The sequence below is a fragment of the Hydrogenophaga sp. genome (assembly GCF_030656115.1).
Classification (GTDB): domain Bacteria; phylum Pseudomonadota; class Gammaproteobacteria; order Burkholderiales; family Burkholderiaceae_C; genus Hydrogenophaga.
Genome location: NZ_JAUSOO010000133.1, coordinates 107441 through 165111 on the forward strand (window position 1 = coordinate 107441; position 57671 = coordinate 165111).

The 57671-nt window shown below is 61.8% G+C and carries 51 protein-coding genes and 1 tRNA gene (1 of these 52 cut by a window edge); 35 read left to right on the forward strand and 17 right to left on the reverse strand.

Annotation, left to right across the window (positions count from 1 at the left end; all coding sequences use genetic code 11):
• The 8 genes from Q7J58_RS17695 to Q7J58_RS17730 all read right to left on the reverse strand — a co-directional run.
• Positions 1-477: the 5' portion of a hypothetical protein gene (locus Q7J58_RS17695; RefSeq protein ID WP_304830831.1), read on the reverse strand. Its footprint begins 414 nt before the window's first position; 477 of the gene's 891 nt are visible here — the first part of the coding sequence; its start codon is at positions 475-477; the stop codon falls past the left edge of the window.
• 2 nt (positions 478-479) lie between these two features.
• Positions 480-674, reverse strand: a complete 195-nt coding sequence (locus tag Q7J58_RS17700; RefSeq protein ID WP_304830833.1) for a hypothetical protein — start codon at positions 672-674, stop codon at positions 480-482.
• On the reverse strand, positions 674-1369 hold the full coding sequence (locus Q7J58_RS17705; RefSeq protein WP_304830835.1) for a hypothetical protein: 696 nt from the start codon (positions 1367-1369) through the stop codon (positions 674-676). Before Q7J58_RS17705 ends, Q7J58_RS17700 begins: the two co-directional genes overlap by 1 nt.
• Positions 1370-1375: 6 nt before the next feature.
• A complete protein-coding gene (locus tag Q7J58_RS17710) occupies positions 1376-1585 on the reverse strand; it encodes a tail protein X (protein ID WP_304830837.1) in 210 nt (69 codons plus the stop codon).
• Positions 1585-2058: a head completion/stabilization protein gene (locus Q7J58_RS17715; RefSeq protein WP_304830839.1), complete on the reverse strand. Its 474-nt coding sequence runs from the start codon at positions 2056-2058 to the stop codon at positions 1585-1587. The genes Q7J58_RS17710 and Q7J58_RS17715 overlap by 1 nt, the downstream gene beginning before the upstream one ends.
• Positions 2059-2174: 116 nt before the next feature.
• Positions 2175-2888 carry a phage terminase small subunit gene (gene gpM / locus Q7J58_RS17720; protein ID WP_304830841.1) on the reverse strand — a complete coding sequence of 238 codons (714 nt, stop codon included), beginning with the start codon at positions 2886-2888 and terminating at the stop codon, positions 2175-2177.
• An 82-nt stretch (positions 2889-2970) separates the two neighbouring features.
• A complete protein-coding gene (locus tag Q7J58_RS17725; protein ID WP_304830843.1) occupies positions 2971-3987 on the reverse strand; it encodes a phage major capsid protein, P2 family in 1017 nt (338 codons plus the stop codon).
• Between the two features lie 57 nt (positions 3988-4044).
• On the reverse strand, positions 4045-4878 hold the full coding sequence (locus Q7J58_RS17730; protein ID WP_304830845.1) for a GPO family capsid scaffolding protein: 834 nt from the start codon (positions 4876-4878) through the stop codon (positions 4045-4047).
• A 161-nt stretch (positions 4879-5039) separates the two neighbouring features.
• Between Q7J58_RS17730 and Q7J58_RS17735 the strand changes: the two genes are divergently transcribed.
• The 3 genes from Q7J58_RS17735 to Q7J58_RS17745 are packed head-to-tail and all read left to right on the forward strand — an operon-like array spanning position 5040 to position 8214.
• Positions 5040-6827 carry a terminase family protein gene (locus Q7J58_RS17735; RefSeq protein ID WP_304830847.1) on the forward strand — a complete coding sequence of 596 codons (1788 nt, stop codon included), beginning with the start codon at positions 5040-5042 and terminating at the stop codon, positions 6825-6827.
• The gene (locus Q7J58_RS17740; protein WP_304830849.1) at positions 6824-7861 is read left to right on the forward strand and encodes a phage portal protein; all 1038 of its coding nucleotides are present in this window, start codon (positions 6824-6826) and stop codon (positions 7859-7861) included. Before Q7J58_RS17735 ends, Q7J58_RS17740 begins: the two co-directional genes overlap by 4 nt.
• On the forward strand, positions 7858-8214 hold the full coding sequence (locus Q7J58_RS17745; protein ID WP_304830851.1) for a hypothetical protein: 357 nt from the start codon (positions 7858-7860) through the stop codon (positions 8212-8214). The genes Q7J58_RS17740 and Q7J58_RS17745 overlap by 4 nt, the downstream gene beginning before the upstream one ends.
• A gap of 181 nt (positions 8215-8395) precedes the next feature.
• Here the strand turns inward: Q7J58_RS17745 and Q7J58_RS17750 are convergent, their stop codons facing one another.
• Together Q7J58_RS17750 and Q7J58_RS17755 are read right to left on the reverse strand one after the other, a co-directional pair.
• Positions 8396-8653 carry a hypothetical protein gene (locus tag Q7J58_RS17750; protein WP_304830853.1) on the reverse strand — a complete coding sequence of 86 codons (258 nt, stop codon included), beginning with the start codon at positions 8651-8653 and terminating at the stop codon, positions 8396-8398.
• Entirely contained in the window at positions 8650-9558 is a 909-nt protein-coding gene (locus Q7J58_RS17755) for a KilA-N domain-containing protein (RefSeq protein ID WP_304830855.1), read from the reverse strand. The genes Q7J58_RS17750 and Q7J58_RS17755 overlap by 4 nt, the downstream gene beginning before the upstream one ends.
• 1342 nt (positions 9559-10900) lie before the next feature.
• On the opposite strand from Q7J58_RS17755, the gene Q7J58_RS17760 reads away from it, so the two are divergent.
• From Q7J58_RS17760 to Q7J58_RS17775, 4 genes are all read left to right on the forward strand, one after another.
• Positions 10901-10993, forward strand: a tRNA-Ser gene (locus Q7J58_RS17760).
• Positions 10994-11116: 123 nt separating this feature from the next.
• Entirely contained in the window at positions 11117-11305 is a 189-nt protein-coding gene (locus Q7J58_RS17765; RefSeq protein WP_304830857.1) for a hypothetical protein, read from the forward strand.
• Positions 11306-11368: 63 nt separating this feature from the next.
• On the forward strand, positions 11369-11647 hold the full coding sequence (locus Q7J58_RS17770) for a hypothetical protein (RefSeq protein WP_304830859.1): 279 nt from the start codon (positions 11369-11371) through the stop codon (positions 11645-11647).
• A gap of 209 nt (positions 11648-11856) precedes the next feature.
• Positions 11857-14094: an NADP-dependent isocitrate dehydrogenase gene (locus Q7J58_RS17775; RefSeq protein WP_304830860.1), complete on the forward strand. Its 2238-nt coding sequence runs from the start codon at positions 11857-11859 to the stop codon at positions 14092-14094.
• Positions 14095-14239: 145 nt separating this feature from the next.
• Here the strand turns inward: Q7J58_RS17775 and Q7J58_RS17780 are convergent, their stop codons facing one another.
• Positions 14240-14695 (reverse strand): DUF192 domain-containing protein, encoded by a 456-nt coding sequence (locus tag Q7J58_RS17780; RefSeq protein ID WP_304830862.1) that lies wholly within the window; start codon positions 14693-14695, stop codon positions 14240-14242.
• Positions 14696-14894: 199 nt separating this feature from the next.
• Here Q7J58_RS17780 and icd point away from each other — a divergent pair, with 199 nt between their 5' ends.
• The 10 genes from icd to pelG all read left to right on the forward strand — a co-directional run bounded on the left by icd (position 14895) and on the right by pelG (position 32653).
• Positions 14895-16148, forward strand: coding sequence for an NADP-dependent isocitrate dehydrogenase (icd, locus tag Q7J58_RS17785; protein ID WP_304830864.1), 1254 nt, complete (start codon positions 14895-14897; stop codon positions 16146-16148).
• Between the two features lie 237 nt (positions 16149-16385).
• Positions 16386-16751: an ATP-dependent Clp protease adapter ClpS gene (gene clpS, locus Q7J58_RS17790; RefSeq protein ID WP_304830935.1), complete on the forward strand. Its 366-nt coding sequence runs from the start codon at positions 16386-16388 to the stop codon at positions 16749-16751.
• Positions 16752-16845: 94 nt separating this feature from the next.
• Entirely contained in the window at positions 16846-19185 is a 2340-nt protein-coding gene (gene clpA, locus Q7J58_RS17795; RefSeq protein WP_304830866.1) for an ATP-dependent Clp protease ATP-binding subunit ClpA, read from the forward strand.
• Between the two features lie 570 nt (positions 19186-19755).
• Positions 19756-22512 (forward strand): endo alpha-1,4 polygalactosaminidase, encoded by a 2757-nt coding sequence (locus tag Q7J58_RS17800; protein ID WP_304830868.1) that lies wholly within the window; start codon positions 19756-19758, stop codon positions 22510-22512.
• Positions 22466-26389 (forward strand): tetratricopeptide repeat protein, encoded by a 3924-nt coding sequence (locus Q7J58_RS17805; protein WP_304830870.1) that lies wholly within the window; start codon positions 22466-22468, stop codon positions 26387-26389. Before Q7J58_RS17800 ends, Q7J58_RS17805 begins: the two co-directional genes overlap by 47 nt.
• A 14-nt stretch (positions 26390-26403) precedes the next feature.
• Positions 26404-26985, forward strand: a complete 582-nt coding sequence (locus tag Q7J58_RS17810; protein ID WP_304830872.1) for a penicillin-binding protein activator LpoB — start codon at positions 26404-26406, stop codon at positions 26983-26985.
• A gap of 116 nt (positions 26986-27101) precedes the next feature.
• Complete coding sequence (locus Q7J58_RS17815) at positions 27102-28592, forward strand: hypothetical protein (protein WP_304830874.1); 1491 nt, start codon at positions 27102-27104, stop codon at positions 28590-28592.
• A complete protein-coding gene (locus tag Q7J58_RS17820; RefSeq protein WP_304830876.1) occupies positions 28589-29626 on the forward strand; it encodes a hypothetical protein in 1038 nt (345 codons plus the stop codon). The genes Q7J58_RS17815 and Q7J58_RS17820 overlap by 4 nt, the downstream gene beginning before the upstream one ends.
• Positions 29627-29683: 57 nt before the next feature.
• Positions 29684-31273 (forward strand): GT4 family glycosyltransferase PelF, encoded by a 1590-nt coding sequence (pelF, locus tag Q7J58_RS17825; RefSeq protein ID WP_304830878.1) that lies wholly within the window; start codon positions 29684-29686, stop codon positions 31271-31273.
• 9 nt (positions 31274-31282) lie between these two features.
• On the forward strand, positions 31283-32653 hold the full coding sequence (gene pelG, locus Q7J58_RS17830) for an exopolysaccharide Pel transporter PelG (RefSeq protein WP_304830880.1): 1371 nt from the start codon (positions 31283-31285) through the stop codon (positions 32651-32653).
• Between the two features lie 103 nt (positions 32654-32756).
• Here pelG and Q7J58_RS17835 read toward each other — a convergent pair whose 3' ends face one another.
• Both Q7J58_RS17835 and Q7J58_RS17840 read right to left on the reverse strand, forming a co-directional pair.
• The gene (locus tag Q7J58_RS17835; protein ID WP_304830882.1) at positions 32757-33251 is read right to left on the reverse strand and encodes a DUF1499 domain-containing protein; all 495 of its coding nucleotides are present in this window, start codon (positions 33249-33251) and stop codon (positions 32757-32759) included.
• A gap of 7 nt (positions 33252-33258) precedes the next feature.
• The gene (locus tag Q7J58_RS17840) at positions 33259-34794 is read right to left on the reverse strand and encodes a helicase HerA-like C-terminal domain-containing protein (RefSeq protein ID WP_304830884.1); all 1536 of its coding nucleotides are present in this window, start codon (positions 34792-34794) and stop codon (positions 33259-33261) included.
• Positions 34795-34899: 105 nt separating this feature from the next.
• On the opposite strand from Q7J58_RS17840, the gene Q7J58_RS17845 reads away from it, so the two are divergent.
• The 8 genes from Q7J58_RS17845 (at position 34900) to Q7J58_RS17880 (ending at position 42251) form a co-directional block, all read left to right on the forward strand.
• Entirely contained in the window at positions 34900-35619 is a 720-nt protein-coding gene (locus Q7J58_RS17845; protein ID WP_304830886.1) for a YebC/PmpR family DNA-binding transcriptional regulator, read from the forward strand.
• A 141-nt stretch (positions 35620-35760) separates the two neighbouring features.
• A complete protein-coding gene (gene purD, locus Q7J58_RS17850) occupies positions 35761-37035 on the forward strand; it encodes a phosphoribosylamine--glycine ligase (protein WP_304830888.1) in 1275 nt (424 codons plus the stop codon).
• 61 nt (positions 37036-37096) lie between these two features.
• Positions 37097-38011 (forward strand): oxygen-dependent coproporphyrinogen oxidase, encoded by a 915-nt coding sequence (hemF, locus tag Q7J58_RS17855; protein WP_304830890.1) that lies wholly within the window; start codon positions 37097-37099, stop codon positions 38009-38011.
• 5 nt (positions 38012-38016) lie between these two features.
• The gene (gene nadD / locus Q7J58_RS17860) at positions 38017-38691 is read left to right on the forward strand and encodes a nicotinate (nicotinamide) nucleotide adenylyltransferase (protein ID WP_336623508.1); all 675 of its coding nucleotides are present in this window, start codon (positions 38017-38019) and stop codon (positions 38689-38691) included.
• Positions 38688-39467, forward strand: coding sequence for a ribosome silencing factor (rsfS, locus tag Q7J58_RS17865; protein WP_304830893.1), 780 nt, complete (start codon positions 38688-38690; stop codon positions 39465-39467). Before nadD ends, rsfS begins: the two co-directional genes overlap by 4 nt.
• A complete protein-coding gene (gene rlmH, locus Q7J58_RS17870; RefSeq protein ID WP_304830895.1) occupies positions 39464-39931 on the forward strand; it encodes a 23S rRNA (pseudouridine(1915)-N(3))-methyltransferase RlmH in 468 nt (155 codons plus the stop codon). The genes rsfS and rlmH overlap by 4 nt, the downstream gene beginning before the upstream one ends.
• Before the next feature lie 105 nt (positions 39932-40036).
• Entirely contained in the window at positions 40037-40654 is a 618-nt protein-coding gene (locus Q7J58_RS17875) for a Maf family protein (protein WP_304830897.1), read from the forward strand.
• Positions 40655-40694: 40 nt separating this feature from the next.
• Entirely contained in the window at positions 40695-42251 is a 1557-nt protein-coding gene (locus tag Q7J58_RS17880) for an Rne/Rng family ribonuclease (protein ID WP_304830898.1), read from the forward strand.
• Positions 42252-42355: 104 nt separating this feature from the next.
• On the opposite strand, the gene msbA is transcribed toward Q7J58_RS17880, so the two are convergent.
• The gene (gene msbA / locus Q7J58_RS17885; protein ID WP_304830936.1) at positions 42356-44167 is read right to left on the reverse strand and encodes a lipid A export permease/ATP-binding protein MsbA; all 1812 of its coding nucleotides are present in this window, start codon (positions 44165-44167) and stop codon (positions 42356-42358) included.
• Positions 44168-44470: 303 nt separating this feature from the next.
• Here msbA and tolB point away from each other — a divergent pair, with 303 nt between their 5' ends.
• From tolB to ybgF, 3 genes are all read left to right on the forward strand, one after another.
• Entirely contained in the window at positions 44471-45724 is a 1254-nt protein-coding gene (tolB, locus tag Q7J58_RS17890; protein WP_304830900.1) for a Tol-Pal system beta propeller repeat protein TolB, read from the forward strand.
• A gap of 82 nt (positions 45725-45806) precedes the next feature.
• Complete coding sequence (gene pal, locus Q7J58_RS17895; RefSeq protein WP_304830902.1) at positions 45807-46427, forward strand: peptidoglycan-associated lipoprotein Pal; 621 nt, start codon at positions 45807-45809, stop codon at positions 46425-46427.
• Between the two features lie 5 nt (positions 46428-46432).
• Positions 46433-47215, forward strand: coding sequence for a tol-pal system protein YbgF (gene ybgF / locus Q7J58_RS17900; RefSeq protein ID WP_304830904.1), 783 nt, complete (start codon positions 46433-46435; stop codon positions 47213-47215).
• Positions 47216-47608: 393 nt separating this feature from the next.
• Here the strand turns inward: ybgF and Q7J58_RS17905 are convergent, their stop codons facing one another.
• From Q7J58_RS17905 to Q7J58_RS17915, 3 genes are all read right to left on the reverse strand, one after another.
• Positions 47609-49423, reverse strand: coding sequence for a PhoH family protein (locus Q7J58_RS17905; protein WP_304830906.1), 1815 nt, complete (start codon positions 49421-49423; stop codon positions 47609-47611).
• 193 nt (positions 49424-49616) lie between these two features.
• Positions 49617-50093: a peroxiredoxin gene (locus tag Q7J58_RS17910; protein ID WP_304830908.1), complete on the reverse strand. Its 477-nt coding sequence runs from the start codon at positions 50091-50093 to the stop codon at positions 49617-49619.
• Between the two features lie 278 nt (positions 50094-50371).
• Positions 50372-50752, reverse strand: coding sequence for an Mth938-like domain-containing protein (locus Q7J58_RS17915; RefSeq protein WP_304830910.1), 381 nt, complete (start codon positions 50750-50752; stop codon positions 50372-50374).
• 186 nt (positions 50753-50938) lie between these two features.
• Here Q7J58_RS17915 and Q7J58_RS17920 point away from each other — a divergent pair, with 186 nt between their 5' ends.
• The 7 genes from Q7J58_RS17920 (at position 50939) to Q7J58_RS17950 (ending at position 57614) form a co-directional block, all read left to right on the forward strand.
• Entirely contained in the window at positions 50939-52165 is a 1227-nt protein-coding gene (locus Q7J58_RS17920; RefSeq protein ID WP_304830911.1) for a pyridoxal phosphate-dependent aminotransferase, read from the forward strand.
• 32 nt (positions 52166-52197) lie between these two features.
• Positions 52198-53520: a homoserine dehydrogenase gene (locus tag Q7J58_RS17925; RefSeq protein WP_304830913.1), complete on the forward strand. Its 1323-nt coding sequence runs from the start codon at positions 52198-52200 to the stop codon at positions 53518-53520.
• A 129-nt stretch (positions 53521-53649) separates the two neighbouring features.
• Entirely contained in the window at positions 53650-55092 is a 1443-nt protein-coding gene (gene thrC / locus Q7J58_RS17930) for a threonine synthase (protein ID WP_304830915.1), read from the forward strand.
• Entirely contained in the window at positions 55089-55625 is a 537-nt protein-coding gene (mobB, locus tag Q7J58_RS17935; RefSeq protein ID WP_304830917.1) for a molybdopterin-guanine dinucleotide biosynthesis protein B, read from the forward strand. The genes thrC and mobB overlap by 4 nt, the downstream gene beginning before the upstream one ends.
• Positions 55622-56890 carry a gephyrin-like molybdotransferase Glp gene (gene glp, locus Q7J58_RS17940; protein ID WP_304830919.1) on the forward strand — a complete coding sequence of 423 codons (1269 nt, stop codon included), beginning with the start codon at positions 55622-55624 and terminating at the stop codon, positions 56888-56890. The genes mobB and glp overlap by 4 nt, the downstream gene beginning before the upstream one ends.
• Positions 56887-57138, forward strand: a complete 252-nt coding sequence (moaD, locus tag Q7J58_RS17945) for a molybdopterin converting factor subunit 1 (RefSeq protein ID WP_304830921.1) — start codon at positions 56887-56889, stop codon at positions 57136-57138. The genes glp and moaD overlap by 4 nt, the downstream gene beginning before the upstream one ends.
• A gap of 2 nt (positions 57139-57140) precedes the next feature.
• Entirely contained in the window at positions 57141-57614 is a 474-nt protein-coding gene (locus tag Q7J58_RS17950) for a molybdenum cofactor biosynthesis protein MoaE (RefSeq protein WP_304830923.1), read from the forward strand.
• Positions 57615-57671 lie beyond the last annotated feature (57 nt).

Consider the following 57671-nt stretch of genomic DNA (forward strand, 5'->3'; position numbering starts at 1 on the left):
GTTTTTTGCCCAGGTGTTGATGATCTCATTCGCAACGCTTGGAGAGACACAGGTGTCGCCGCTGGTGGCAACCCGAAACCGAAGGTCGGTCAGGCTGACCGTCTCGCCCGAGACCGCTGACAGCGTGCTCACAATGGCTTTCTCGCCAGATGCCAGCAGGCCGACGTCAACGTCAAGGAATGGACCGGTACCGCTGCCGTAATAAAAACGGACAAACGACACTGTACCTGTGGCGGTGGCTGTAAAACCCACTGGCGCAGCCAGCGCCGCAACCCCGTTGGACGCCACGAGCCATGTGCCGACGGGCAATGTTTTTACCGCGCTCAGTGCGGTGATGCCGCTGGTGATGGTGGGGTCCGCCGGTCGAGCACCGGAGAAAAGTTGAGCATAAGAAGCGTTGTATCCAGTCAACCCAACGGGAGACAGTGCATTTGCAACAGCATTTCCCGCCAACGTCGGATTAAAAGTAGCTCCCATTTTTATGTTCCTTCTTCCATGACGCAGTTGTTGAAATAAATGATTGGCCAGTTGGCCAAGGTGTTGTCGGTGGTCACACAAGGCCCCATGTGCACCGCGCGATAGGGTTGCGTGCTGCCGATAGAGACGAACGGGTACACCGGATCTGGCTCAGGCGGTGGCGCGGCCGTCGTGTGGCGGTACGGGTCAATGAGCATCAATGCACCATGTAAACGGTGGCGATGAGGCCAGTGGCCCCGGATCCTGAGTCCAGCACGGACAACGTGATTTCATCGTCTTCGTCTACTTCCGAATCAGAGAAAACCGGTGTGATGCCTGACGTGGTGCTGCTGCGGTGGGTCGCCAGCACCGAAGGTTTTGTGGACAGTACCGATGCGCCGTTTTTCAGCAGGTCTACAGTGACCGCGCCCGACGTGCTGGCGCCAAAAAGCGACAGCCGAACCCCCGCCAGCGTGCCTGCTTTGGGAACCCGGAAGTAGGCTTTGTTGGCGCCCGCGGTGATCTCGGTGCTCAGGTCCGACATGGCGAGCTGGTAGACCTGGGTTTTGGCCGCCAGTTCTGCCATGAAGTCTTCGAAGACCATCAGAGACACTTTGGTATCGACCAGGTCGGCCAGGCTTTCCAGCGCGGCTTGAGAAGCGCGGCTGGTGTCGCTGGGGTGCACATGGTCGCCCCGGCTGACTGCGCTGCTGGATCCGGCTGAGGCCGTGCCGTTCATGGCGGGCAAGTTGGCGCTGGGGGTGCCCACGGCGGCGGCGCTGGCTGCGGCTGCAGCTGCGGACTGGGCGGCTTGGGCTACGCGCTGGTCAAGCTCTGATTTTTTGGCGTTGACGGCTGCGAGCAGGTTGGTGGTGGCCAGCGTGAGTGCTGCAATTTCTGATTCGATGCTCATGTGGCCTCAGTCCCAAAGTTTCACGGTTTCGGCCGTGCGGGTGTTGGTTTGCTCGGTGTCCATCAGGTTGACGGCGGTGCCTTGTGGCAGCACGGGGCCCAGCGCGTTCAGGTGGGGGTTGGCCTGCAGGGTGGCCTCGACGCTGCCACGGGTGCTGCGCAGGTGGCGCCAGCACAGCTGGTCCAGGGTGTCGCCTTGCCTGGATCGGACTTGCATCAGATCAGCTCCACGGTGGAGCGAGCGCGGCCCACGATGCGGCTGAGCGCCCAGTGCAGGTTGCGCCGGTGTTCGGCTGCGGTGGCTTCCAGCTCGGTGGCTTTTTTGTCGCCGGCGCCGGTGGTGTCGAGATCTCGGTACCGCTCGGCCAGCCCGGCCTGTATGTGGCTCACCAGGGCCATGCGGTAGTGCAGCAGGTGGGTGCTTTGGCCGTCCACCTGGGGCGCGGGCACCGCGCTGGCCAGGGCGTGCCCGGCGGCTTCCTGGGCCAGCTGCCAGGCGGCCAGCTGCTCGTTCACATCGGCCATGGCCATTTGCAGAGCCAGGCGCAGGCGGGGCGCGGTCACAGTGCCGTCCAGCCGGGCCGCGCCGCGAATGTCTACCGGGTCCACGTTGGGCCAAAACCCGTTGTTCACCAGCACCGGCTCGGTGCCTGCAGCGGGTGGGCTCTGGTTGCCGAGGAAGCTGCTCATGGTGGTGCGTCAGGGTTTTGGGCGGGTTGTGGGGGTGGGCGGTGGTCGGGCTTGTGCGGTGTTGCTGGTGATCAGCTGGCCGCGCATGCACGAGCCGCCCGGGTGCGGGTGCGCACTCAGTTTGCAGCGGCTGGGTCGTTCAGGGCTTTGAGCCGCCGGTCCAGTCGCTCAATGTCTTTTTTGGCGCCGCATTCGCGGTGCAGCTCCACGGCGCGGGTGAGCAGGGCCAGCGCTTGCGTGGTTTCGGTTTTGGTCAGCTCGGCAAACTTGTCGTTCGCGTCTTGCCGTTTGGCCACGGCGTAGCCCATGGCTTTGTAGAGCTTGGCGCGGGCCTGGTCGGGCACGTCAAAACCGGCGGTGAGTTCTGCCACGCGGCACAGGTCGCCCAGCTGGGGGCCGTTGACGATGCCGCCGGGCTTGAGGGACGCGTCGGCAAATTCATCCATCAAGGTGGTGGCTGCGTCGCGCTGGTAGCGGTCGGGCAGCTTCAGGCCGTGTTTGAGGATGTAGGCGCCCATATCCAGGGCGCGCTGGTATTCGTGGGCGTCAATGGCCCACACGAACACGCTGGTGAACACGGTGTCTTCCCCGCCTTTGTCGGCACTCAGCACACCGTCCACCCAAGGCCAGTAGTCGGCCAGAAAGCCGCGCTTGGCCTCCACCTTGCGCTCCACGCTCTGAATCATTTTCAGGGTGCGTGTGTGCTGGTAGAGCTGGGCTTGCATGAGCTCGTAGGCGCTGCCGCTGGCTGCGCCGGTTTGCGCGGCGGCTTGCGATGCGGCGGCGGCTTGCTTGCGCAGCATGCTGGCCATGGCGGGGGTGATGGGCATGGTGTGGCTCAGGTCGGTGTGGTGGGTGGGGAAAAAAGAGGGGCCAGCGCAATGCCGGCCCCGCTGTCAGGGCCGAAAAAGGTCAGGGCGCCACGTACTCTTCGATGTTTTCCACCAGGGCGCACATGCCGTAATCCTCAACCACGAAGGCGTCGTTCGAGCTTTCGTAGTGCTCGACGCGGTCTTTCTTCGGGTTGTCCATCACAGCGCGGCGGCGGGCGCCTTCCTGGAAGTAAATCGACAGGTTGTCGAGCCGGGTCACCAGCACTTTGCCGGCAGGGAAGAAAGGCACTTGCACCGCCTGCAGGCCGCCCAGGCGCTTCTGGCTGACCACAATGTCGGCGGCCAGGCGCTCGGTGGGCGCGTCGTTGTCGTTGACCAAGGGGAACAGCTTGTCGTGCATCAGTCCCCGGCCTACCACCGCAACGAGCTGGGGGTCTTCACGGTACCAGTTGTCCAACAGTGTTTGGTAGGCGTCGTAGACCAGCGCGTCGAGGTTCTTGTAGTCGCCCGCGCCCCCGTAGGTCACTTTGCCAGTCACCACGCCTTCGCTGAGCACGCGGGCTTCAGCCTTGGTTTTGATGTGGCTCAGCCAGCCGATATTCACGTCCTGCAACAGCGGGTTGGTGCTGCGGTTCGTGGTGGCTGCGGCGCTGGTGCCGTTCCAGCCGATCATGATGCGGTCGAGCGCGGCGCGCTGCAAAACGGCGTTGCGCACGCGGGTTTGGAAGTCGGGGAACTTGGCCCAGGCGTCCATGGTGGCGTAGCGGATGTGGTGGTCGTAGTTGGTCTGTTTGCAGCCGTAGTCGTCTTTTTCGAGGCTGGCGATGTCGCTGGTGGCGCGTTCGCCGGTGCTGCTGGTGTCGGTGCGGCTGGCAATGGTGCCGCTCACGCCCAAGCCCAGTTTTTCGCCGGTCTGCTCACTCACGCCGATGATGTTGATGCGGCTCAAGAAGGCGCTGGATTCCTGGATTTTGTTTTCCAGGGTTTGCTGAACGGTTGGGCTTACCGTGAACTTGGTGGCGGCGTTGTCCACGCCGTTGAGTTCGGCCTGGCGGTCCAGGTATTGGTTGTAGAGAACGCGGGTGTCGTTGCGCATGGTTTTGCCTTGTGTGGTTTGTGGTGCTGTGGGTGGCAGGGCTGGCGGGTGGGTGGCTCAGCAGTCGGTGAGCTGCTTGCCGTTGCCACCGGTGGCGGGTGGGCGCTGCTGGCTGTGGGTTCCGGGCTGTTTGCTCAAGTCGGTCTTCAGGGCAGTGAGCGCTTCGGCCGTGGTTTTGGCTTCGTCGCGCAGGGCCTGCAGGTCGGCGGCGAACTTCTTGGCTTGCGCGTCCATAGCGGCGGTCACCTGGTCGCCGAAGGTCTCGAAGCCTTTGAGCACCTCGCTGAACATGGCGTTGTCGGTGCTGGTCTTGCCTTTGAACTTGTCGAGCATGGCGCCAAAGCCCGCTTTGAACTTGGCCAGCGCGTCGTCACCGGTGGGGCCGGGTTCGTCTTCCAGTTCCAGCTTGAACTCCACGGCTTCGCTGAACACCGCGTCGGGGTGGCTCTTGCGCGCTTTCAGCGGGCTCTTGTCGCCCTGGGCCGCGCTGAATGCCAGCATCTCGGTGCCCAGGCTGGCGGGGGTGTCGGTCACACCTAGGCCGGTCAGGTAGGCCTCGCCGGTGTCTGCGAACTTGGGCGTTACCTCGATCGAGGTGTAGATCTTCTGGCGCGCTTTGCTCATTGCAACCAGCTCGGGTGTGGGGTCGAGCTGGGCAAACAGCGCCAGCTTGCCGTCGGCGTCTTGCTCAGACTTCACGGCCACCACGTCGCCATATGCCTTGAAAATGCTGTCTGGGTACATGCCGCGCATATGCTCCATCCAGATGCGGGCACCGTATTTCACGGGGCTGAAATTCTTGACGATCTGCTCGATCCAGCTGCGCTGGATAACGCGGCCGTCGGTGGTGGCGCCCTCGGTGGCTACGCGGAAAAACTTGCTTTTGGCCATGGTGTGCGGGGGGTTGGCTGTTGATGTGTCGCCATGATTTACCGCCTTCGCGCGATCCTCAACCCGCGCGCCGTGTGGGCTGGCCCGGTACATGCAGGGCAGGGCGCCAGGCCCCCGCTGCAGCCTTGTCGGGCCCGCTTTAGGCCCGAATACTCGGGGCCATGCCGGCCACCAAGCTCCGAAAAATCGACACATCCATACTCGACACCCAGGCCGATAAGCGCCGCCGCGCCCGTGATTTGTATTGGCAGGGCTGGCGAATCACTTACATCGCCGAACACATTGGCGAGCCCAGAACCACCGTGCACGGCTGGAAGGATGCCGAAAAGTGGGACGAGGCGCAACCCATCCAACGGGTGGAGGGCGCCATTGAATCGCGCATGGTGCAGCTGCTGGCCAAAGACCAGAAGACCGGCGGCGACTTCAAGGAAATCGACCTGCTTGGCCGCCAGATCGAGCGCCTGGCACGGGTGCGCAACTACGAAAAGACCGGAAAAGAAAAGGAGCTGAACCCGAAGATTGAAAACCGCAACGCGGCGCCCAAGAAAACGCCCGACCGCAACCACTTCGACGAAGACCAGGTGGAGCAGCTGCAGAGCGCTTTTCGGGACTCCAACTTCGAATACCAAAAGGTGTGGTTCCGCAACGGCGAACAGCGCACCCGCATGATCCTGAAGAGTCGCCAGATTGGGGCCACTTGGTACTTTGCCCGGGAGGCGCTCATTGACGCCATCACCACCGGGCGCAATCAGATTTTTCTGAGCGCCAGCAAGTCGCAGGCCCACATCTTCAAGCAATACATCAAACAGTTCGCGGGCGATGCGGTGGGCGTGGAGCTGTCGGGCGACCCTATCGTGCTCAGCAACGGCGCGCACATCTACTTTTTGGGCACCAACGCGCGCACGGCCCAGGGCTACCACGGCAATTTTTATTTTGATGAATTCTTCTGGACCCAGAAATTCACCGAACTCAACACCGTGGCCTCGGGCATGGCGATGCACAAGATGTGGCGCAAGACCTATTTCAGCACGCCCAGCAGCGTGCAGCACGAGGCCCATGCGCTGTGGAGTGGCGATAAGTTCAACAAACGCAAGGCGAAAGGCGATCGCGTCAAATTCGACCTGACCCACGACCGACTGAGCGGTGGCGGCTTCACCGGCGAAGACCGGGTGTGGCGCAACATCGTCAACATCATTGACGCGGAGCGCGGCGGCTGCGATCTCTTCGACATCGAAGAGCTGCGCATGGAATACAGCCCGGAAGAGTTCGAAAACCTGCTCATGTGCGGTTTTGTTGACGACTCACAGAGCGTGTTCCCCTTGGCCGCGATGCAGAAATGCATGGTGGACACCTGGGAGGTTTGGGACGATGTGAAGCCCTTCGCCATGCGGCCCTATGGCTTCATGCCGGTGTGGGTGGGCTACGACCCCAGCCGCACCGGCGACAGCGCGGGCTTGGTGGTGCTGGCCCCGCCGGTGGGGCCCAACGGCAAGTTCAAGGTGTTGGAGCGCCACCAGTTCAAGGGCATGGACTTTGAGGCGCAGGCCGAAGCCATCCGCAAGATCACCCAGCGGTACAACGTGGCCAATATCGGTATCGACACCACCGGCATTGGCCTGGCGGTGTACGAGCTGGTCAAGAAGTTCTTCCCCGCCGTGAAGGCTATCCACTACTCGATCGAGGTCAAACAGCAGCTCATTTACAAGGCGCTGTCGGTGGTGGGCAAGGGGCGGCTCGAATTCGATGCCTCGTGGGTGGATCTGGCCCACAGCTTCATGGCGCTCAAAAAAGTGCTCACCCCATCGGGCAACGCTGTCACCTACAACGCGGGCCGCTCGGACGAAATCGGCCATGCCGATCTGGCCTGGGCCACGATGCACGCCCTCAGCTTCGAGCCGCTTGAAGGCAACACCGGACAAGTCAAATCCATCATGGAGATCTACGGATGACCGACAACACAACACCCACCGAGGCCACACCCAGCAAGGGCGAGGCCTTCACCTTCGGCGAGCCAACGCCCGTCATGGACCGGCGCGACATCCTTGATTACGTCGAGGCCTGGAGCAATGGCCGGTGGTACGAGCCGCCGGTCAGCTTCGAAGGCCTGGCCAAGAGTTTTCGCAGCAGCACGCACCACGGCAGCGCGCTGTATTTCAAGCGCAACGTGTTGGCCAGCTGCTTTGTGCCGCACCCCTGGCTGGACCGTGAAACCTTTGCCGCCCTGGCGCTGGACTTCCTCACGTTCGGCAACGGCTACCTGGAGCGCGTTCGCAACCGCTTGGGCGGCACGCTGCGCCTGCGCCACTCGCTGGCCAAATACACCCGCCGTGGCGCCGTGGACATGAGCCAGTACTTCTTTGTGCGCGGCTGGCAGACCGAACACGAGTTCGAGCCCGGCAGCGTGTGGCACCTGCGCGAGTTCGACATCAACCAAGAGGTTTACGGCCTGCCCGAATACCTCAGCAGCCTGCAAGCCGCCTGGCTCAACGAGAGCGCCACCCTGTTCCGCCGCCGCTACTACAACAACGGCTCCCATGCCGGGTACATCCTGTACATCAACGACGCCCAGCAAGGCCAGGAGGACGTGGACAACATCCGCACCGCGCTCAAGGAAGCCAAGGGGCCGGGCAACTTTCGCAACCTGTTCCTGTACAGCCCGAACGGCAAAAAAGACGGTGTGCAGGTGATCCCGGTCAGCGAGGTGGCCGCCAAAGACGACTTCTTCAACATCAAAAACGTGAGCCGCGACGATGTGCTGGCCGCCCACCGCATACCGCCGCAGCTCATGGGCGTGGTGCCCAGCAACACCGGCGGGTTCGGCGCCGTGCTGCCCGCCGCCCAGGTGTTCGCCCGCAATGAACTGCTGCCCCTGCAGCAGCGCTTGGAAACGCTGAACGACTGGATCGGCGAAGAGGTGGTGAGGTTTGATCCTTACATCATCGCGAGCACCGAGCCCAAAGCCAACTCGGGAGCCCTTCAATGACAGCCAAACCATGGATCGCCGTTGACTTTGATGGCACGCTGGCCAAATTCACCTCGGACGGATCAATCGGCGCACCCATTCAACCCATGTGGGACCGGGTGAACCAGTGGCTCAAGGAAGGGAAAACGGTTCGCATTTTCACCGTTCGGGCTGGCGATGATGAACAGGTCACCGCCGTTCAAAAGTGGCTCAAAAAGAACAACCTCCCGGTTCTGCCCATCACCAACATCAAGTCTGCCGGGCTGCAATCCCTGTGGGACGATCGCGCGGTTCGAGTGCATCGCAACACCGGGAAAATCTGCAACGGCTGCAACAGCGTGCAGCACAGCGGCCACGAAATCACCGACTGCTGACCTTTCCCCATGGGCTTTGCGCCCAGCAAAAAGCCCGCTAGGGGCAACCTTGGCGGGCTTTTTGGTGTCTGTCGGTGGTGGGTGGTCAGTAGTCGTTGTACCCGGTGATCTGGTTGATCTTGTCGCAGTACGCCTGAAGCGGCTGCTCCATGTTTCCAAGCAACCCACGAATACCATCGGCTTAGGGTTGTCTCAAACCAAGGCCAGCCGCCAGCCCTTCACCCAGAACCCGCATGCCGAACGCCGTCTGGCGCATGCTGTAAACCAAGCGGTCCAGGTCGTACAGCTGCACACGGAAAGCCTGCTCCAAGTCGTCAACCCCCAGCGCCGCGGCCATGGGCCGGGCCACCTCGGGGCGCCGCAGGGTTTCCAGCACGGCGGCCAGCGTCAACACGGTGGGCTCGCCTTTGGGCTGGGTGGTGTTGGCTTGCGTGTTCATGCTGCACCGCCTTTCTGGGCTTGAAACACCCAGGCGTGAATGGTCAACCCGGCGTGCTGGCTGTTCACCGTCTTCACATCCACAAAGCGCGGCGAGCGGCAGGCCCGCAGGTGCTTCTTCAGCGCGCCCAAGGGCGCCAGCATCATGTGTTCCTTCTCGGCCAGCTCACACACCTGCTTCAGGTTCAGAGCAATCAGTTCAGGGTTTCGCGAGTGGTTCACCGGGTGGCCCATGCGTTCCAGCGCCAGAACCGCAACCCAGAACTCCCGCGCCATCTCGCTGGCCTCTGGCGCCGTCTGCCCAATGGCGTCCAGCGGTGGCGCCGTCTGGCCCAGGTCGTGGAACACCGCCACCAGCTGCTGGTACATCGCCTCGCGCAGCTCGCGCCCCGTCTCCACCTTCAGCCGCTCCACCAGCTTCCAGCTGTGGTCCTGCAGGGCAATCAGCTGGGTGGTGGGCATGCCGGTGTGCTTGCCCACCGGTGCGCTGGACTGGATGGCCGGGCCGGGCTTGCCGGTGACCACCGCGTCAAAGGTGCGGATCACCTTCAGGTGGAAGGCTGGGCTGATCCACATGGCGTAGGCGTAGACCAGTTCGCGCACTGCGTAGGTTCCACCGGTGCGGCCCTCAGACTTTTTAACTGCTGGGATTCCAGCAGTTAAAGCCGGAATTCCGGCAGTTTGAATGGCACCGATGGGCTTCCAACTGTGCAGATCTGCACAGTTAGAAATTTCTTGGATCAGCGCTTGGGTTTGAACAAGCTGGAGCCAGTTGCCCGGCTTGTGGCGGTCTTCACCGCCAGCAGCCTGGTGCAGATCGTTGAGGGAGAAGCGCCCTTGATCGTCCTGGCGGACGTAGGTTTCTTCAAGGATGAGCGGGAGTGCTCGGGATGGGGTGTTTGCCATGATGGCTCCAGGTTGCAGGGTATTGAACCCGCCACCCTAGACGCCAAGAAGGGTGGCAGACCGTGCGGGTTGGCGTACCGGACCTGGGGCCGGCGAGAGGTCGCCCTCTCCCCGCACGGCCCGCCAAAACGGGTGTTTGGTGTGCTGTGCAGTGCAACAAAAAAGCCGCTGTCCTTTCGGGGCGCGGCTGTTGCGCCAGGTAGTTCCGGGACGCCAATCCCGTGTTCTTTTCAGAACGAAGCGGAGTGTACACCCGCCCGCGCAGGGTGTGCAACCGCCCAGCAACAGCCAGCCCACTGGAGCGCGACACAAAATTGTGCCGAGCGTCAACCAGCGCTGCTGTGCATGAGTCCGCCGCGCATTGCCACGATTTACGGCAGCGAAAGCAACTTATCCACAGGTGGCACGAGCGCCTTTCTTTCACCCTAAATAGCCATCGTCTATCGGTGATTCCGTGCACCTTTTTTGTGCTGGGTGTTGATCCAATTTCGACCCTCCACCAGAGGCCCTACAAGGCGTTAAAAGCTTTGCGCAGGCCCATGCCTACCCCCTTCTTCGTTCGTCGCGCCCTGAGGCCCCTGGCAAGCCCACCCCAGACAACCCTCCCCGCAGGTCCTGGCGCGCCGTCAGCACCCCACCCCGCCCCCCCGCTTTTTAGGGCGCGTTCGACGACAGCGACGGCAATAGGTTTTACCTATGTGGCGTGGCTGTTTTTCGCCCGTTTTCTGTGTCGTGAAAAGACTTGTATTGCCGTGTTTTTGTGCCTGTGGATAAGTGCTGCTTCTCCAGCCTTTTCCGGGAAGGGTTCGGGGAAAACCTGATTTTTTCTCTTGCGCCCTGAAATCGGCCTGGAGCCCGCGTCGTTGCTGGGTTCTTCATGTCAGAAAGCACCCTGATATTGCCTAACAACAAACCTGATGCCTCTGTAAGTCGTTGATTTATATAGGGTGCTTTATGGGTTGATGTTAGAAAAACAAAACATGATTTAGTTAGGTTCATATCAGGGAAATATCAGGGTTTCGAAAAACGCTGAAACCCGCATAAACACAGGGGTTCCGGGCGGTTTTGCTGCGCTGGTTAGAAAAATCAGGCTTTCCCCGAACCCTCCCCGAAATTCTGTGGAGTCTCGCGCACGCACGTCAGGGGCGCACGCGTTGCGCGTGTGTATGTGTTGTGTATCCGGGGGTTTCTGGTGTCTGCCTGGCGCTGCCTGGTGGACCGCTGCGGCCTGGCAGTCACCACAAAAAGGTAGGCGCTGAGCAAGGTTGCTCAGGCGTTTCGGCCTGTGTAATTGGCCTGTGTAATTTCGGTGTAAATCACTGCCATTTAGGCCTGTTTTCGAGGGCGTTTTGAGGCTCATTCCCCTATGAAGGCCTGACGCTCGACAGCCTTCACACGGCAGGGGTCGCAGGTTCGAACCCTGCACCGCCCACCAAAATAAAACCCCCCGCAAGTCAATGGCTTGCGGGGGTTTTGTTTTGTGTGCCCATGCATAGGCGTACATCTGCGGGTTGCCAAATCCTGCCACATGCGATTGCGGGGATCGCCACCGAGGTGAGTGATCAAATGGGTCTTGCAGGCGATAAGCCACGGCATCGAGGCAGTCACCATTGCGCGCCTGTATCGCAAGCACTGGCGTATCCAAGGGATGTTCCCGCGGCTTGAGTCGGTGCTGCAAAGCGAGATCAAGTGTCTGGGGCATCCACGTGCAGCGCTGCTGGGATTTGTCGCCGCGGTGATGGCCTAAACGTGCTGGCCTTGCTCAAGCAAGTGATCGAGCAGGCACACGAGGCCACGCATTCCGAGCTGGATGTGTCCATCCTTTCGCCTGACGGTGGAGATCAACCGTGGTTATGAGGCGATGGCTTTGGGATTGCCGCCCGAGCATCTGCCGCAAGTTGGCGACTTGGCGCCGTGCCAGTTCATGGGGCGCTTGTTGTTGCTGGCTGTTCGCCTCAAGCCCAGACAGTTGACAACCAGCAAGCGCGCAGCCAAACCACAGATTCCGAAAGTCTTTGTAGACGGCGGCCTCGCTCGTTCGCATGTGGCAACCTCTCGGGTTATCAAGGCTGGAGGGACAACACCTTGAAAGGGGTGATGCCAAGCCCGACAATCTTGCAGGTTAAATTTTAAGAAAAAAATGCAATTTTCAAGGTTTTTTCCGCATTGTGGGATTGAACTTCAAAAAGTGGAGTTTAGGTCAGAGCACTGAAAGCAAAATCTCAGATGATCTAACGATTCAGTTGGTCTGCCATGCAAACCAGCAGGATGCCTACAACGATACCTGGAGAAACAACTTTGAGCACTCAGCAACCCACCATCATCTACACGCTGACCGACGAAGCGCCGCTGTTGGCGACCAGTGCCTTTTTACCGATCATTCGCGCGTTCACCGCACCCGCTGGGATCAACGTTGAGTCCAGCGATATTTCGGTGGCGGCTCGCGTGTTAGCTGCGTTTCCTGAATACCTGACTGAAGATCAGCGCGTGCCTGACACGTTGGCTGAGCTGGGCAAGCTGACGCTGAAGCCAGAAGCCAACATCATCAAGCTGCCTAACATCAGTGCATCGGTGGGCCAGTTGGTGGCTGCCATCAAAGAACTGCAGGGCAAAGGCTACGCGTTGCCCGATTACCCTGAGGCACCCAAAACCGAAGAAGAAAAAGCTATTCGTGCCCGGTATGCGAAATGCATCGGCAGCGCAGTGAATCCCGTGCTGCGCGAGGGCAACTCCGACCGCCGTGCGCCGCGTGCCGTCAAGGAGTTTGCGCGTAAGAACCCCCACAGCATGGCCGAGTGGAGTCAGGCCTCGCGCTCGCACGTCTCGCACATGCACCATGGCGACTTCTACCACGGTGAAAAGTCGATCACGCTCGACAAAGCGCGTGACGTCAAGATGGAGCTGGTGACCCAGAGCGGTCAGACCATCGTGCTCAAACCCAAAGTGAGTTTGCTGGACCGCGAGGTCGTTGACAGCATGTTCATGAGCAAGAAAGCCCTGGAAGATTTCTACGAAAAAGAGATCGAAGACGCTCGCAAGACCGGCGTGATGTTCTCGCTGCACGTCAAGGCCACCATGATGAAGGTGTCCCACCCCATCGTGTTTGGTCACTGTGTCAAGATTTTTTACAAAGACGCATTTGCCAAGCATGGCGACTTGTTCAAAGAGCTGGGCGTCAACGTCAACAACGGCATGGCTGATCTGTACGCCAAGATCGCCAGCTTGCCTCAGAGCAAGCAGGATGAGATCAAGCGCGACCTGCACGCATGCCACGAGCACCGCCCTGAGCTGGCCATGGTCGACTCGGCCAAAGGCATCACCAATTTCCACTCGCCCAACGACGTGATCGTGGACGCGTCCATGCCCGCCATGATTCGCAACGGCGGCAAGATGTGGGATGCCAACGGTCGCTTGAAGGACGTGAAGGCCGTCATGCCTGAATCGACCTTTGCCCGCATCTACCAAGAGATGATCAACTTCTGCAAATGGCACGGTGCGTTTGACCCCAAGACCATGGGCACGGTGCCCAACGTCGGTCTGATGGCCCAGCAGGCCGAAGAATACGGCTCGCACGACAAGACCTTCGAGATCAGCGAAGACGGCGTGGCCAACATCACCGACCTGGCCACCGGCGAAGTGCTGCTCTCCCAGAATGTGGAAAAGGGCGATATCTGGCGCATGTGCCAAGTCAAGGATGCTGCCATCCGCGACTGGGTGAAGCTGGCCGTGAACCGCGCACGCCACTCGGGCATGCCGGTGGTGTTCTGGCTGGACCAGTACCGCCCGCACGAGGCACAGCTGATCACCAAGGTCAAGATGTACCTGCATGAGCACAACACCGCTGGTCTGGATATTCAGATCATGAGCCAGGTGCGCGCCATGCGTTACACGCTGGAGCGCGTGGTGCGTGGGCTCGACACGATCAGCGCCACGGGCAACATCCTGCGTGATTACCTGACCGACCTGTTCCCCATCATGGAGCTGGGCACTTCGGCCAAGATGCTGTCCATCGTGCCGCTGATGGCGGGCGGCGGTATGTACGAAACCGGTGCTGGTGGCTCTGCCCCCAAGCACGTGCAGCAACTGGTGGAAGAAAATCACTTGCGTTGGGATTCGTTGGGTGAGTTCTTAGCGCTGGCTGTTTCGCTGGAAGACCTCGGTACCAAAACCGGCAACAAATCGGCCAAGATCTTGGCCATGACGCTGGACGCCGCCACCGGCAAGCTGCTGGACACCAACAAGAACCCGTCGCCGAAAACCGGCCAACTGGACAACCGGGGCAGCCAGTTTTACCTGGCCATGTACTGGGCCCAGGCACTGGCAGAGCAGACCGAAGATGCTGCCCTGGCCGCCAAGTTTGCCCCGTTGGCCAAGCAACTCACCGACAACGAGCAAACCATCGTGGCCGAACTGGCGGCCGTGCAGGGCAAGCCGGTGGACATTGGCGGTTACTACAAGCCCGACTTTGAGAAGCTTGAGGCCGTGATGCGCCCGAGCCCCACGCTCAACGCTGCGCTGGAAACACTGCCAGGATAAAGCGACGGGCCTGACCGCCGTGTTTCACGCCGGTCAGGCCCTCACAGCCTTCAAAGGCGATCAGAACAGCTTCGGCTGTACCGATCGCCTTTTTATTGGCGGGGCGCAGCTCGTTTGGGTGGCTCTGTGCGCCACCCGCTTCAGATCACTTGGGGCGGCTGAACGGCGCGCCACCCAGCTTGGCGCCGGCCTGGATGCCGCGCTTGGCAAACCAGCCCTGGTTCATTTCCAGCACAAAGCGCACGGGCTGGGCCGAGCAGTGCGAGTCGAGGGTTTGCGGTTTCATGTCCGCGAGGTTGACGATGGTGCCGTCGTCGGCCACAAAGGCAGCGGTCAGGGGCAGCAGTGTGTTCTTCATCCAGAAGCACTGCACACCGGCTTGCTCAAAAGCAAACAACATGCCTTCGTTGGTGGGCATCTCCTGGCGGTGCATCAGCCCAATGGAGCGCTGCTCGGGGGTGACCGCTACCTGGGCGTTGATCAGATGCATGCCTGCTGACAGCGACACCCGTGGCAGCTGGGTTTGTGGTTGGTCTTGAGGCCAGGCGGGTCGGGCGCTCAGGGCCAGCAGGCAAAACAAAGAGGCTAGACGTCGGTTCATGGTTCGAGTACGGTGGTCGTAGGCGTTGCGCATTGTCCGTCATTCGCCGGTGCCCTGGGCAGATGGGCTTGCAGCCACAGCGCGGGCCCTGTGGGCCATCGATCGGCACTAGAATTTCTGATCGTACCCGTGGTGCCAGGGCTTGGCCCCGGCATCGTGGGCCCCAGCCTCGCCCCTTGCCTTCACGGAGACCCGACCCATGTACCAGCACATCAAAATCCCGGCCCAAGGCGAAAAAATCACCGTCAACGCCGACATGTCGCTGAACGTGCCCGATCGTCCCATCGTGCCTTACATCGAAGGTGACGGCACGGGCTTGGACATCACACCCGTGATGCTTAAGGTGGTGGACGCGGCTGTGGCCAAGGCCTATGGCGGACGGCGGCAGATTCACTGGATGGAGGTGTACGCCGGTGAGAAGTCCACCCGGGTGTATGGCCCCGACGTGTGGCTACCCGAAGAAACGCTGGCGGCGCTGCGTGAATACGTGGTGTCCATCAAAGGCCCGTTGACCACACCGGTGGGCGGCGGCATCCGGTCACTCAACGTGGCGCTGAGACAGGAGCTCGACCTCTATGTATGCTTGCGCCCGGTGCAGTATTTCAAGGGCGTTCCATCGCCTCTGAAAGAGCCTGAGAAAACCAATATGGTGATCTTCCGCGAGAACTCGGAAGACATCTACGCTGGTATCGAATACGAAGCCGAATCGGACAAGGCCAAAAAACTTATCAAATTCCTGATGGAAGAGATGGGGGTGACCAAGATCCGGTTCCCGAACACCTCTGGCATCGGCATCAAACCCGTTTCGCGCGAAGGCACCGAGCGCCTGGTGCGCAAGGCCCTGCAGTACACGATCGATAACGACAAGCCCAACCTCACCATCGTGCACAAGGGCAACATCATGAAATACACCGAAGGTGGCTTTCGCGACTGGGCCTACGCGCTGGCACAAAAGGAGTTTGGTGCCGAATTGATCGACGGCGGTCCGTGGTGCAAATTCAAAAATCCGAAAACAGGGCGTGAAATCCTCGTCAAGGACAGCATCGCCGACGCCTTTCTGCAGCAAATCTTGTTGCGTCCGGCCGAATACTCGGTGGTGGCTACGCTGAACCTGAACGGCGACTACATTTCGGACGCGCTGGCTGCGCAGGTGGGTGGTATCGGCATAGCGCCCGGCGCCAATTTGTCCGATACCGTGGCCTGTTTTGAAGCCACCCACGGCACGGCACCGAAATACGCGGGCAAGGATTACGTGAATCCGGGTTCTGAAATTCTGTCGGCTGAAATGATGCTGCGCCACATGGGCTGGACCGAGGCCGCAGATCTCATCATCGGATCGATTGAAAAAACCATTGCCAGTAAAAAGGTCACCTACGACTTTGCCCGTCTGATGGAGGGCGCGACCCAGGTCAGTTGCTCCGGGTTTGGTGCGGTCATGATCGAAAACATGTAACGCCAAGACTCTTGGTGCTTTGCGGCCAGCAAGGTCTGCCGTGAAGCCCGGTCAGAGCGAAAAAGCCACCAAGAAGCCGCGTTTTTGCGGCGGTTGTGTTTGGGAGTGAGCCTCACAATGAGAGGATGAAAATGGAGTTTTCCTGTGCTCGACAAGGTGTGCTCAGGGTGGCGCCCCGGGTGGTGGAAGGGTTTCCCTATGCCCGTTGGCCATCGGGGATGGTCGCACACCGCTAGAATCAATTTCATGGCAACCCAGAACCCCAAAAAAACCGAAAACCCGGTCTCTCCACCCCACGTGGGCAGCGACGACTCGGTGGTGCTTGAACGTCGCACGCAGCGCACCAAACCGCCGCAAATGTTTCAGGTGGTGCTGCTCAACGACGACTTCACGCCCATGGAATTTGTGGTTCACGTCATTCAGGAGTTTTTCAGCAAAGACCGCGAAACCGCGACCCAGATCATGTTGAAGATCCATCTGGAAGGCAAAGGCATTTGCGGGGTTTATTCCCGCGATGTGGCCAGCACCAAGGTCGACCAAGTGCTCCAGGCCGCACGCGGCGCGGGGCATCCGTTGCAGTGTGTGAGCGAACCCGTTGAATAAAGGCGGAACCACCCCACTTGTTGGCGATCCTCTCTGATATCCCGTTTTCCGAACGTCAGCTTTTCAAATCACCCACAGCCCAAAGGACGTGTCCATGATTGCCCAGGAACTTGAAGTCAGCTTGCACATGGCCTTTGTCGAGGCCCGCCAGCAACGCCACGAATTCATCACTGTCGAGCACCTGCTGCTGGCGCTGCTCGACAACCCCAGCGCCGCCGAGGTGCTGCGCGCCTGTTCGGCCAACATCGACGACCTGCGCAAGTCTTTGACGAATTTCATCAAGGACAACACGCCACAGGTCGCCGGCACGGACGAGGTGGACACCCAGCCGACGCTCGGTTTCCAACGCGTCATTCAGCGCGCCATCATGCACGTGCAAAGCACGGGCAATGGCAAGAAAGAGGTCACCGGTGCCAACGTGCTGGTGGCGATTTTTGGTGAAAAAGATTCCCACGCCGTGTACTACCTGCACCAGCAGGGTGTGACGCGCCTGGACGTGGTCAATTTCATCGCCCACGGCATTCGCAAGAGCGACCCGCCCGAGGCCGCCAAACCTGGCGAGAGCGCGGCCGAGAACGAAGAGCAGGGCACTGAGGGGAAGCAAAACGAGAAGGCCTCACCGCTGGAGCAGTTCACCCAGAACCTGAACCAACTGGCCAAAGACGGCAAGATCGATCCGCTGATCGGGCGCGACTACGAGGTCGAGCGCGTCATTCAGATCTTGTGCCGCCGCCGCAAGAACAACCCGCTGCTGGTGGGTGAAGCTGGCGTGGGCAAAACCGCCATTGCCGAGGGCCTGGCCTGGCGCATCACCCAGGGCGATGTGCCTGAGATCTTGGCAGAATCGCTCGTGTATTCTTTGGACATGGGCGCACTGCTGGCCGGTACCAAGTACCGCGGCGATTTCGAGCAGCGCCTCAAGGGCGTGCTGAAGTCGCTCAAGGACAAGCCCAACGCCATTTTGTTCATTGACGAAATCCACACCCTGATCGGTGCGGGTGCGGCGTCTGGCGGAACGCTGGATGCCTCCAATTTGCTCAAGCCTGCGCTATCCAGCGGGCAAATGAAGTGCATTGGCGCTACCACCTTCACCGAGTACCGTGGTATTTTCGAAAAAGACGCTGCGCTGTCGCGCCGGTTCCAAAAAGTGGATGTGGTCGAGCCAACGGTGGAACAAACCGTGGACATTCTCAAAGGCCTGAAGTCGCGCTTTGAAGAGCACCACAATGTCAAATACGCTTTGGCAGCGCTGCAGGCTGCGGCCGAACTCAGCGCCAAGTACATCAACGACCGCCACCTGCCTGACAAGGCCATCGACGTGATCGACGAGGCGGGTGCCGCTCAGCGTATCTTGCCAGCCAGCAAGCGCAAGAAAACCATCAGCAAGACCGAGGTCGAAGAGATTGTGGCGAAGATCGCCCGTATCCCCCCTGCCAACGTGTCCAACGACGACCGCGGCAAGCTGCAGACCCTGGAGCGCGACCTGAAAAGCGTGGTGTTCGGGCAGGACAAGGCGCTGGAAGTGCTGGCCTCCAGCGTCAAGATGGCGCGCTCGGGTCTGGGCAAGAGCGACAAGCCGATCGGTGCTTTCCTGTTCAGCGGCCCCACCGGCGTGGGCAAGACCGAAGCCGCCAAGCAGTTGGCCTACATCATGGGCATCGACCTGATCCGCTTCGACATGTCGGAGTACATGGAGCGCCATGCCGTGAGCCGCCTGATCGGTGCGCCTCCCGGCTATGTGGGCTTTGACCAGGGCGGCCTGCTGACCGAAGCCATCACCAAGAAGCCGCACTGCGTGCTGCTGCTCGACGAGATCGAGAAGGCACACCCGGACATCTTCAACGTGCTGCTGCAGGTGATGGACCACGGCACACTGACCGACAACAACGGGCGCAAAGCCGACTTCCGCAACGTGATCGTCATCATGACGACCAACGCGGGTGCCGAGACCATGAACAAGGCCACCATTGGCTTCACCAACCCGCGCGAAGCCGGCGACGAGATGGCCGACATCAAGCGCCTGTTCACACCGGAGTTCCGCAACCGCCTGGACGCCATCGTCGGTTTCAAGTCGTTGGACGAGAATGTCATCATGCGGGTGGTGGACAAGTTCTTGTTGCAGCTTGAAGGCCAGTTGACCGAGAAGAAGGTGGAGGTCACCTTTACCGACGCGCTGCGCAAGCACCTGGCCAAGAAGGGTTTCGACCCGCTCATGGGTGCGCGACCCATGCAACGCTTGATACAGGACACCATCCGCCGTGCCTTGGCCGACGAGCTGCTGTTTGGCCGCCTGACCGATGGTGGTCGTCTCACGGTGGACTTGGAAACCAAGACCGGGGAAGACGGTAAGGAAATCCAGGAGGTCAAGCTGGACATTCAACCGCTGCCGAAGAAAGAAGGCAAGGCCAAGCCAGAAGAAGCGACAGCGGGTTGATCGGTTCCCTGGACGGTTCCAGGATATGTTGCGCCCCACCGAATACCCAAATCTCTGCTGCAGTTGCAGGCCTCTTTTCGGCGCGGAACCTGACTGAACAGGTCTCTCTGACTTGATCAAAAAACCCCTCAAAGCACCGAGTTTTTGAGGGGTTTTTGGTTGTGAAAAGGCCGTTTGTCGCCTGTTGCCAAGTTGAACATGAGGAGCAAGCACGTTCACTTCCCACTTTTCGGGGGTGCTATTCTCAATCACCTTGTCTGTGTGGCGCTTGGGTCGCTTGTTGGCTTGACTTTTGATTGAGCAAAAAGCAGTTGCACCGGTCTTTTTTAGGGTTGCAAAAACAAAATGGCTACCTTCAGTGTGGGTCAACAGCCGGATGGCTTTTCAGATCAAGAACGCCTGAACGATGTTGCGGAGGTTCGCTCTGTTCCAGCTCTGGACGTGGTGGCAGGGCAGGGGTTGAGCATGGTGCCGTGGTGGGGGCAGCGGTTGGTGGGTTTGCTGTTGTTGTTGTGTGCCCTGCTGCTGGCGCCAGCAGCAACGTTCGCGTCGCCTGTTTCTTGGCGCAGCATGGCCTTTTTTTACGGTGCCGACATTCCTTGGGAGACATTGGGCGGTTTTGACGCCGTGGTGGTCGAGCCTGACCATGTAGACGGGGCTGGCTGGGCGCAGCGCCTGAACCCGCAAGCCGATGTGGTGGCATATATTGCGCTGGGCGAGGTGCAACCCTCGCGTTCTTATTTCAAAGATATCCCGTCGGCCTGGTTGCTGGGAGAGAACCGGGGGTGGGGTTCGCGCGTTGTTGATCAAGCAGCGCCCGACTGGCCCGCTTTTTTCGTCGAACGTGTTGTGGGTCCTTTGTGGGCCAGGGGCTTTCGCAGTTTCTTTCTGGACACGCTCGATTCCTATCAACTTGTAGCACGCACGCCTGAAGCGCGCACGGCCCAGGAAGCCGGCATGGTGCGTGCAGTGCGCTTGCTCAGGCAGCGCTACCCGCAGGCACAACTGGTGTTCAACCGGGGTTTTGAAATTTTGCCCGAGTTGCACGCGGAGGTGAGTGCGTTGGTGGTTGAGTCGATGTACCAAGGCTGGAGCGCCGAGCGTCAAGCCTATCAAGGGGTTCCTGAGGCCGATCGACGCTGGTTGTTGCCGCATCTGCTGCGCGCCCGAGACGAATGGCGGCTGCCCGTGGTGGTCATTGATTACGCGCCGCCCGAGCGCCGAGATCAGGCGCGTGAATTGGCTCGCCGTATTCAGGGCGACGGTTTCATTCCTTATGTCGGTGTACCGTCGCTGGATGCTGTGGGCGTTGGCCCGCTGGAGGTGGCGCCGCGCGAGGTGCTGGCCTTGCACGACCAGCGAGGCGGCTGGGATGCAATTTCTCAACACGAGATTCATCGATTGGGCGAGATGCCCTTTAACTATTGGGGCCTGAGTCACAGTTATGTGGCCTTGCACGATGGTGTTGGCATGGCGCGTGTGGCAGCACAACCGTTGGCTGGACGCTATGCAGCGGTGCTGGTGTGGGCTGGTGTGGCTGACATGGCGGGTCATGCTGCGTTGGGGCAGGTGGTCAAGGCTGCGCTGGCTCAAGGTGTACCGTTGTTGTTCATGGGTGAGCTGCCCGAAGCGCCTGATTGGCAGCGCTGGGGCCTGGGCGGTTGGGTTGAGCCCGACGAAGATCCGCCGACGCCCTGGGCCTGGTCGCGGCCAGACGGATCCGCACCGTTTGAGTTCGAACCCGAGGTACCGGAGCAGTGGCTCGGTGGTAGTCAGGCGCCAGAGGGCTCGACTGTCTGGCTGCGCCTGAACGGGGGCGAAGCAGGCACCGATGTGGTGGCTGTCACCCCCTGGGGTGGTTTTGCGCTTGACGAGGTCCAGATCCGCCGTCTTCCAGGCAACATGGGTGAGCGCTGGGCCATCGATCCGATCGCTTTTGTAGCGGCTGCATTGCGCCTGCCTCCGGACTGGCCGGTGCCTGAGCTCACCACCGCCGCCGGACGTCGGCTCGCGCTGATCCACCACGACGGTGACGGATTTGCCAACCGCGCCGAGCTACCAGGCGCGCCACTTGCCAGCGAGGTGATGTACGAGCAGTTTTTGCAGCGCTACCGCCTACCCACCACGGTGTCTTTTATCGAGGGCGAGGTTTCGCCACAGGGGCTGTTTGCGGCGCTGGCGCCGCAGCTCAAAGCGGTGGCCCGCCGAATGGCAGCGTTGCCCCATGTGCAGCTTGCGACCCACACCTGGGGTCACCCTTTCTTTTGGGGCGCATTGGAGCGGGGCGAGCAGGCCGACCGTGGCTATGGTGTGGCGCTGCGCCTACCGGGGTACAGCTTTGACGTGGAGCGTGAGATCGTCGGTTCGGCCCGCTTCATTGAGCGGGAGTTGGCACCACCGGGTAAACGGGTACGCATGTTGTTGTGGAGTGGAGACACCAACCCGCTGGAGGCACCGCTGGCGACCGCCGCAGGCGCGGGCTTGCTTAATATGAACGGTGGCAATACTTGGCCGACAATGCAGGAAAACACGCTTACGCTGGTATCGCCGCATGCGATGCGCAAAGGTTCCTGGCTGCAGGTGTACGCGCCGATGCAGAACGAAAACGTCTACACCAACCTCTGGACTGGGCCTTACTATGGCTTTTCGAGGTTGCTGGAAACCATTGCGTTGACGGAGTCGCCGCGCCGCCTTAAGGCGGTCAACCTTTATTACCACACGTATTTGTTTTCCAAACCGGCTGGCGTGGCTTCGGCTCACCAACTCTACCGGTGGATTGAAACGGAGCACGCTTCCGGGCGGATCGGTTTGGTGCATGCGACCGACTACGCGCAGCGCGTGATTGATGCGCGTCGCAGTACCGCCGCGCGGGCGCTGGATGGCTCAGGCTGGCAACTGCGCTCGGCCGGCATTCTTCGGCAATGGCGCCAGACTGGGTTGGCGCCTGAGCCACAGGTGGATCCCGCACTCGGTTTGGTTGGCCATCTGGCGCAGGCTGGGGTGCGCTACCTGCATCTGGGTGCTTCCGAAGCGTGGCTGCGACCCACCACCGGCACCGAGCTGGTGCCGCGTCTGGTTTCGGCCAACACCGAGGTGCGTTCGCTGCAGCGCCTGCTGCCTGGTACCTGGCGACTGGCCTACGAGGCCCTGATGCCGTTGCAGGCCTTATGGTGGTTGCCACCGGGTTGTCGCCTGGAAGTGGCTGCGCCGTTGATCGCTGAACCGTTGCCTGATGGTCTCTGGCGTGTGCGTGATCGTGCGCAACCTGTGAACCAAGCCTATGAGACACCTCGGTCGCACGCCGTCGATCTCCGTTGCACCGGGTGACCCGGGCCGGCTCAAGCCGGTGCCGCTGGTTGCGTGGTTGGGTCTGGTGGTGGCATCAGTGGCCGCGTTGGTGTTGGTGTTTCCCAAGGGGACTCTGCACGATTACATCCGGCGTGAAGCCGCCGCCGGGCGCGCTACCTTGGTGCTGGAATACCTGCGAGTGCTGATTCCGACCGAACCGGATAACTGGGAGTTGCACCTGTTGCTGGCCGAGCGCCAGGCGATGGAGTTGCGCTGGGACGAAGCCGCACGAGCGCTGGCGCTGGCGACACGGTTGGCCCCGCCGGAACCCGAGGCGCAGGTGCGACTGGCCGCGTTGGAGGCGCAGGTCTGGCGGGGCCGCCTAAAGTCTGCACGCGAGGCCATGGGCAGGGGCGATGCGGGTGTGTTGCAGGCGCTGGTAGCGACCCAGGGTCGGACGCTGCAGCAGGCGCTGGCGCAAGCGCAGACCTTGGCCGCTTGGCAGGCCGCCCGGCAGGCTCTGCGTGCAGCGTTGGCCGAGATAGAGTCCGACCTGCCCGAGCTGGCTGCCGAGTGGCGTGCGGCGCTGTCCAATGTGGCCCCGCGCTTGACTGGGTTGCGTTTTGCTCAGGCCAGCGACGCGGTCGAGGCCGCACGGCTGGCCTTGTCCGAGGGCGATGCTGGCGTTGCTGCCGAACTGTATTCGCGAGCGCTTGCTTTGTGCGGGCAGCAGGCCGCCTGTTTGGTGCACTGGCGTGCGGCGGTGGCCAACCGCTTGGCCAGCGGAGAGCCTCAGGCCGCCTGGCCTTGGGCGCGTGAAATTCTGGGTGAACCCGCAGCTTACGGTGAGCCCAACTTGGGCTGGGAGCTGGCACGGGTGGCCGCTGCCGCAGGCCAGCCCCGCGCTGCCGCGACCGAGCTGAAGCTGTTCTGGCCCGACGATGCGGCGCTGGCACTGTGGGCACCTCGGGCCACTGCCGATGACTGGGCCTTGGCGTGGCAGCTCAGTGCCGGTGGTGGAGACCTTGTGTTGGCCGAACGTGTAGCTGCTCAAGCGCTGGCCAGTGGCCAGCCGCCACTGTGGGGCGAACGCCTGGCGCAGGTGCGTGAATGGACGGGGCGGCCGCAGGCGGCGCTTGAAGCTTGGCTTGCGCAATGGCATCGCGCTGGCAGCGAGCAGGCTTTTGTACACGTGCAGCGCTTGGGGTCCATGCTCTACGACGACCAGGCTTTGCTGGATGCCTGGCGTCTGCGCCAGCAGCGGCGGCCATTGGACGATGTGGTCCTGCGGCAGTTGGTGGCACTCTATGAACGCGTGGGCAACCCCGAGCAGGCGTTGGCGCTGATGGACGATCGGCTGGTGCGGGCCCGTGGTGCTGACGACGCACCCGTCTGGCAGCTGGAAATGGCCGAGCTGCTGGTGCGCATGGGCCAGACGCCGCGCGCGCTCATCAAGTACGACTTGGCGCTGCCGGGTGGTCTCACCCAGGTTCAAGCTCTGGCGGCGGCGCGCGTTGCGTTGTGGGTCAATGATGCCGAGAGGGCCCTGCGTTACCTGAAGGCCGCTGACGATGGCGCCGAGGTCCAAGAAAATAACGCCGAGTTCGTTGGGCTGCTGGCCGACGTGGCGTGGGACCGAAGCGAACTCGATCTCGCGAGCGCCGCGCTGGCCCGGCTGGTTGCGCAGGGACGCGAAGCGCCCTACCAGGCGGTGCGCTGGCTGATGCGAATGGCCAAGGCGGAAAATCCGCGCTGGCTGACCGAGTCGGCACTTTTGTCTCAGCGCCATCCCCGTGAGGCTTCTGTGCGTGCGCAGTGGCAGGCAGCGGTGTTTTCCTTGGGCACACGCGCTGAATGGACGGCATTCTGGACCGCACAGACGCCGGCGGTGCAGGCGCAACTTGGGCGTGATGCTGCGTTTTTGGCTGCACGCGCCTGGTTCTGGCAGCGCTTGGGCGATGGTTTGCGCGCAGTGACTGACATGGAGGCCGCCGCTACGCTGCGCCCGCGCGATCGTGGGTTGATGAGCGGGCTGTTGTGGATGTTGATCGATGGACGCGACCGCGCCGGGCTGCGCCAGTGGCTACCGCGTGCGCAGGCCCTGCTGGGCGGGCGTGACGCCGAATTGCGTGAGGCCATGATCGCCGGCTGGTTGCAGCAGCGCGAACCAGCGCGTGCGCTGGCGCTCATGCAGCCGCAACTGGTCAATCGCCGCAACGACCCGCTCTGGTTGTTGGGCTACGCAGACGCGCTCTACCAGAGCGGGCGCGAGGCACAGTCACAGCGGTTGCGGCGCCACGCTTTTGCCCTGCTGCGCACGCGGTTGCCTGCGCCAGGTACGCCGCTGGTGGCGCGGGGTGGAGACGCTGCCAACGAAGCCGCCCGCCAGCGCTTGCTGGCCTGGCTCGGGTTGGCTGCCAACGAAGCCCAACCGGCCGAGCGCCGCCAGGCCTGGGCATTGCTGCTGGCTGAGGCGCGCGCAGTACGCGACTGGCATGCCCCGCAGGCTACGCCGCTGCGCGAGATGTTGGGTTTGTGGCTGCTGGCCAGCGAGCAGCCCGAACTGGCCCGCGCCTGGCTGTGGCGGCAACACGCCTGGCAGTTGGCAACGCCCGCTTATCAGGGTTTTGCCGCTGCGCTGCAGCAGGAAGACACCGCCGAACTCGCCACTTTGCTTGATGAGGTTGCGCTACGCGCTGCGCGTGCCGATCGGGGCCTGCGCGGCAGCCGTGACGCAGCCACCGAGCCGCAGACGGGTGGTGCACCGGTTGACAGCGGAACTCCGTCATCCCCATCAAGCGTGCGGCGGGTGGGGGGTAAGGTGGCCGGTCCTGCTGGTGAGACCGATCCCAAGGATCTGCTGAGCGCGCTGCGCCGCCTCGACCGCCTGCAAGAGGCTGCGCGCGAGGGCAACGAGATGGCTCAGCGCCTGCCCGAGGGGTTGCCAGAAGATGTGGCCTTGCTGTTGCAGCAAGACTTGGTGGTGCGAGCCAACCGGGTGCGTGTCACCGTGGCCGAGCGGCCCACGCAACAACTCGATATTCAAGCCCAGCAAGCCTGGGGCCGAGTGCACTTGGACAGCGGCCTGCGGCTGGAGTGGTCGCTTGATGCACGCCGCGTGCGAAGCGCCGACCCGAACGTGTTGCGCACCGAGGGCCACACGATACAGCGTGACGTTTCTTTGGACCTGCATTGGGCCAATGCCAACGGTCATTGGCAGATTGGTGCAGGGGCGCTGCAGGGGCCGGCGGCACATGCGACCATACGGTTGCGCTGGGAGCGCCAGCTCAACCCAGGTGCGGTGCTGGCTCTTGAGGCTGCCTTGGCCGAGCGCAGCCAGGAAAGCGAGGCCTTGCGCGCAGCCGGTCGGCAAGATCGGTTACAAGCTACGCTGAATCTGCGCCCGACGCAGCAGATCGACCTTTCGACCGAGCTGCAGTGGTTGCGCCTGTCCAGCGCATGGGGCCGTTACCAGGGCCAGGCCGTGCACTGGCGCAGTGGTGCTTATTACTATCCGCACCGCGATCCCATGGACTGGCGCCTGGGTTTGCAGCTGCAATGGAGCCGCACGCGCGCTGATGGCAGACCCGATCCGCGCGCGTCTTGGTTGCTGCCCAGCGGCGTTGCGCCATCCCCCAGCGACTTTGTGGGGCGGGGTGCCTTGGGCGTGCGGCTGAGCACTGGTTGGGGTCTGGGTCACGAGTCGTCGGAGCTTTATCGGCGCGATGTGCGAAGCTGGGCCGAGGCGTCCTGGGCTCGGTCCAGCACGGGAGACAGCGGCCCTGCGCTGCGTGCTGGCCTGCGCGGCGGGCTGCTCGGGCGCGATCAATGGCACCTGAACTGGCATTGGGACGGCAGTGGCGCTGGTCGGGCGCGCCGCGAATGGCAGGCGAGTTATGAATTGTTGTTTGACTAAGGAGATACAGCACGATGCAAACACCCGAAAATACGATACGCCGCCGCCCGTTTTGCCGGCTGTTCCTGGCCGTGGGGTTGGCTCCACTGGCCGCTTGTCAGGCACTTACGCCGGGTTCTTCGGTGCAGGTCGGTGAGGTCTTTGGCCCACTGCCTGCCGACGCCGGTGTGGCACTGTTGCCAGTAGCCAACTACACCGACGTGCCGCAGGCCGGTTTGCGCGCACTGTCTTTACTGGAGCCGGCGCTGCGCCTGCGTGGCGTCCAGCGTCTGTTGCTTTACCCGTCTCGGCTGGGCAATGAGAGCTTGTTCGAGCCGGGCGAACAGAAAGCACAAGAGTCTGCTTTGACTTGGGCGCGTGAACAGGGTGCGCGGTATGCGGTGCTCGCCGCAGTCAATGAGTGGCGCTACAAGACCGGCATCGACGGTGAGCCGGCGGTGGGTCTGGCTCTGCAGGTGCGCGACCTTGGCAACGACCAGACCGTCTACGCCGCCAGTGGCGGGCGAACTGGTTGGGCTCGCGAGTCGCTTGCGGCGGTGGCACAACAACTCATCCATGAACTGCTCGCTGGCTGGCGTCGGTCTTCGGGTCGCTGATGGGCGAGCCCAATGAAACAGGCGGGACCTCAACGGCCTCTGCGTCAGACCTGGCATCAAGCGTTGCACCAGAGGAAAACACCGTCGAGGCGGCACTGTGGCCGAAACCCGAGCCGATGCCTTCCACCTGGACGCAGACGCCGTCGTTGACGCGTCGCGCTTCTCCGTTGCGCTGGCTGGTTTTGCTGGCGGGAGCCTGGGGCGCGGTACGCCTGCTGCTGATGCACGCCGCTCAGCGGTTCTTCAAACGCTACGGACGTTGGCGCCGAGAGTTCGGACGTTGGCTGTTGCTCAAGGGGTCGGCAACGGCCCATGTGCTGGAGGCCTTGGTCATTCCCTGGATCGCTCTGGTGCTGGGTGCCCAGGCGCGACCGCAAGACCCGTTGTTCAGCGGTGCAGATTTTCCCTGGACTTGGCTTGGGGTGTGGCTGGTGGCGTTGCGCTACGGTTCGCTCTGGGCCGTGCCCGGGGTGCTGGCCTTTGTGCTGGTGTGGGGTCATGTCAATGGCTGGAACTGGGCTGCGTGGCCGCGCGCGTATTTTTTGGGTGGTGCGCTCACCACACTGCTCATTGGTGAGTTCACTTCTATGTGGCGTTCGCGCGCGACCGCTTACGCCGATATGCGCCAGGAACTGGAACACAACACCCAGGTACTGACCCGTCGGCTCTACCTGATGAAGCTCTCGCACGACGATTTGGAGGCCGAAATCGTTGAGCGCCCGGCCACGTTGCGTGACGCACTGCGCGACCTGCGGGCCACCATGAAGCTGCTGACCCGCCACGAGGACGATCCGATCCATGCCTTGCCCGGCGCGGGCAGCATCATGGCTTTTCTGGAGTCGCACTGCGCGCTCATGCGCGCAGGTATGTACCGCGTGCAATGGAAGGGCGGCTGGCAGTTGGAGGAGGTCGCTCGCCTGGGCCGTACGCGCAACCCGTCAGTACACGACCCGCTCTTTGTCGAGTCGCTGCGCTGGGACCGTTTGGTGCACCGCCAGATTGAGCAGGTTGATGATCTGGGCAGCGAGATGTTGGCCGCCTGCGTGTTGCGCGACGCGACGGGTGAGCCCTACGCGTTGCTGGCGGTGTTCCAGATGCCGCTTCTGTCTCTGACGGAAGACAACCTGCGCAAGCTCGGGGTGCTGTTCGAGTCTTATGGCGACTACCTGCATATCCTCGACCGCATTGGTAGCCTGGGGGCTGAGTTGCCCGAGGTGCCGCGTGAGTTGCTCGGTGAGTGTGAAAGCTGGATTCGGTTGGGCCAGCGCCATGGAGAGGTCAGCCAGTTGGTGGTCTGGCGCGCCCGCAGTGACGACGCCGAGTTGGCCGAGCAGGCGCTGCTGACTCTGCTGGAACGCCATGCGGTCGGCGCCAACGCCTGGGTCTGGCCGCCTGGCGCCCAAGGGGCTGAGCTGCGGTGCGTGGTGGTGGTGCTGGGCCTGGCCGACGCCTCGGCCATGCGTGGCTATGCGCGGCGCTTGCGTGGTGAAGTTGAGCAACTGTTGGGCGAGGAGGGGGTACGCACTTTGCGTCACCGCGCCCGCCCACTCGACAGCGCCGATGCGCTGCGTTGGCTGCGCGACGAGCTGAAGGAGCCAGCGCCATGATGCAGAACAAGGTCTTCTGGAGCGCGCTGATGGCCGAAATCCAGGCGGGGTTGGCGCTGTGGGCCGATCCCGGAGCCTACGGTGCGTGGATTGCGCTGGGTGCGCACGCCACGGCCGCTGGCCTGTTTGCTCTGGCGGCCTGGCGCTTGGCGCCTATGTCCTACCGCCAGCCCAAACTGCTGGTGCTGGCCATGCTGGCCAGCACCGGTTTCTTCATTCCTCTGGGGGGGCTGTTCATGGCCCTGGCGCTGTGGGTGGCCCACCGCCACCCCAAGGTGCTGGAGACAAAGGTGGGTCAGCCCATCAGGCCTTTCGAGTTTGTGGCGCTTGACGGCAGTGGGCAGTCGCTGAGCATGCTGCGCTTGCGCGATGCGCGACGCGCGCTATCGGGACACCAGCTCTCGGTCGATGAGCGGCTGCGTCTCTTGCTGGCGATGCAACACGTCTCACCGCGTGCCGTGGTGCCGCTGCTGCAAGACCTGCTGGGAGATCCGGTCGAAGACATTCGCTTGCTGGCCTACAGCATGCTAGACAACTGGGAGAAAACCAGTTCCGAGGGCATCATGCGTGCCCAGAAAGCGTTCGAGCACGCCAAAAATTCCAACGACAAAATGGCTGCGGCGCGCGCGCTGATGAATCTGGTGGATCTGCTGTGGTGGCAGATCGATGCCGGGCTGGTGCGTGGTGATTTGCGCCGCATGGCGCTGGTGCGCTGCAAGGACCGTTGCGAGAAGCTGCTCAAAGAGCAGCCGCAGCTGACCCAAGTCTGGCGCGTCTACGTACAGGTGTTGGTGGAGGAGGGCTCGTTCAACGCCGCCCACCGCGCTGTTTACCTCGCCGAGCGCGCCCGCATGCCGCAGAACTCGCTGCTGCAACTCAAAGCCATTGTGGCCCATGCTCAAGGCGATTGGGTGCGGTTGCGCATCGTTTGTCGCCGTTTCGACGCGCCCCGCAGCCTGCCTTCGCGTTGGCATGCGGTGGTCGCCTTTTGGTCGCGCCGCCATCCTTTGGCCACCGACATTTTGTTGCCATGAGTCCAGGCCAGCTGCTCCAAAGAGCCTGCCATCCCATTCGCACAACGGAAATGCCCCATGAGTTTTCCCTGGTTTTCCCGCGCACGGCCCAAGTCCATCGGCGAGCGCGAACCTGTCGCCGATGTCGGCCTGCTGCTCGAAGGTACTTTCCCTTACGTGGCTGGCGGTGTTTCAAGCTGGGTCAACCAAATCATTTGTGGCTTTCCCGACCTGACCTTCGCCATCTGTTTTCTGGGGTCGCGGCGCGAAGACTACGGCGAGCGCAAGTTTGCGCTGCCCGCCAATGTCACCCACATCAGCGAGTACTACCTGTACGACAGCCGCAAGCCCCCGGTGCTCACACCCCGCGACACCGACCCCGACATTCGAGCCTCTGTTGAGACGCTGCACCGCTATTTTCGGGACCCTGACGCTCACCAGGCCGAAGGCGCACAGGCCATGGAGTTGTTGGTCGGCGAGTTGCGCGGACGCCTCAACCACGAGCAGTTTCTGTACGCGCCAGCGAGCTGGGCCTACACCACCGACCAATACCAACGCCACTGCAGCGACCCCAGCTTCGTGGACTATTTCTGGACGGTGCGCACCATGCACGCGCCGATCTGGACCCTGGCCGAGGTGGTGGAGAAATTCCCGGCGGTGCGCTGCTACCACACCATCTCCACCGGCTACGCCGGGTTTTTGGGTGCCTTGCTCAAGCGGCGCTGGAACCGTCCGCTGATCCTCTCCGAACACGGTATTTACACCAAGGAGCGCAAGATCGACCTGTTTGCGGCGCGCTGGATTGCCGACAACCGCGACGTGCTCCAGCGCGATGCCACCGAGGCCGGCTACTTTCGCCAGCTTTGGATTCGGTTTTTTCAGGCACTGGGCAAGATTTGTTACGACTCCAGCGACCGCATCGTTGCACTCTATGAGGCCAACCGCCTGCGCCAGGTGCAAGACGGTGCCGACCCAGCGCGCACCTGCAACATCGCCAACGGCGTGGACGTACCACGCTTTGCAGCCCTGCGCGTGCTGCGCCCGGCTGAACCTCCGCCGGTGATGTGTCTGATCGGGCGCGTGGTGCCGATCAAGGACATCAAGGCCTACATCCGAGCCACCCGCATCGCTGTGGACCGCATGCCCGAACTGGAAGCCTGGATCGCTGGCCCTGAAGACGAAAGCCCCGAGTACGCGGCCGAATGCCGCGCGCTGGCCGAAGGCCTGGGTTTGAAGGACAAGGTCAAGTTCATGGGGTTTCAGAAACTCACCGACGTGTTGCCCAAGATTGGGTTGGTGGTGCTGTCCTCCATCAGTGAGGCGCTGCCGCTGGTGCTGCTGGAGGGTTACGCAGCGGGTGTGCCAGCTGTCACGACCGACGTCGGATCCTGTCGCCAACTCATCTACGGCCTCGAAGGTGAGGACGCTGCTCTGGGTGCCAGCGGCGAGGTGGTCGGCATCGCCGATTCGCAGGCCATGGCCGAGGCGATTGTGGGCTTGCTGGGCGACCCTGAGCGCTGGCACGCCGCCGCACGCGCTGGGATGGCCCGTGTCGAGACCTTTTACACCCACCCGACCATGTTTGGCCGCTACCGTGCCATCTATGACGAAGCGTTGGGCCGTGTGCCGGGGCAAGACGCGTTGACATCCCCCGTTGTGGTGCTGTGAGGAACCCCGATGGCTGGCATAGGTTTTGAACTGCGCAAGCTGCTGCGCACGGACAGCCTTTTCGGGCTGCTGCGGGCCTACGCCTACGCGGGCATCATCAGCGCCGGGCCCTGGATTCTGTCCATTTCGGGTCTCATCGCGATCGGCATTTTCTCGTCCAATGTGGCGGTTCCCAACATCCTGGTGACACAGTTCCAAGTCACGGTGACTTGGATCATGGCGCTCACACTGATTCTCACAGGGCCGCTGCAACTCTCCTTCACACGCTGGGTGTCCGACCGCCTGTTCGAGAAACGACAGGACATTGTGTTGCCCAACTTCGTGGGCGCCCTGCTGTTGGTGCAACTCGTGGCCGGGGGCTTTGCGTTGGTGTTTTTTGGATTGTTGGTCGAGGGCGCCACGCCGGTTTACCGTGCCGCTGCCATCGCCGGTTTTGTGGTCACTGCCGACATCTGGATCGCCACCATCTTTCTTAGCGGACTGAAATATTACAAAAGCATCGTTGCCCTGTTCACGCTGGGCTACGGGGTCTCGGTACTGGCCGCCTATCTGTTGCGCTCGCTGGGCACAGAGGGCTTGCTGGCGGGCTGGGTCGCGGGCCAGGCCATGATGCTGCTCGCCATGTTCACGTTGGTGGCGCGCAACTTTCGCTCTACCGAGTTTGTGCGATTGGACTTCCTCAAACCTGGCGCCATGTATCCGGCGCTGATCTGGATAGGGCTGCTCTACAACACAGCCATCTGGGCCGATAAGTTTGTCTTTTGGCTGCATCCCCTGACAGGCAGCACAGTGCTCGCACCCATGCGCGCCAGCGTGGTGTACGACCTGCCTATCTTCCTGGCCTACTTGAGCATCGTGCCGGGCATGGCGGTGTTTCTGATGCGTTTTGAGACCGATTTCGTGGACACCTATGACCGCTTCTACAACGGCGTTCGCGGCGGCGCCTCGTTGGGCGAGATCGCGCGGATGCGCGATCGCATGGCGCTGTCCATCCGCACCGGACTGGCTGACATATTCAAGGTCCAGGCGATCACACTGTTGGCTATGTCGGCGTTTGCTCCGACGATATTTGGCTGGTTTGGCATACCCACACTGCACTTGCCGCTGTTTTACGTAGACGCGGTGGCTGCCAGTTTTCAGGTGCTGCTGCTGGCGGTCATGAACGTGCTGTTTTACCTGGACCGGCGGCGTGAAAACCTCGTATTAATGGTTACGCTGGTGCTGAGCGTTCCGCTGCTTTCTTGGTTTTCGATTGGACTGGGCGCGCGCTTCTTCGGTTATGGCTTTGCGCTGGCTATGCTGTTGACCCTGTTGTTGGGTATTCAACTCATGAACCGGGTGCTGGGGCGGCTGGAATACGAAACCTTTATGTTGCAGTGAGGCTGCCTAGCCCTGACGGTTTTGCGTAAGTCCTGAGAAGTCAAGGTTGAACAAGGTTTTCAGCGGGAAATAAGCGATCAGCTGCTGTTTTTAGGTTCAACTTTCAGGGCTGTGCCAGGTAAGCGGCCCGCACTGCTTCGATGCGCTGCCGGTTGGCACCAAAGTCTTCTCTGCCCAGACGGCTGGCGCTGCGCAGCTCCACCACACCTGCCACCGGGTTGATCCAAAACTCCAGATCGTCCACAAATTTGAGCCATCGGGTTTGGGCTTGGGCGTACAGGTAGTCGGGTTGCTGCTCCACCACCGTCACGCCCGGCAGGTTTTGCAGCGCCGTTGACAAAGCGGCTACCGAAGCGAGCGCACCGCCGTTTTTCAGCGGCAGGGGCTCGATCAGGGCATGCGTTTTTTGCGGGTGTTCCGGGTACAGCGCGGCCTGGCTGCTGACGCTGTTGCGCGTGAGGGAGGGGGCTTTGAGGCGCCCGTCCTTCACACCCAGGTCGGTTGGCTGGGTGCCACGCAAGGCGCCCGCTTGGGCCGCCAGCAGGGCAACCCCAAGCAAAACGGGCAAGGCAATGGAAAACAGCTTCAGGGTATTCATGCTGTGCTCAGCGCTTGCCGCCAAACAGACCGCCCAGCACACCGCGCACAATCTGCCGCCCAATGCCGCTGGCCACACTGCGGGCCGCGGTTTTCGCCATGGTCTGCACCAGTCCGTCGTATTGGCCGCCGCGGGGCCCCGTGCGGCCAAAGAGGGCTTCGTTCACCATGCTGCCAATGCCACCGCCAGTGGTCTCAGGGGCTTGCGGTGCGCCCGGAATGCGCGTTGTCTTGGGGGTGCCGGCTGCAGTGTCTTCGGGGGCGCGCGCGGCCACGTGGGCCCGCAAAATTTCGTGGGCGCTTTCCCGATCCACCACCGCCTCGTAAACGCCCGCCACCAGCGAGCCTTGCAGCAGGGCTTGCCGCTGCGCGCTGGTGATGGGGCCGAGCTGGCTCCCCGGTGGCACCACAAACACGCGCTCGGTCTCGCAGGGGCGACCTTTGGTGTCGAGCAGGCTCACCAGTGCTTCGCCCACCGCCAGTTCGGTGATGGCGGCTTCAATGTCTAGGCCGGACTTGGGGCGCATGGTTTGCGCGGTGGCCTTCACCGCCTTCTGGTCGCGTGGGGTGAAGGCGCGCAGCGCGTGTTGCACCCGGTTGCCCAGTTGGCCGAGCACGCTGTCGGGAATGTCCAGCGGGTTCTGCGTCACGAAATACACGCCCACGCCTTTGGAGCGCACCAGTCGAACCACCAGTTCGATGCGCTCGATCAGCACCTTGGGCGCGTCGTTGAACAGCAGGTGGGCTTCGTCGAAGAAGAACACCAGCTTGGGCTTTTCGGGATCGCCAATTTCGGGCAAGGTTTCAAACAGTTCTGACAGCATCCACAGCAGGAAGGTGGCGTACAGGCGCGGCGCGTTCATCAGCTTGTCGGCCGCCAGGATGTTGACCACGCCTTTGCCGTCCACGGTCTGCATGAAATCCTCAATGTTCAGCATGGGTTCGCCATAGAACCGGTCGCCCCCTTGCTCCTCCACCTGCATCTGCCCGCGCTGGATGGCGCCGATGCTGGCGGCGCTCACGTTGCCGTATTCGGTGGTGAACTGCTTGGCGTTGTCACCCACGTGTTGCAGCATGGCGCGCAGGTCTTTCATGTCCAGCAGCAGCAGGCCGTTGTCGTCGGCAATCTTGAACACCAGGTTGAGCACACCGGCCTGGGTGTCGTTCAGGTTGAGCATGCGCGCCAGCAGCAGCGGGCCCATGTCGCTCACGGTGGCGCGTACCGGGTGGCCCTGCTCGCCAAACACGTCCCACAGCGTGGTGGGGCACGCCTGCGAAGCGGGCAGGGTGATGCCGCGCTCCTTCAGCACGGCGCTGAGCTTTTCGCTGAAGCTGCCGCGCTGGCTGATGCCGGTCAGGTCGCCCTTGACGTCGGCCATGAACACCGGCACACCGGTGTTGGAGAACTGTTCGGCCAGCGTTTGCAACGTCACTGTTTTGCCCGTGCCGGTGGCGCCAGTGATGAGGCCGTGGCGGTTGGCCAGGCTGGGCAACAGCTGGCAGGTGGTGTGGGCATTTTGGGCAATCAGCATCGGTTCGGCCATGTTGTCAGCTTCTTTCGGGTGTTGACGTGGGAGCGGGTTTGGGTCAATCGTAAAATCAAGGGCTTCTTATTAGATCAAACCCCCTGCGGGCATAAGGAATCTTTCGTGGCCGGACACAGCAAATGGGCAAATATTCAACACCGCAAGGGTCGTCAAGACGAAAAGCGGGGCAAGATCTGGACGCGTGTCATCCGGGAAATCACCGTGGCCGCGCGCCAGGGCGGCGGTGACCCGGCCATGAACCCCCGTTTGCGGCTGGCGATTGACAAGGCCAAGGCCGCCAACATGCCGGCCGACCGCATCAAATACAACGTCGACAAAGCTTCGGGCAACCTGGAAGGCCAGGCGCTGGAAGAGATTCGCTACGAAGGCTACGGCATTGGTGGCGCGGCGGTGATTGTGGACACCATGACCGACAACCGCGTGCGCACCGTGGCCGAGGTGCGCCATGCGTTCAGCAAGTACGGCGGCAACCTGGGCACCGATGGCTCGGTGGCGTTCCAGTTCAAACACTGCGGGCAGATCATTTTTGCGCCCGGCACCTCGGAAGACTTGGTGATGGAGGTGGCGCTGGAAGCCGGTGCTGAGGACGTGATCACGGACGACGACGGCGCCATTGAGGTGCTGACCGCTTACACCGACTTCGAAACGGTCAAAAATGCGCTGGAGGCGGCGGGCCTCAAGCCTGAGGTGGCCGAGGTGACGATGCGTGCTGAGAACACCATCGAGCTCACGGGCGAAGACGCCGCGCGCATGCAAAAGCTGCTGGACGTGCTGGAAGATCTGGACGACGTGCAGGAAGTGTTTCACAACGCAAGCATTTAGTGAGCTCCCCCGCCGCACTTCGTGCACGCCCCCAGGGGGCAGCGCGAAGCGGCCCGGCAAAGCCGGATCCACCTCGTTCTGTGTGGGCCATTGCGATTCGGCTGCATATGCTGGACGTATCAATGAATTTTGGAGAATGGTTTGAAAGTTTTGGTCATTGGCGGCGGAGGCCGCGAGCACGCGCTGGCGTGGAAATTGAAGCAGTCTGAAGGCGTGGAGCAGGTGTTTGTGGCACCCGGCAATGCCGGTACAGCGCGCGACGACCAGCTGGTCAACCTGCCCATCACCGACAAGGTGGCTTTGCGTGAATGGGCGCAGGCGCAAGGCATTGCGCTGACCGTTGTGGGGCCTGAAGCGCCCTTGGCAGCCGGTGTGGTGGATGAATTTCGTGCCCATGGTCTGGCCATTTTTGGTCCGACCCAAAAAGCCGCTCAGCTCGAAAGCTCCAAAGCTTTCTCCAAAGCCTTCATGCAGCGCCACGGTATTCCCACGGCCGAATACCAGGCCTTCACCGACCCGGTGCAGGCCCTTGCCTACGTGGATGCCAAGGGTGCGCCGATTGTGATCAAGGCCGACGGCCTGGCCGCAGGCAAAGGTGTGGTGGTCGCCATGTCGCTGGACGAAGCGCACGGGGCCATCGACTTCATGCTGCTGGACAACGCACTGGGCGTGGCGCACAACGAAGGTGGCGCGCGGGTGGTCATTGAAGAGTTTCTGGAAGGCGAAGAAGCCAGCTTCATCGTGTTGTGCGATGGCGAGCATGCCTTGGCGCTGGCCACCAGCCAGGACCACAAGCGCTTGCTGGACGCCGACCAAGGCCCCAACACCGGGGGCATGGGCGCGTATTCACCGGCCCCCGTGGTCACGCCGGCGGTGCACCAGCGGGCGATGGACGAGGTGATCTTGCCGACGCTGCGTGGCATGGCCGCCGACGGCATTCCTTACACCGGCTTCTTGTACGCCGGTCTCATGATCACGCCCGATGGCCGCGTGAAAACGCTGGAATTCAACTGCCGCATGGGCGACCCCGAAACCCAGCCGATTCTGATGCGTCTGCAAAGCAATTTGGCGCAGGTGCTGCTGGCCGCCACCCGCGCCGAGCTGGACCGCGTGACCCTGGAATGGGACCCCCGCGTGGCGCTGGGCGTGGTGCTGGCTGCGGCCGGTTACCCCCTGAGCCCTCGCAAAGGCGACACCATCACCGGCCTGCCCGCCGACGAAGCCGACCGCATGGTGTTTCATGCCGGCACCAGCGAAGCCAACGGCGCCGTGCTCACCTCCGGCGGCCGCGTGCTGTGCGCCACCGTGCTGGCACCCACCGTGGCCGATGCGCAGCGCAGCGCCTATGCGCTGATCGATGGCATCCGTTTTGACGGCATGCAGTACCGCCGAGACATCGGTTACCGGGCGCTTTGAACGTTTGCCTCCAACCGCCGTTTCCGGCTTGGTGCTGCGGTACCCAGTACATTCCATTTTTATGAACAACCCGACCCAAGACGTTCGCGACTATCTGACCGATCTGCAGGAACGCATCACCTCCACCGTGGCGCTGGTCGATGGCGGCCAGTTTCTGGTGGACAAATGGAAGAAACCGGTTGGCGAGACTCTGCAAGGCAGCGGCATCACGCAGATCCTGGAAGACGGTGCGGTGTTTGAGCGCGCCGGCTGCGGGTTTTCGCATGTGAGCGGGCCGCGCCTGCCGCCTTCAGCCACCCAGCACCGCCCGGAGCTGTCGGGCGCGCCTTTTGAGGCCATGGGCGTGTCGCTGGTGTTTCACCCGCGCAACCCCTACTTGCCCACGGTGCACATGAATGTGCGCATGATCGCGGCGGCCCCGGCCGGTGGCGAGCCGGTGTGCTGGTTCGGTGGCGGTATGGATCTGACCCCGTATTACGGGTTTGAGGAAGATGCGGTGCACTTCCACACCACCTGCAAAAACGCCCTGGATCCGTTCGGCGTGGACAAATTCCCCCGCTTCAAGACCTGGTGCGACGAATATTTTTATCTCAAACACCGCGACGAGCAGCGCGGCATTGGCGGTGTGTTTTTTGACGACTTTTCCGAACTCGGTTTTGACGGCAGTTTTGCCATGATGACCTCAGTGGGCGATGCCTTTCTGGATGCCTACCTGCCCATCGTGGACCGCCGCAAGAACATGCCCTATGGCGAGCGCGAGCGCAGTTTTCAGCTGTACCGGCGCGGCCGTTATGTGGAGTTCAACCTGGTCTGGGACCGGGGCACGCACTTCGGGCTGCAATCGGGTGGGCGCAGTGAGTCCATTTTGCTGTCCATGCCACCGCTGGTGAGTTGGGCTTACAACCGACAGAGCAAAAAAGGCACGCCCGAAGACCGCCTGTACAAGGAATTCCTGGTTCGCAAGGACTGGGTTTGAACCGCGTGCCAACCGGCTCCCCTTCCGCTGATGTGTCTTCTGCAGGCGCACGGCCCTTGCGTGTGGGTATGTTTGGAGGCGCGTTCGATCCGCCGCACTGGGCGCACCGCGCCCTGGCCGAGGCGGCGCTGGGCCAGCTGGGGCTGGACATGCTGCACATTCTGCCTACGGGGCAGGCCTGGCACAAATCGCGGGTGCTGACGCCTGCCAAGCACCGGTTGGCTATGTGCGAACTGGCGTTTGGAGACTTGCCTCGCACGCGAATGGATGCGCGCGAAATTCAACGCCAAGGCCCCAGTTACACGGCTGACACTTTGCGAGAGCTGGCTGGTGAATACCCGCAGGCCCAGCTCTTTCTGGTGTTGGGTGCCGACCAGCTATTGGCATTCAAAAGCTGGGTGCGCTGGTCCGACGTTTTGGAGCAGGCCACCTTGGCGGTGGCCAACCGTGCCGTCAACATCGGGGCCAACGGGGCCCTTGATCAGGTTCAGGAAATGGACCTGTCGGCCGTCGATTTGCCCTTTGAGCGCTTGCAAATGCCGCTCAAAAACATCAGCGCCACAGCCGTGCGCGCCCACGTTGAACGACCCGTGAGCCGCAGCGGCGCGCTCGACGTTTTGGTGCCCGAGGCCGTCGCAGGCTATATTTCACACCATCACCTTTATCAGAAGCATTCATGACCAGCGAAACCACCGCCAAAAAAGACATCCAAAAACTTCAACGGGCCATCGTCGATGGACTCGAGGACGTCAAGGCCCAGGACATCGTGGTTTTCAACACGGAAAAACTCTCGCCCCTGTTTGAGCGCGTCATTGTGGCCAGCGGCACATCCAACCGCCAGACCAAGGCACTCGCTGCCAGCGTGCGCGATGCCGTGCGCGAAGCGGGTTTTGACAAGCCGCGCATTGAGGGCGAAGACAACGGTGAATGGATCATCGTCGACTGCGGTGCAGCCGTTGTCCACGTGATGCAGCCGGTCATTCGCCAGTATTACCGCCTGGAAGAAATCTGGGGCGCCACGCCAGTCCGTCTGAAGCACGGAGCACCCAAGCCAGCGGTGGCTGAAAAGCCTGCCACCAAAACCAGCAAGCGCAAGGCTGCAGCGCCTGTGAAAGCGGTCGCTGCGAAAACCGTGGCACGTACCGCTGCCAAATCTGCTGCCAAGACTGCAGCCGAAGCGCCTGTGGTGAAAACCGGCCTCAAGGCAACGGCCAAGACAGCAGCCGTCAAAACCACGGCTGCCAAGAAAACCACCACCGCCCGCAAGACGGCCACCGGTACCGCTGCCGCCCAGCCCAAGGCCACGCTGCAAAAACTGGTGGTGAACAAGCCACGCGCCACCGCCAAGCCGGCCGCCAAAGCTGCCCCTAAAGCCGCTCCCAAAGCGGCTGCAAAGCCCGCGGCCAAGAGCGCGCCCAAAGCCGCAGCCAAACCGGCCGTCAAGAAAAAGGCATGAAACTGCTGATCGTCGCGGTCGGGCAAAGGGTGCCTGACTGGGCTCAAACTGCCTACGACGATTACGCCAAGCGCTTTCCGCCCGAGCTTCGGGTGGAGCTCAAAACCGTCAAAACCGAGCCGCGTGGCTCCAAAACGCTGGACACGCTGCTGGCCGCCGAGCGCGAGCGCATCCAGGCGGTGCTGCCGCGTGGCTGCCGCGTGGTGGTGTTGGACGAGCGCGGCACCACGCTGACCACCAAAGCGCTGGCGCAGCAACTGCAGCAATGGCAGCTGGACAGCGACGATGTGGCGCTGGTGATTGGCGGCCCCGATGGGCTGGAGCCTGCTTTTCGGGCGGCGGCGCACCAGCGCATCCGCCTGTCAGACCTCACGCTGCCGCACGCCATGGTGCGTGTGCTGTTGATTGAGCAGCTCTACCGCGCCTGGTCGGTGAACGCGAACCACCCGTACCACCGGGAGTGAAACCGGTGCCTGCCCTGTGGCATTGGGCCTGCCGCTGCGTAGGAGGTGCGCCTTGTCGCCGCACGGCTCCATGCCGACTTTCTGCACTTTTCCACCCGAAACACCATGTCTGACTTCATCTACCTGGCCTCTCAAAGCCCGCGCCGCCTGCAGTTGCTGGCGCAATGGGGCGTGCGCTGCGAACAGCTGCTGCCCGACGTCGACGAAGACGTTGAATCGCTCGAAGCCGTGGCGCCCGGCGAAGCGCCAGCGGCGTATGTGCAGCGCGTGACCGGCCTGAAGCTGCAGGCCTCGTTGGCGCGGCTCCAGCGCCGTGGGCTGCCCCGTGCGCCAGTGTTGTGCGCCGACACCACGGTGGCGCTGGGGCGACGCATTCTGGGCAAGCCGGTCGACGCAGCCGACGCGTGCCAGATGCTGGCCGATCTGGCCGGGCAACGCCACCGGGTGTTGACTGCCGTGGCGGTGGGCCGCCCGGGCGCGCACGGTGCCAAAAGCTGGGCGGCGCTGTCCACCTCGTGGGTTGTGTTTGAGCCGCTGAGCGCTGCGCAGATACGCCGCTATGTGGATTCTGGAGAGCCGATGGGCAAGGCAGGGGCCTATGCCATTCAGGGCCGCGCTGCGTTGTGGGTGAGCCACATCAGCGGCAGTTATTCAGGCATCATGGGATTGCCTGCACATGAAACCGCGCAGGTGTTGGGCGCCGCGGGCGTGCATCTGTTCTGACGACACCAGTCATCAAAAGATACCGAGACAAACCATTCATATGACCCAGGACATCCTGATCAATTGGGCGCCACAGGAAACCCGCGTGGCGGTGGTAGAGCAGGGGGCGGTGCAAGAAGTCCACCTGGAGCGCACGCTGGAGCGTGGGCTGGTGGGCAATATTTACCTGGGTAAAGTGTCACGGGTGCTGCCGGGCATGCAGTCTGCTTTCATCGACATTGGGCTGGACCGGGCGGCGTTTCTGCATGTGGCCGACCTGATGCCCAACATAGCCGCCAAACACGCCGCGCCACGCGATCGCTTGGCCAACGTGTCGGCGGCAGAACCGTCGGCGCAACCGGCTGCAACGAGCGGCAACCCCCGAGTTCTCACACCCAATCCGGTGTTGCCCATTGAGCGCCAGATTTTTGAGGGGCAGGCGCTGATGGTGCAGGTGCTCAAAGACCCGATCGGCACCAAGGGTGCACGCCTGACAGCGCAAATCAGTATTGCCGGGCGCTTGCTGGTGTTTCTGCCGCAAGACAGCCACATTGGCGTGTCGCAGAAAATACCGTCTTCCCAGCGCGATGCGCTGCGCCAGCGGCTGCTGCGGTTGACAGCCTCCGCCGACGGAAGTGCCGCTGGTGGCTTTATCTTGCGAACGAACGCCGAAGACGCGAATGATGAGGAACTGATTGAGGACACCGCCTATTTGCGCAAGACCTGGCTGCGCATCAAGGAGGCGGCCACGCGCCAGCCAGCGGCGACGCTGTTGCACGAAGACCTGAATTTGATGCAGCGCGTGTTGCGCGACCTTGTCGGCACACAAACCCAGTCGATCCGCATCGACTCGCGCGAACAGCACGGCCTGCTGCAGGCGTTCGCCGCCGAATTCATGCCCGATACAGTCCGCAAACTGCAGCACTACAGCGGTGAGAGACCTATTTTTGACCTCTACAACGTCGATGAAGACATTGCCCGTGCGCTCAGTCGCCGGGTGGAGTTGAAGTCGGGCGGTTACCTGGTGATCGACCAGACCGAAGCGCTCACCACGGTGGATGTGAACACAGGTGGCTATGTGGGCGCCCGGAACTTTGACGACACCGTGTTTCGCACCAATCTGGAGGCGGCGCAGACCATTGCGCGGCAACTGCGCCTGCGAAACCTGGGGGGCATCGTCATTGTCGACTTCATCGACATGGTGCGCGAAGACCACCGGGACGCGGTACTGACCGAATTCCGCAAACAACTCGCCCGGGACCGGGTCAAAACCATGACGGGCGGCTTCTCCCAGCTGGGGTTGGTGGAGATGACCCGCAAACGCACCCGCGAGTCGTTGGCCCACATGCTCAGCGAGCCATGCCCGGCGTGCAGCGGCAAAGGCGTGGTGAAAACCGCGCGCAGTGTGTGCTACGACGTGTTGCGGGAAATTCTGCGCGAGGCGCGAGCCTTCAATCCGCGCGAGTTTCGGGTGGTGGCTTCTCCCAAGGTGGTGGAGCTGTTTCTGGACGAAGAAAGCCAGCACCTGGCGGGTTTGAGCGATTTCATCGGCAAGCCCATTTCCTTGCAGGCCGAAAGCTCGATGACGCAGGAGCAATACGACATCGTGTTGCTTTGAATTCCCCCTGCGCCGCTGCGCGGCTTCCCCCCTGGGGGGAACCACGCCTGTGGCCCGGCGAAGCCGGTTCCACGGTGTGTGCTGGGTTGGGGCACGTGCTCCGGTCAGGTGCCTGGGTTGGCTTCAGTCGTGTTCGGTTCGGGCGAGAAACCCTGCGCGTGCAGGCGTGCGTAGAGCCCGTCGGCGCGCATCAGTTGCTGGTGGGTGCCTTGTTCGCTGATCTGACCGTCGGCCAGCACGACCACCCGGTCGGCGTGCTCAATGGTGGACAGGCGGTGTGCAATGACCAGCGTGGTCCGGCCTTTCATCAAACGGGACAGTGCGTCCTGCACCAGCCGCTCTGACTCGTTGTCGAGCGCCGAGGTGGCTTCGTCCAGGATCAGGATCGGAGCATCTTTGTAGATGGCGCGGGCAATGGCCAGCCGTTGGCGCTGGCCACCCGAGAGTTCGGCCGCGTTGTGCCCTACGGTGCTGTGGATACCCTGTGGCAAACGGGCAATCAGATCGCCCAGGTTGGCCGACTGCAGGGCCGCAAGGACGCGCGCCTCGTCAATGGCATCGTCGGTCGATCCCAGGGCCACGTTGGCGGCCAGCGTGTCGTTGAGCATCACCACGTCCTGGCTGACCATGGCGAACTGCTGGCGCAGGCTGGGCAGGCTCCAGTCGGGCAGAGGAACACCGTCCAGACGCACCACACCGCTGTGCACTTCAACAAACCGGGGCAGCAGGTTGGCCAGTGTCGTCTTGCCCGAGCCCGACGGCCCGACAAAAGCCAGCACCTCGCCTGGCGCGATGCGCAGGTGGATGCCGCGCAGGGCGGTGCGGCTGTCCTCATCGGCCGCACCTAGTGCCGTGCCGTCTTTGGCGGGGTAGCGCACCCACACGTTGTCCAGCTCAATGGCGCCGAGCGCACGGGCAGCGGTGTGGGTGCCACCGGTCTGCACGGGGGTGTTCTCAATCAGGTCCAGCCCACGTTCGAGCGCTGTCAGACCCCGAGTGATGGGCCCCGCGATTTCTGCGAGGTGCCGTATGGGGGTGATCAGCATCAGCATGGCGGTGACAAACGCCACAAAGTTGCCCACGGTGATGCCGGTGCGGCTGCTTTGCCACAGCGCCACCGCAATCACGGCCGAGAGTGCTGTGGCGGCGAGCAACTGCGTTAGCGGTGTCATGGCGGCCATGGCCACGGTCGACTTGAGAGCCAGCCGGCGCAGCGCCAGACTCAGGTGGTCAAAGCGCTGGGCCTGGCGTTCCTGGGCGCCGTGCAGACGCACCATGCGGTGGGCCAGTGCGTTTTCTTCCACCACGTAGGCCAATTCGTCGGTGGCCTGCTGGCTGGCTCGGGTGAGTTTGTACAGCCGGCGCGAGAGCACCCGCATGATCAGGATCAAGCCTGGAAACAGCAGCAGCACGATCAGGGTGAGCTTCCAGTTCAGGTACATCAAATAACCGAGCAGGGCGAGCAGCGTGAGGCTGTCTTTGGTCAGGGTCAGCATGGCGGCCACCAACATGGTGGAGCCGGTCTGCACCTCGTACACCAGGGTGTTTGAAAGCTTGCTGGCGCTTTGCCGGGCAAACAGCGTCATTTGCGCTTCATTCAGCTTGACGAACATGGCCCGGCGCATGTTCAGCATGCCCAGGCTGGCCGTGTACGACAGGGCGTACTGGGCCACAAAACCCGCCATCCCGCGCACGCCAAACAAACCCAGCAGCGCCACGGGCACCATCCAGAGGTCGATCTTGCCTTGGGCAAATCCGCGGTCCAGCAAGGTTTTGAGCAGGGCTGGGATCAGGGGTTCGGTGAGCGCTCCGACCAGCGTGGCCACGGCCGCCATCACGATACCGGTGCGTGCAGCGCGGAAGTACGGCCATAACCGTTTCAACCGTTGCAGCACGGTATCGGTCGGGATGGGCATGAGCGAGATGGGCGTGGAAGTCAACGGATGGCGATCAAAAATTTCGGAACTTGAGGAACGTTTCGGCCCATCGGGGAGTCGGAAATCGGAAGTTCGCTGTGGATGGGGTGTCTCTTGGGCAACCGCTTGGCGTTGCGCACATCTTGTCACGGGTCTCGTATAGGTGTCCGTTATTATCGGTTGCAGTGGCGCAACCGGTCCCAATTGGGATCTGCGAGTGCTTGATCAATACCTCAAAGGATGCTGGATTTGACCCGATTTGACCTCAGACTTTCGGCCCAACGGCGCACGGTGTTGGGCGCTATGGCTGCTTTGCCCCTGCTCTCCTGGCCGCTTCGCGATGCTCGCGCACAGTTTCGAGTGGAAGTCTCTGGCGTAGGTTTGACTCAGTTCCCGTTTTCGGCGGTGAGCTTTCGCGGCAATGATGGGGCCGGTCAGGACATCGCCGCCATCGTGCGCGCCGACCTGGAGCGCAGCGGCCAGTTCCGGTTTGTGCCACCGGTCACGGGCGGGCTGGACGAAACCTCCCGCCCTGAACTCGCCCCTTGGCGCGACAAAGGCGCCGATTCCCTGCTCACCGGCAGCGTGATGCGCTTGGCCGATGGCCGTTTTGATGTGCGCTTCAGGCTCTGGGATGTGGTGCGCGGTCAAGACTTGGGCGGTCTTAGCTACCCGGTGTCGGTGCAAGAGCTGCGGCTGGCCGCACACCGCGTTGCCGACCATGTGTACGAAAAGATCACCGGCGAAAAAGGCGTGTTTTCCACGCGCATCGCTTATGTGACCAAGGCCGGCCCGCGCTACACCCTGTGGGTGGCCGACGCCGACGGCGAAAACGCCCGGGCCGCACTGACCAGCCCAGAGCCCATCATCTCCCCCAGTTGGGCGCCGAACGGTTCGCAGTTGGCCTACGTGTCGTTTGAAGCGCGCAAGCCCGTGATCTACGCGCACGACGTGGCCTCAGGCAAGCGCCGACTATTGGCCAATTTCAAAGGTTCAAACAGCGCACCCGCCTGGTCGCCTGACGGTCGCCAGTTGGTGGCTACCTTGTCGCTTTCGGGCAACGCGCAGGTGTATGCCATGGACGTCAACGGCGGTCAGCCTCGCCGCCTCACCCAGACGGCCAGCATCGACACCGAACCTGTGTTCAGCGCCGACGGAAAGAGCATCTATTTCGTCAGCGACCGCGGCGGCTCGCCCCAGATCTACCGCATGGGTGCGCAAGGCGGTAACGCCGAGCGTGTGTCCTTTGTGGGCAACTACAACATCTCGCCAGCGCTCAGCTCCGATGGGCGTTGGCTGGCTTTCATTTCACGCGTCAACGGGGCCTTTCGTCTGCACGTGATGGAACTTGCCAGCGGCACCGTCACGGCACTCACCGACAGCGCCGCAGACGAAAGCCCCAGCTTTGCCCCCAACAGTCGCATGATCATTTACGCCACGCGTGACAAAGGCCAAGAGGCGCTGATGACCACCAGTGTGGATGGCCGTATTAAAACCCGTCTGGCAGGTTCACAAGGCGATATCCGCGAGCCTGAATGGGGCCCATTCTTGCGTTGACCAATGTCGATAACCCACAGCCACACTGTTGTGCATTTGCCTTCCCTATCCTTACTTCGTCACCATTCCAAGAGGACATCACATGTTCAAAGAAAACCGTAACACCGCTGATCTGGACCGGGCCTCCGGCGCATCGTCTGTTCGCCGACCGTTCGTTCCTCGCTGGACGGGCGTGTTCGCCGTGACTTTCGTGGCAGCCACACTGGCAGCCTGTGGTTCCAACGTGAAGCTGGATGATGTGCCCGTTGAAGACCGCAGCAGCATGGTGAGCACATTGCCACAGGCCCCAGGCACAACCGGTACGGGCGCTGCTGTCGATCAGCGTGGGGTCTCTGGTGTCGAAGTGGCTGGCGGCGATGTGGCTCAGCCCACCGCGATGGTGCGCACCGTGTATTTTGATTACGACAGTTTTGTTGTGCGCCCCGAATTTGCCGCGACGCTGGAAGCGCACGCGAAATACTTGGCGGCCAACAGCCGCCTTCGGGTGGCGCTCGAGGGTCACACGGATGAACGTGGTGGGCGCGAGTACAACCTTGCACTCGGTCAGAAGCGGGGCGAAGCTGTTCGGCGGGCGCTGTCGTTACTGGGTGTGAACGAAGCCCAGATGGAGGCGGTGAGTTTTGGTGAAGAAAAACCCGCCGTGGTTGGCTTTGATGAAGCTGCTTTTGCCAAAAATCGCCGGGTTGAGTTGACCTACCGTTGAATGCCATGCTGTCCATGATCCGTGCTGTTTCTCCCGTGCTCTCGTCCTTGCTGTTGGGGGCTTCGGTGTTGTGGCCGCTGCAGGCGCACGCTTTGTTTGGTGATGACGAGGCGCGCAAAGCCATCATCGATTTGCGTCAAAAAGTGGACGTTAACCGTCAGGCGGCCGATGCCGCTGCGTTAGAAGCCCGTGAGGGTCAGGCTGTGACACGGCGCAGCTTGCTGGATCTCGCGAACCAGTTGGAACAGTTGCGTGCCGAGTTGGCCCGCTTGCGCGGTCAGAACGAGCAGCTGTCGCGCGAAGTGTCTGAGCTACAACGCCTGCAAAAAGATGTGCAGACCGGCTTGGACGAGCGCTTGCGCCAAGTTGAGCCTCTGCGCGTCACCCACGACGGCGTGAGCTTCACCTCTGCGCCAGCGGAAAAACGCGATTTTGATGCCGCCATGGAGGTGCTTCGTCGCTCCGAGTTTGAAGCGGCAGCCATGGCCTATACCGTTTTTTTGCGTCGGTACCCCGTCAGTGGGTACGCTCCTTCGGCCTTGTACTGGCTGGGCAATGCGCAATACGCAATCCGTGCCTACAAAGAATCGATTGACAGTCATCGGATGCTTGCCACACAGTTTCCCAACCACTTGCGTGCACCTGAAGCCATGCTGGCCATGGCCAACAGTCAGATTGAGCTCAAGGATGCCAAAGCCGCGCGCCGTACCCTGGAAGATTTGGTCAAAGCCTATCCCGAGTCCGAAGCTGCTGCAGCCAGTCGCGAGCGCCTTGCTCGGCTGCGTTAAATCGAGATTGTTCTCTATAAACAACTTCCGGGAAACGACGGCCTGATTCTCCGAATGTGCCCAGTACCACGGGTACCCTCATTTGATTCAAAGGAAGTTCAAAGCAGTCAGATGACTGTCGCGGATGAACGTATCCGACGGGTTGCCGACACCAGATTTATGCCGAAACCAACAGCCGTTCACATGAACAGAATGGGTAGCGCGTTGTCTGTGCGCAAAGCAAGACAGAGGGCGGCGGCTTACGCGAGCACACCAAGCCGCGAAAGCCAGAATCCTATCCTGGGTTGAAAATCCTGCAGGCGTTCGCTCGCAGCAACGTCAAGCAGAACGAACAAGTCAGTGCCTTCGCGTATGCCGGGTTTTTTGTCTTTGAAGCCGGATAGGTCTTCAGCTTCAAAGTACCTCGCTGGCGAAGTCCGCTAGGCGTGAGCGTTCACCGCGCGCCAGTGTGATGTGCCCACCGTGTGGCCATCCTTTGAAACGGTCCACGGCGAATGTGAGACCCGATGAGCCCTCTGTGAGATAAGGCGTATCGATCTGGGCCAGGTTGCCCATGCAGATGATCTTGGTGCCGGGCCCCGCGCGGGTGATCAAGGTTTTCATCTGCTTGGGTGTCAGGTTTTGTGCCTCGTCAATGATCACATACTTGTTCATGAACGTGCGCCCGCGCATGAAGTTCATGCTCTTGATCTTGACCCGGCTACGCACCAGCTCGTTGGTGGCAGCTCGGCCCCATTCGCCAGCGTTGCCGCCGTCACCTTTGGCCAGAAACTCCAGGTTGTCGTCCAGGGCGCCCATCCAGGGTCCCATTTTTTCTTCTTCGGTGCCCGGCAGGAATCCGATGTCTTCACCCACGCTCACCGTCGCGCGGGTCATGATGATCTCGGTGTAACGGCGGTCGTCCAACACCTGCGTGAGACCGCTGGCCAGGGCCATCAGCGTCTTGCCTGTGCCCGCCGTGCCTGCCAGTGTGACAAAGTCGATCTCGGGGTCCATCAGTAGGTTGAGGGCAAAGTTCTGCTCGCGGTTGCGGCTCGTCACGCCCCATACGGCGTTCTTCAGGTGGGTGTAGTCCTTGAGTGTCTTGAGCACGGCAGTCTTGTCGCGGATTTCTGTCACCCTGGCGTACAGTGAAGGCTCGCCAGGCGCTTCAAAGTAAACAAACTGGTTGATGTAGAACTGCCCCACGGTGGGACCGCTGACGCGGTAAAACGTGTGGCTACCGCTGGCCCAGCTTTCAATGGTTTTGCTCTGGCGTGTCCAAAAGTCTTGTGGCAAAGCCAGAGCGCCGGGGTACAACAGCTCGCCGTCATCCAGCGTCTTGTCGTTTTCGTAATCTTCCGCGGCCAGACCCAGTGCGCGTGCCTTCACACGCATGTTGATGTCTTTGGACACCAGGATCACCTCGCGCTTCGGGTACTTGCCGCGCAGGGCATGCACCACGCCCAGAATTTGGTTGTCCGCCTTGCCCTGGGGCAAGCTGGAGGGTAACTGCGCGTCCAGGGGTTCGGTCTGGAAGAAAAGCAAGCCCTTGGCCGACTGGTGTCCGGTGGCCGAGAGCTTGAGTCCCTTGGTCATGTCACCACCCCGCTGGGCCACCAGTGCGTCCAGCGTGCGGCTGGTCTGGCGGCCGTTACGGGCCACTTCAGTCATGCCTTTCTTGTGCCCATCGAGCTCTTCAAGCACGATCATGGGCAGGAATATGTCGTGTTCCTCAAATCGGAACAGGCTCGTGGGGTCGTGCAGCAGCACATTGGTGTCGAGTACGAACAGGCGATTGGCACCCAGGGTGCCGGACTTGCTGCGGGCAGCACGACGGTTGCTGGCAATGGGTGAGGGTCTCTTGCCGGGGTCGCTGGTGCGAGGCGGGTTGCTTGCCTGGCTGTCTTCGTCGATGGATGTGACTGTGTGCACGGGTTCTGACATGGGCTCAGAGCGAGATACAGCCTTGGCAGATACATCCTCTGCAATCAAGCGGGCGGGCATCTCTGGGGAATGCGTTTTGCGGCTACGCGATTTGGAGCGTGCGTTGCTGGGTGCCGATGCAGATTCGGGTTCAGCCGATCGGATCGGAGCTCCGCTGACGGCCGCTGGCGTGAGGGTTTCACGCACCAATGCCAAGTCCATAGGCTCATCGGCCGCTTTGCGGTTGTATGCATTGGGTGAGAGCAAGGAGGCACGTTTGGAGGGGGCTGGTGGCAGTGGCATAGCGAGCGTGTTTGTTCAGCGCAACATCAGAAAACAAAAAGCCGCCAGGGTGGCCGGGCGGCTTTCAGGGCTGCTGAGGATTTGGGGAGCTGGGAGCGAATGGACTTCCTCGTGTCATGAATTCATTATGCATGACAGCTGTGACGGTTTCGATCCGGTGCGGATCGGACAATCACAAGGCCTTGTAATTCGATCAACCCAATTTTTTCAGTGTTTTCACGGCCTTGAGAACCTCCTCCACATGGCCTGGAACTTTGAGGCCGCGCCATTCTTGGGCGAGTACGCCGTCAGGGCCGATCAGAAAAGTGCTGCGCTCGATACCCTTAACTTTTTTGCCGTACATGATCTTATTTTTGACCACGCCGAACATATGGCACATTTTTTCTTCTGTGTCAGCGATCAACTCGAACGGGAGTTCAAGCTTGGTTTTGAAGTCGTCGTGGGACTTCATGTTGTCGCGCGAGACGCCAAATACCTGAGCGCCCGCTTTGACAAAGTCTTTGTACTTGTCACGGAACTGCATGGCTTCCGTGGTGCAGCCCGGGGTATTGTCTTTGGGATAAAAATACAAAACCACCGTTTGCCCAAGGTGCGTTTGGTTGCTGACCTTGATGCCGCCGGTGGCCTGAGATTCAAATTCGGGAATGGGTTTATTGACAACGACTGCCATACTGCATGGACCCCTGACGTAAGTTGGTGGTGATTCGTTGGCTTGTGCTCAGCTACACGGGCTCCCGTTGGCAGCTGTGGCGCACGGGAGGCAGGCCAGGAAACAATCCGGTATTTTAACCCCGAACCGCTTTTGGGGACAGTCCCAGGCGTCCAGCGACCGAATGGAGCCCCGTAGCGGGCACGAAACGGCTCCATGTGGGTGGGCTGGACAGCCTCTCAGCCTCTCAGCCACACAGTGCGCTCGCCTGCATGCTTGGTTTTTCGGATCTGATGGCTTCAGTCTTCCATCAGCAGGGCCGCCACGACCCGCCTACCTTCGCTCGCCAGAATGTTGTAGGTGCGGCAAGCGGCTGCGGTGTCCATGGTTTCGATGCCAATTCGCTGCCCCATCAGGCTGCGCAGCAGTGCTGGCGGCAGAAAACGCAGTTTGGAGCCGCTGCCGAAAATCACCAGTTCGGGCGTTTCCGGCATGATGTTGGACAACGTCGAAAAATGCGCTTCGGTCAGGTCTTCAAAACGGTTGCAAGCCCAGGGCACCAATTGGCCCGATGAGGTGAGCACGATGCTTTGGGTGTGGCGCTGCCCATTGACGGCGATCCAGCCTTCGCCGTAGGCTGTGATGGACTGGCTGTCCAGTTTGTCGGCGTGCAGTTTCATGACGTGATGGCTCGGGCAACTGAGGTGTGGCTTGGCAAGGGTGGTGCGCCGTTGGGGCGTACGGATGCGGTGCAGAACTGTGGTCAAATTACAGGTTTTCCCTGCTACTGACCCGTAATGTAACGCTCGGCCAACCTGCCCTGGGTGGGTGTGCCGCTTGACCCCTGACTCCCCTTGGGAGGAACTTTGAAAACCATCCAGAAATCCGCCAAGCTCGCCAACGTCTGCTATGACATCCGGGGCCCCATCATGGACGCTGCGCGTCAGATGGAGGAAGAGGGTCACAAGATCATCAAGCTCAACATCGGCAATTTGGCGGTGTTTGGATTTGATGCGCCGGAGGAGATCCAGCAGGACATGATTCGTAACCTGCCGAACTCGGCGGGTTACTCGGACAGCAAGGGTATTTTTGCGGCGCGCAAGGCGGTGATGCACGAAACGCAGAAGCAGGGCGTCAAAGGGGTGACCTTGGACGACATTTACCTGGGCAACGGAGCAAGCGAGTTGATTGTGATGGCCACCAACGCTTTGCTGGACAACGGCGATGAGTTGCTGTTGCCGTCGCCCGACTACCCGCTTTGGACGGCCGCCGTGAGCCTTTCAGGCGGCACGCCGGTGCATTACCGGTGCGACGAAGCCAACGGCTGGATGCCCGATCTGGACGATATTCGCCGCAAGATCACCCCCGCCACCAAAGGCATCGTGGTGATCAACCCCAACAACCCGACCGGCGCGTTGTATTCTGACGCGCTCCTCAAGTCCATCGTCGAACTGGCCCGTCAACATGGACTGGTCATTTTTGCTGACGAGGTTTACGACAAGGTGCTGTACGACGGTGTCAAGCACACCGCCATGTCCAGCCTGTCCGAAGACGTGCTGACGCTGACCTTCAACTCGTTATCGAAGAGCTACCGCTCGTGCGGTTACCGTGCAGGTTGGCTGGTGGTGTCGGGCAACAAAAAGCCCGCCAAGGATTACATTGAGGGCCTGAACATGCTCTCGAACATGCGCCTGTGTGCCAACGTGCCGGGGCAGTGGGCCATCCAGACCGCGCTGGGCGGTTACCAGAGTATCAACGACTTGGTCTGTGAGGGCGGTCGCTTGCGCCGTCAGCGCGACCTGGCTTACGAACTGATCACTGCCATTCCAGGGGTGAGCTGTGTCAAGCCCTCTGCAGCGCTGTACATGTTTCCTCGACTTGACCCCCAGATGTATCCGGTGGAGGACGATCAGCAGCTGTTCCTGGAACTCCTGCAGGAAACGCGTGTGATGCTGGTACAAGGTTCGGGTTTCAATTACCCGGACAACCAGCATTTCCGTATTGTGTTCTTGCCACACGAGGATGACTTGCGCGAGGCCATTGGCCGCGTAGCCAAGTTTTTTGAAGGCTGGCGCAAACGCCACGGCAGCTGATTTAACTGAATTCCATTCAAGCAACGACCGATATGAAACCGATTCAAGTAGGCCTTCTGGGCATAGGTACCGTGGGCAGCGGCACGTTCAACGTGCTCAAGCGCAATCAGGAAGAGATCAAGCGCCGCGCTGGCCGCAGCATTGAAATTACCATGGTGGCCGATTTGGATGTGGCCCGCGCGCAGTCCCTGGTGGGGCCGGGCGTGCAGGTGGTGAACGATGCTCGCGCCGTGATCGCCAATCCTGAGATCGACATCGTGATCGAGCTGATCGGTGGTTACGGCATCGCCAAGGCGCTGGTGATGGAAGCCATTGCTGCCGGCAAGCACGTGGTCACCGCCAACAAGGCGCTGCTGGCTGTGCACGGCACCGAGATCTTTGCCGCGGCTTCGGCCAAGGGTGTGATGGTGGCGTTTGAAGCGGCCGTGGCCGGTGGCATTCCCATCATCAAGGCGCTGCGTGAAGGGCTGACCGCCAACAGCATCCAGTGGATCGCCGGCATCATCAACGGCACCACCAATTTCATCCTGTCCGAGATGCGCGACAAGGGCCTGGACTTTGACGTTGTGCTGAAAGAGGCGCAGCGTCTGGGCTATGCCGAAGCCGATCCGACGTTCGACATTGAAGGTGTGGACGCAGCGCACAAGGTCACGCTCATGAGCGCCATTGCTTTCGGCATCCCGGTGCAGTTTGACAAGGCGTATGTGGAGGGCATCACAAAGCTTGGAGCCGCCGACATCAAATATGCGGAACAACTGGGCTACCGCATCAAGCTGCTGGGTATCACCAAGCGCACAGCCCAGGGCATTGAGTTGCGTGTGCACCCCAGCCTGGTGCCCACCAAGCGCCTGATTGCGAACGTGGAAGGTGCCATGAACGCCGTGGTGGTGCAGGGCGATGCCGTGGGCACCACGCTGTATTACGGCAAGGGCGCTGGCAGCGAACCCACGGCCAGTGCCGTCATCGCCGACCTGGTCGACATCACCCGACTGCACACGGCCGACCCGCACCACCGCGTGCCGCACCTGGCCTTCCAGCCCGACGCCATGAGCGACCTGGCGGTGTTGCCCATGAGCGAGGTGGTGACGAGCTATTACCTGCGGCTGCGCGTGGCGGACGAAGCTGGTGTGTTGGCCAAGGTGACCGGTTTGCTGGCAGACGCCGGCATCAGCATCGACGCGGTGCTGCAACGCGAGGCCGATGAAATTGGTGGAGAGGGTTCGACCCAGACCGACGTCATCATCCTCACGCACGACACCCGCGAAGGCACGTTGGACGGTGTGCTGGCGCAAATGCAGGCGCTGCCTTCGGTGTTGGCACCGATCACGCGCATCCGCAAAGAGGAACTGAATTAACTCCCCCGCGTCGTCTGCGACGCCACCTCCCATGGGGCAATGCCTGTGGTCCGGCGAAGCCGGTTCCGCGGCATTCTGGGAGCGCTCCCTCCGTCGGTGCGTTTCTGTTGATGTATCTGGAACACTGCCATGCTGTACCTCTCCACCCGCGGTCACCCCGACCGCAAACGTTTCTGTGAAATTCTGCTGGAGGGCTTGGCGCCCGACGGTGGCTTGTATCTGCCCGAGCGCTACCCGCAGGTGGACGCAACGACGCTGGCGCGCTGGCGCGGTGTGTTCAACTGCGGTGCAGCCGGTGGCTACGCCGCGCTGGCGTTTGAGGTGCTGTCGCTCTACATCGACGACATACCTGCCGCCGACCTGAAGGCTCTGTGCGACAAGACCTACACCGAAGCGGTTTACGGCACGGCCGCCATCGTTCCGCTGAAGCAACTGGACGATGGCTTTTACCTGGAAGCCCTGTCCAACGGCCCCACGCTGGCCTTCAAGGACATGGCCATGCAGCTGCTGGGCAACCTGTTCGAGTACGAGCTGGCCCGCCGTGGCGAAGAGCTCAATATTCTGGGCGCCACCAGTGGTGACACCGGCAGCGCGGCCGAATACGCCATGCGCGGAAAAAAAGGCGTGCGCGTTTTTATGCTCAGCCCGCACGGCCGCATGAGCCCGTTTCAGCAGGCGCAGATGTTCAGCCTGATGGACGAAAACATCCACAACATCGCCATTGAAGGTGTGTTCGACGACTGCCAGGACATTGTCAAGAACGTCAGCAACGACCTGAACTTCAAGCGCGGCTTCAAGATTGGCACGGTGAACTCCATCAACTGGGCCCGCCTGCTGGCCCAGGTCGTCTATTACTTTGCCGGTTATTTCCAGGCGACCACGAGCGACGCGCAAAAGGTGAGTTTCACGGTGCCAAGCGGCAACTTTGGCAACGTGTGCGCTGGCCATGTGGCGCGCCAGATGGGGTTGCCGATCCAGACGCTGGTGGTGGCCACCAACGAAAACGATGTGTTGGATGAGTTCTTTCGCACCGGGGTGTACCGGGTGCGTGCGAGCGCCGACACGCACGAGACCTCCAGCCCGTCGATGGACATTTCCAAGGCCAGCAATTTCGAGCGCTTCGTGTTCGATTTGCTGGGGCGCGATGGTTCCCGCGTGAAAGCGCTGTTTGGCGACGCGCTGAAAACGGCCGGGCGGTTTGAGCTGGGTTCAGACCCGGTGTTTGCCGAGGCCGCCAGCCATTACGGTTTTGTGAGCGGCAAGAGCACGCACATCGACCGGCTGGCCACGATCAGGGACACGTTTGAACGCTACAGCGTGATGATCGACACCCACACGGCCGACGGGGTGAAGGTGGCGCGCGAGTACCTGCAGCCGGGCGTGCCCATGATCGTGCTGGAGACGGCGTTGCCGATCAAATTTGCTGAAACCATCGTTGAAGCGCTGGGCTGCCAGCCCGATAGACCCGCCCGTTTCAACAGCATTGAAGACCTGCCCAAGCGTGTCCGGGTCATGCCCGCCGACACTGCGGCCGTGCAGGCCTACATTGTTGAGCATTGCCCCGTCGCATGAAGGTCGTCGGCTTTGCGGGTTACTCGGGGTCGGGCAAAACCACGCTGGTTGAGCAGCTGATTCCGGCGCTCAAATGGCGTGGCTTGCGCGTCTCGGTGGTCAAGCACGCCCACCACCGGTTCGACATCGACCACCCGGGCAAAGACACCTGGCGCCACCGCGAGGCCGGTGCTTTTGAGGTGGTGGCTGCATCGCCCAATCGACTGGTGCTGATGCGCGAGTTCGAGCGACCCGCCGAACTCAAGGTGCACCAGCTGATTGCAGAGCTGTACGATGGTGTGGATTGGGTGCTGGTGGAGGGTTTTAAAGACAGCGATCTGCACAAGATCGAGATCTGGCGCACGGCCAGTGGCAAGCCGGCTCTTTACCTCGACGATCCCTTCATCGCCGCCATTGCCACCGACAGCCCGGCCGACTTGCCTGTGCCCACCGGGCGCCCGGTACTGGATTTGAACCAGCCCGATGACGTCGCGGCCTGGTTGGTCGAAAATGGCAATCGATTCGATTACAGCCCAGAGACCTACGCGCCATGACCGTTCATAAGCCAGCAGCCCGATCCCCTTTGATGTCGCTGGACGATGCGCTGGCCAGCTTGCTGGGTCGCGTGGTGCCACTCAGCGCGACGGAATCCGTGGCCACCTTTGATGCCGATCGCCGCGTGCTGGCGCAAGACCTGGTTTCTGCGCTGCAGGTCCCGCCCAACGACAACTCATCCATGGACGGTTACGCCGTGCGCAGCGCTGACGTGACCGCTCCCGGGGTGGTGTTGTCCGTGTCGCAGCGCATCGCCGCAGGCCATGCCGCCGAACCGCTGCGCCCAGGCACTTGCGCCCGCATCTTCACCGGCGCGCCCATGCCCGAAGGTGCTGATGCGGTGGTGATGCAGGAAGACACGCAGGATGTGGGGGGCAATATCCATGGCGTGCACATACACGCCGTGCCCAAGCCCGGGCAGTGGGTTCGTCGGGCCGGTGAAGACGTGGCGCGGGGCGCTGTGGTGCTGCCGCGCGGTGAGCGGCTGTCGCCGGCTGGTCTGGGTTTGGCTGCCAGCCTGGGCTTGGCCCATGTGCCGGTGGTGGCTCGGCCCCGCGTGGCCCTGTTTTCAACCGGCGACGAATTGGTGATGCCGGGCGAGGTGCCGCCGCAGGACATGAAGCCCGGTGCCATCTACAACTCCAACCGTTTTTTCTTGCGCCCGTTGCTGCAGCGCCTGGGCTGTGATGTGAGCGATCTCGGCATCGTGCCCGACCGCCGCGAAGCCACGCTGGCTGCACTTAAAACGGCGGCAGACCACCACGACCTGATCTTGACCAGCGGTGGCGTTTCAGTGGGTGAAGAAGACCACATCAAGCCGGCCGTGCAGCAGCTCGGTAGCCTGGATCTGTGGCAGATTGGCATGAAACCCGGCAAGCCGTTTGCTTACGGCAGCGTGCACCGCGGCGCCAGCGCTGCCCAGCCCTGTCATTTCATCGGCTTGCCTGGCAACCCGGTGTCGAGCTTCGTGACGTTTGTGTTGCTCGTTCGGCCGTTTTTGCTCAAGCTGCAAGGCGCGCCCATTCCCCGTTTGCAGCCCGTGATGCTGCCGGCCCATTTCACCTTGGCCAGAGCAGACAAGCGCCGCGAATTTCTGCGCGTGCGCCGCAACGCAGAAGGTGGTCTGGACCTTTTCCCCAACCAGAGTTCTGGCGTTTTGACGTCGGCCGTGTGGGGTGACGGGCTGGTGGACAATCCGGCTGGCGCCTCCATCGCTCATGGTGATTCGGTGCCGTATCTTTCTTTTGCAGAGCTGCTCGCATGATCGTTCAACTTCGGTATTTCGCTTCCATTCGAGAAGCCATTGGCACCAGCACCGAGTCGGCGACCACCACGGCAGCCACCCTGGCTGCGCTGCGTGAAGAGTTGATCGCGCGCGGCGGCGCTTACGCCGAAGCGCTGGGGAGAGGTCGTGCGGTGCGGGTGGCTTTGAACCAGACCATGAGCGACGAGTCCGCTGCGCTCAGCGACGGCGCCGAGGTGGGATTTTTCCCACCCGTCACTGGGGGGTGAACATGGCAGGGCGCGTCAGCATCCAAACTGAAGACTTCGACCTCAGCACCGAGGTGCACCGTTTGCGCGAGCAGGACAAGCGCGTGGGTGCTGTGTGCAGTTTCATGGGCACCGTGCGTGACCGCAACGACGGGCAGAATATCAACACGATGGAGCTGGAGCACTATCCCGGTATGACCGAAAAGTCCATTGAAGCCATGATTGACGAAGCCTTCAAGCGCTTCGATATTTATGCCGCCCGCGTGATCCACCGCGTGGGCCTGCTGCAACCGCTGGATCAAATCGTCCTGGTGGCGGTGAGCTCGGCGCACCGGGGCCAGAGCTTTCAGGCTTGTGAGTTCTTGATGGACTACCTGAAGACCCAGGCGCCGTTCTGGAAGAAGGAACAGACGCCCGAGGGTGCGCGCTGGGTAGATGCTCGCGTGAGCGACGACGCGGCGCTCGCCAAGTGGGGCATTGATGCCCGCAACGCCTGAGCACAAGGCGCGCAGCGCTTGTTTCGGGCGACCTGTTAGATGGGTCGCTTGCAACGT

Bases quoted from the DNA above. Each gene is read 5' to 3' on its own strand.
- Q7J58_RS17700 (WP_304830833.1), bottom strand. From the start codon at position 674: ATGCTCATTGACCCGTACCGCCACACGACGGCCGCGCCACCGCCTGAG.
- Q7J58_RS17705 (WP_304830835.1), bottom strand. From the start codon at position 1,369: ATGAGCATCGAATCAGAAATTGCAGCACTCACGCTGGCCACCACCAAC.
- Q7J58_RS17710 (WP_304830837.1), bottom strand. From the start codon at position 1,585: ATGCAAGTCCGATCCAGGCAAGGCGACACCCTGGACCAGCTGTGCTGG.
- Q7J58_RS17715 (WP_304830839.1), bottom strand. From the start codon at position 2,058: ATGAGCAGCTTCCTCGGCAACCAGAGCCCACCCGCTGCAGGCACCGAG.
- gpM (WP_304830841.1), bottom strand. From the start codon at position 2,888: ATGCCCATCACCCCCGCCATGGCCAGCATGCTGCGCAAGCAAGCCGCC.
- Q7J58_RS17725 (WP_304830843.1), bottom strand. From the start codon at position 3,987: ATGCGCAACGACACCCGCGTTCTCTACAACCAATACCTGGACCGCCAG.
- Q7J58_RS17730 (WP_304830845.1), bottom strand. From the start codon at position 4,878: ATGGCCAAAAGCAAGTTTTTCCGCGTAGCCACCGAGGGCGCCACCACC.
- Q7J58_RS17735 (WP_304830847.1), top strand. From the start codon at position 5,040: ATGCCGGCCACCAAGCTCCGAAAAATCGACACATCCATACTCGACACC.
- Q7J58_RS17740 (WP_304830849.1), top strand. From the start codon at position 6,824: ATGACCGACAACACAACACCCACCGAGGCCACACCCAGCAAGGGCGAG.
- Q7J58_RS17745 (WP_304830851.1), top strand. From the start codon at position 7,858: ATGACAGCCAAACCATGGATCGCCGTTGACTTTGATGGCACGCTGGCC.
- Q7J58_RS17750 (WP_304830853.1), bottom strand. From the start codon at position 8,653: ATGAACACGCAAGCCAACACCACCCAGCCCAAAGGCGAGCCCACCGTG.
- Q7J58_RS17755 (WP_304830855.1), bottom strand. From the start codon at position 9,558: ATGGCAAACACCCCATCCCGAGCACTCCCGCTCATCCTTGAAGAAACC.
- Q7J58_RS17770 (WP_304830859.1), top strand. From the start codon at position 11,369: ATGTGTCCATCCTTTCGCCTGACGGTGGAGATCAACCGTGGTTATGAG.
- Q7J58_RS17780 (WP_304830862.1), bottom strand. From the start codon at position 14,695: ATGAACCGACGTCTAGCCTCTTTGTTTTGCCTGCTGGCCCTGAGCGCC.
- icd (WP_304830864.1), top strand. From the start codon at position 14,895: ATGTACCAGCACATCAAAATCCCGGCCCAAGGCGAAAAAATCACCGTC.
- clpA (WP_304830866.1), top strand. From the start codon at position 16,846: ATGATTGCCCAGGAACTTGAAGTCAGCTTGCACATGGCCTTTGTCGAG.
- Q7J58_RS17800 (WP_304830868.1), top strand. From the start codon at position 19,756: ATGGCCTTTTTTTACGGTGCCGACATTCCTTGGGAGACATTGGGCGGT.
- Q7J58_RS17805 (WP_304830870.1), top strand. From the start codon at position 22,466: ATGAGACACCTCGGTCGCACGCCGTCGATCTCCGTTGCACCGGGTGAC.
- Q7J58_RS17810 (WP_304830872.1), top strand. From the start codon at position 26,404: ATGCAAACACCCGAAAATACGATACGCCGCCGCCCGTTTTGCCGGCTG.
- Q7J58_RS17815 (WP_304830874.1), top strand. From the start codon at position 27,102: ATGCCTTCCACCTGGACGCAGACGCCGTCGTTGACGCGTCGCGCTTCT.
- Q7J58_RS17820 (WP_304830876.1), top strand. From the start codon at position 28,589: ATGATGCAGAACAAGGTCTTCTGGAGCGCGCTGATGGCCGAAATCCAG.
- pelF (WP_304830878.1), top strand. From the start codon at position 29,684: ATGAGTTTTCCCTGGTTTTCCCGCGCACGGCCCAAGTCCATCGGCGAG.
- pelG (WP_304830880.1), top strand. From the start codon at position 31,283: ATGGCTGGCATAGGTTTTGAACTGCGCAAGCTGCTGCGCACGGACAGC.
- Q7J58_RS17835 (WP_304830882.1), bottom strand. From the start codon at position 33,251: ATGAATACCCTGAAGCTGTTTTCCATTGCCTTGCCCGTTTTGCTTGGG.
- Q7J58_RS17840 (WP_304830884.1), bottom strand. From the start codon at position 34,794: ATGGCCGAACCGATGCTGATTGCCCAAAATGCCCACACCACCTGCCAG.
- hemF (WP_304830890.1), top strand. From the start codon at position 37,097: ATGAACAACCCGACCCAAGACGTTCGCGACTATCTGACCGATCTGCAG.
- rsfS (WP_304830893.1), top strand. From the start codon at position 38,688: ATGACCAGCGAAACCACCGCCAAAAAAGACATCCAAAAACTTCAACGG.
- rlmH (WP_304830895.1), top strand. From the start codon at position 39,464: ATGAAACTGCTGATCGTCGCGGTCGGGCAAAGGGTGCCTGACTGGGCT.
- Q7J58_RS17875 (WP_304830897.1), top strand. From the start codon at position 40,037: ATGTCTGACTTCATCTACCTGGCCTCTCAAAGCCCGCGCCGCCTGCAG.
- Q7J58_RS17880 (WP_304830898.1), top strand. From the start codon at position 40,695: ATGACCCAGGACATCCTGATCAATTGGGCGCCACAGGAAACCCGCGTG.
- msbA (WP_304830936.1), bottom strand. From the start codon at position 44,167: ATGCCCATCCCGACCGATACCGTGCTGCAACGGTTGAAACGGTTATGG.
- tolB (WP_304830900.1), top strand. From the start codon at position 44,471: ATGGCTGCTTTGCCCCTGCTCTCCTGGCCGCTTCGCGATGCTCGCGCA.
- pal (WP_304830902.1), top strand. From the start codon at position 45,807: ATGTTCAAAGAAAACCGTAACACCGCTGATCTGGACCGGGCCTCCGGC.
- ybgF (WP_304830904.1), top strand. From the start codon at position 46,433: ATGCTGTCCATGATCCGTGCTGTTTCTCCCGTGCTCTCGTCCTTGCTG.
- Q7J58_RS17905 (WP_304830906.1), bottom strand. From the start codon at position 49,423: ATGCCACTGCCACCAGCCCCCTCCAAACGTGCCTCCTTGCTCTCACCC.
- Q7J58_RS17910 (WP_304830908.1), bottom strand. From the start codon at position 50,093: ATGGCAGTCGTTGTCAATAAACCCATTCCCGAATTTGAATCTCAGGCC.
- Q7J58_RS17915 (WP_304830910.1), bottom strand. From the start codon at position 50,752: ATGAAACTGCACGCCGACAAACTGGACAGCCAGTCCATCACAGCCTAC.
- Q7J58_RS17925 (WP_304830913.1), top strand. From the start codon at position 52,198: ATGAAACCGATTCAAGTAGGCCTTCTGGGCATAGGTACCGTGGGCAGC.
- thrC (WP_304830915.1), top strand. From the start codon at position 53,650: ATGCTGTACCTCTCCACCCGCGGTCACCCCGACCGCAAACGTTTCTGT.
- mobB (WP_304830917.1), top strand. From the start codon at position 55,089: ATGAAGGTCGTCGGCTTTGCGGGTTACTCGGGGTCGGGCAAAACCACG.
- glp (WP_304830919.1), top strand. From the start codon at position 55,622: ATGACCGTTCATAAGCCAGCAGCCCGATCCCCTTTGATGTCGCTGGAC.
- moaD (WP_304830921.1), top strand. From the start codon at position 56,887: ATGATCGTTCAACTTCGGTATTTCGCTTCCATTCGAGAAGCCATTGGC.
- Q7J58_RS17950 (WP_304830923.1), top strand. From the start codon at position 57,141: ATGGCAGGGCGCGTCAGCATCCAAACTGAAGACTTCGACCTCAGCACC.